The organism is Pseudomonas sivasensis (assembly GCF_021391435.1).
Lineage (GTDB): Bacteria > Pseudomonadota > Gammaproteobacteria > Pseudomonadales > Pseudomonadaceae > Aquipseudomonas > Aquipseudomonas sivasensis.
Genome location: NZ_CP090029.1, coordinates 2,502,397 through 2,560,067, shown reverse-complemented (window position 1 = coordinate 2,560,067; position 57,671 = coordinate 2,502,397). Strand labels below are relative to the sequence as shown.

Here is a 57,671-nt window from a genome sequence, read left to right as displayed (position 1 = left end):
AACTGCTGGCGATATCAGTGGCCAAATGCGCAGGCCTCATACTGAGGACACTGCCACCAAACGTGCGGGCAACGTCCGCAATAGCAACATCATCCGTCGAGATCACGACATCGGTAACAACGCCACTTTGCTGCGCAGCTTCAATTGTCCATGCAATCAACGGCCGCCCACCCAGAACCTTGATGTTCTTTCCGGGTAGCCGTTTGGATCCGCCCCTCGCGGGTACGATTGCCAGGATTTTCATTTCAGCGCCACAAAGTCGCGCAACATCGACAACCCGACCTTGCCACTTTTTTCCGGATGAAATTGAGCGCCCCACACATTGTCGCGCCCGATAACCGCCGCCACAGCCGTATCGCCGTACCGGCAATCCGCAACGCGATGAGCACCATCTTCAGGAACAGCCATGTAGGAGTGCACAAAATAGACCGCGCTATTGTGCGGTTCTATCGAGGCCAGCAATGTTCCTTCCCAGGAAGCACGCCCTGCGGCACAAACCAGATCTGACCAACCAATATGAGGGATTTTCAGACGCGCACCGCTCTTATCAACGGCAGGTATCGGTTCTACGGAACCTGGGATCAATCCCAACCCGTTGATAAGGCCAAACTCATGGCTGCAATCCAACAACAGCTGCATTCCAAGGCAAATGCCGAAAAGTGGCGCACCAGATGAGGCGTACTCTTTGATTGCCTGATCCATTCCGTTCGCCGACAACATCGTCATCGCATTGGAAAAGGCCCCCACACCTGGCAGTAGAACCTTAGTGGCGTCTTTCAACGCATCGGGATCGGATACCAGGTTTACGGTCGCACCGCAGTACTCAAGCGCACGACGTACGCTAAAAAGATTACCTACGCCATAATCGATAACTGTTACTACATTACTCATAGGTTCGAACCCGGATCCCGCCAGCAGAGGCTTCTGTTCGGATGTCAGCCAGCGATGCTCGCTTATAGTGAAGAATGTCAGCCATAGCTACTGCATCCGCCCCCATCCTGACCACCTCGACGGCATCTTGGGCTTTACCCATACCGCCGCTGGCAATAACAGGAATATTGACTGAATCGGTTACCGCCTGAACAAGTGCCAGATCGAAGCCTTTACGCGTTCCTTCGCGGTCGACCGAGGTCAGCAAAATCTCTCCGGCACCTAACGCTGCCGCCTGTTTTGCCCAGTCGACGACGTCAATACCCGTGCTTTCACGGCCATTGTCGGTGAACACTTCCCAACGTTCCGGCGAGACGCTTTTTGCCTCAATTGACAACACCATACATTGGCTGCCAAAGCGCCGAGCGATCTCGGTGATCAACTGCGGATTGCTGACCGCTGCGGTATTAACGGCGACCTTATCGGCACCACACCTCAGCAGATGAGCGACGTCGTCAGCCGATCGCACACCTCCGCCGACGGTCAGAGGAATGAAGACATTCTCTGCCGCCTGCTTGATCAACTCACTCAGGCTGTTGCGCCCATAAAGACTCGCGACGCAGTCCATATAGATCAACTCATCAATGCCCTGCTCGTAATAGCGCAGAGCATGTTCGTTAGGGGACCCGATTACGCGGAGCCCCTCCAGATGAATGCCTTTAATGAGATTGGCACCTTTCACATCAAGGCGGGCAATCAGTCGCGTGTTGCTCATTCAGCGTTAACCTGAGGATTCCAAGGCGTGTAACGCAGTTTCCACTCGCCATCAACCACATGCCACAGGTGCGGAGAACGGAAACGATCACATGTTTCCAGGAACTCTTCACGGGTCATGCTGATGTAGTCCAGGAATTCCTTTTCGTAGCGCGATGGATATTCACCTTCATAACGCTGCATCAAAGCAATTGCTTCGTCCTTGTCGATGTGATGGTTACGAATCTCTTGAGCAGAGTCCATCATCGAGCGGCCCACGCCGAATTTGATCCAACGTGTGAAGTAGAAGAAACCATCTACCTTGTCATCGAGACTGTTGTACTTGGAGTACGTCCCCTCGGTGCGAACAGGGTTGGCTTCAAAGCCGGTATTCTCTACGGCGTAGTAGTAGGCTTCCTGCGGTACCCACTTCTTGTAGTAACCCAGGTATTTGAAATCGATACCCTTGCGCTCAAGCACTTCGGCTGGCATTGGCAGATAGCTTTTCAGGTCGACCAGCGGAACGCCTTCGTCCAGGTATTCGCCAATTTTCTTGCCACCCAGGTAAACGTCGCGGACGTCTTTGCCACCGAAATAATCCAGCGAAAAACCCTCGCTTTCCGCTACTTCATTGGCGGCAGCGTAGCTTGAGGTTTTATGGGAAATCTTTTCGCCGTACTCGCCTGGCATCTCTCCGTAGAAGATCAACGGAATATTCAGTTGCGCTGCCATTTTAGCAACGAACGTCTTCTGCCCCAGGATGAACGGCTGGAAAGGGTGGAGCAGATTGATTGTCGCGTTGCGGGTCAGCAGGCGGTGAATCTTGCCATTGGGGGTATACAGATAGTTATCGAAGCCACCGACATGCAGCCACTGCTGGAAGTTTTTCCAACCAATATCGGTATACAGGTGCGGCGACCAGGTCACGGTCAGCGGATTCATGCCGTATTTGTACTTCAGCAGGTGAGACTGCATCGCGCTGTCTTTACCACCGCTGCCACCGACGATGCAGTCGTAGGTGCCGTCGGACTTACGATGCTGATTGCACAACTCGACGAGTTCGCGCTCACGCTCGTCCCAATCGATTTCACCGTCTTCCTTGAGGATGTTGAAACGGCACGCGTGACATACACCCTCTTCGTCGAAGCTCAAGGTTGTCTTGGTCGAGCCATTGCTGTGCGCGTACTCATTGCTCGACATCGGCTGCTGGTTCGACATGTTGCACTTTTTGCAGAACTTAACGTCGCGCGGCAACCCGTAATAAACTTCCAGTTCATTTTTTGGCTTGCTGAACCTTGAAAGATCTATAGATGAACTCGGGGCAATTTTCAAAACCAATCTCCAATCACGAAATTATTTATTGAACAGTGTACTTGTACGTACCAACAGCGGGTCGCTGGGTCTGTATCGCTTACGCCCCGCATGCTGCACGCGCTCGAACAACAGTGGTATATCGCTCTGACCCCCAAAATAAACGATTTCATCGATTAAAGCGGGGTCCACACGTAGATACCAGCGCTTACGTGTATTCGGTTTATCGGCCTCTCATGGAGGCCATTAATTTTGCATCTTCAGTCGCTTAACGTTTTTTCCTACCGTGTTGACTGATATCAACTGGAAACTGTTGAACGCCACTGGCATGCGTCAGACGCACAATGCTTGCGCAGCCCACTTCATGGGTTGCGACCAAGGGCCCGACAAGCGCATTTTTCCAGAGGAAGTTGGTCAATTGAGCTCATGATTATTTTGGCTCAACTTTAAATTTCGACTCACGAATCCGCATTGGAGAACTCACCACCAAATGCCCTGCTTGCAGGTCCCTGACCAACGTACTTCCCGCCGCCACGATGGCGCTCTCGCCAATACTAAGGCCTTGCAGGGTGGTGGAACCTGCGCCAACAAATGCGCCAGTCGCCACCTTGACTCCACCGCATAAAACAGCCCCGGGAGCGATGTGAACATGACTTGCGATTATACAGTCGTGATCGACCCTGGCCCCGGTATTTATGATCGTGTTGGCACCTATGACGGAATCGGGCTGAATCACTGCCCCGGCCATGACTTGGGCACCCGCCTCCAGCACTACAGTGGAGTCGATCCATGCTGCCGAGTGCAGAAGTGCTGGAAACGTATAGCCCTTGGCGGTCAGCTCCATAAAGACCTTCATCCGGCGATCGCTGCCGACAACTTGTCCCAGACCATTGACCAATGCCACCTGGGTAGGATCCAGCCCATTAAGCGCCTCGTCACCCCCCAACACCCTTACACCCCGCCAGAACTCGATACCACTCTGCGCCAGAACGGGATCGCAGACCCCTTTCACCACCGCCCCCATCGACTGAAGCAGCGCCAATAACACTTTCGCGTGCCCCCCGGCGCCAAGAATGACAAATGGAAGCAGGGAAACGTCGCGACCAGACTCCGTCATTCGATGATCTCACCGGCGCGATAGTTGCGCGAAGCCACTGCTCCGACTCGCTGCCACAACTCAGTCGCAGGCAAGCCGCTGCCAGAGCGCGCCGTGGTCAGATCGGCGCGGGCGAACCGCTGACCCGAAGTAATTTCGCGCGCCGCCACTACCTGCTGACGAGCAGCCTTGCGGGTATCCCATTCACTGGGTTGTGGCGATTTTCCCGGCTTCCCGAGGGCCAGTTCCAGCGCCCTTATCTGCCTTACCATGTCAGCAAGCTCAGCGGGCTCCAGCGATGCCTTGTGATCCGGGCCCGGCATGGAACGATCCAGCGTGAAATGTTTTTCGATTACGGTCGCACCACGAGCGACCGCGGCGACGGGCACCAGTAATCCTTCCGTATGGTCCGAGTACCCGACTTCAAGCCCGAACGCTTCTTTCAGCGTATCCATGGCCCGAAGGTTAACTTCCGCCATAGGCGTAGGGTATTGCGAAGTACAGTGCAACAGCGTGACATGGCCGGCCAATCGGCCTCTTGCCTCATCATCACTCCAGCACCGCCAAACTTCATCCATATGTGCCGGTTCGGTTTGATTACACAGTGCGTGCGCAACGATAGCCAGACCTTGCTCGACCTCACTCAGTGTCGCCATGCCCGTCGACAGAATGAGTGCCTTCCCGGTCCTGGCAAACTGCCAAAGCAACGGTCCGTTGGTCAGCTCCCCCGAAGGAACCTTGAAGAATGGAATATCCAGCGAACACAGAAAATCCAGGCTATCGCTATCAAAAGCAGTGCTGATGAACTCAATGCCACGGGCTTTGGCATGGCTTTGCAAATCAGCGTGCCAGGCGCGCGGCAGTTCAAGCTTCTGCAGCATCGCCAACTGGCTTTCAGCCGCGTCGGTCGTTTCCTGCTGATACAAGGCCTTGGGAGCACTTGCAGATGCCAATTTGCGCGCATCGAACGTCTGGAACTTTACCGCATCTGCCCCAGCGCTCGCGGCCAGGTCGACCAGTTCAAATGCCAACTCGCGCTCACCATTATGGTTTACACCAGCTTCAGCAATAACGTACACCGCATCTTTTTTGGGTAGTTTCATACGTCAACTCAAATCATGAAATGTTTTGTGACTCAATAGGTCACAAGTTTCAAGAACGGCCACAATAGCCTCGGCGACTTCACCCTGCCCATACGGGTTGGTTGTTTCCCTGCAAGACTGCGCAAATGGCGCACTCAGCGCCAACGCAAGCGCCGCGACGATGGCGTCTTTATCGGGCGGGCAGGCCAACACCGAGTCCGCGCAAAGCCGGCCGGCCTGACGCATGCCAATATTGACGGTCGGCACACCAAAAGACGGTACTTCGATGATCCCACTGGAAGAGTTGCCGACAACCGCTGAAGCGCGTGCGACGACACTGAGGTAGCGACGAAAACCCAATGAAGGGATCGCCAGGACCCGATCAGGATGACGCCCAGCAAAATCCTCCAGCAACGGAATGATCGCGCGACCACCGTTATCGGCATTCGGGTAGGTCAGAATGACGCGATAATCCGCGAATTCCTCCAGGGCCAGCAATAAGGCGTTGAAGCTTTCAACTGGATCCTCTGTCAACGCCGTGACCGGGTGGTAAGTGACCAGGATGAGCGGTGCATCCACATCAAACTGAAGGCTCTCACTTAATTCGTGTGCCGACATAAGCGGCGTGCGCTTAATGTGATCAAGCCCAACCGCTCCGACATTAAAGACCCGCTCGGGGCTTTCACCCATCTGAATGACACGCTGCCGGTAGGGCTCAGCCGCCACGAAATGCAGGTATGCCATTTTCGTGATTGCATGGCGAATGGCATCATCATATGCGCCCTCCGTCAGCTCCCCACCGTGCAAATGAACGACAGGAATGCGCATGACCAACGCCGCCTGAACAATACTCAGCGCCTCGAATCGGTCACCCAGTACCACCAACATCTCAGGGCGCAACCGATCCAGGGCATCAGCAAATCCCAGCGTACCCAATCCCATCGACTTGGCCACGCCGACGTCGGTATTGGAGGATAAAAGCATCTCGACCTTGGCGTCGATGGCAAAACCATCGTGCTCGATTTGTCGCCAGGTCTCTCCAAACTCAGGAGAAAGGTGCATGCAACTGACAATGGTTTGCAGCTCAAGCAGCTCGCTGGCCTGAATGCCTTTCATCAGCCAGTACAGCAAGCCGTACTCAGCCCGAGTCCCGGTAAATACGGCGACGCGACGTGTCATAAGCGACCCGCAGGCGGCACGCTGCTGGGCAGGTTAACGATACGCGCCTCCAGCCAATGCGAGTTAGTCAGGTCGCCCTTCAAGCAATGCTCGTAAGTGGGCAAATGGCTCATCAATTTCCAGATCGGCCGAGTCATGACACCACTGTCGTTGGTTGCTTTCAGCAGCGCGTCACGCTGCGTCCTGTCATTGCAAATAACCGCGTTCAACCAGTAATTGGATTTGCCATGCGCCGGCTCGGTAAAAAACTGCAAGTCGGTTTGTGCCAACTCATGCTTGTAATTCATTGCCAGCTTTCGCTTGGATACGAGGAATGAATCCAACTGTTCCAACTGCGCACAACCCAGGGCCGCATTAAGGTTAGGCAACCGGTAGTTGTAGCCCACTTCATCATGAACATATTCGTAGGCATGAGGCTGTTTGGCAGTGGTCGTAAGATGCTTGGCTTTGGCACCCAGTACCTCGTTGGTCAGCAGCATACCGCCACCGCCAGTGGTAATGATCTTGTTGCCATTGAAGCTGAGCGTGCCAATCAACCCGAATGTGCCGGTATGACGCTCTTTATAAGTACTGCCTAGAGACTCGGCCGCATCCTCCACCAACGCCAGCCCCCAACGAGCACAGACCTCCATGAGCGCATCAAGCGCTACGGGATGGCCAAATGTATGCATTGGTAAGCAGGCCCGGAGTGCGCGGTCGTCACTTCGCAAGCGGCAAACGCCGTCGGCGTCGATAAACGCTTCGGACTCAAGCCACGCATCCAGGGCTGTCGGCGAAAGGCCCAAGGTCTCACGATCGACATCAACGAATACAGGTTGAGCGCCACAATAGGCAATGGCATTGCATGTAGCTACAAATGTCAGGGACTGAGTGATGACCAGATCACCCGGCTTAACGCCCGCCAACAAAAGAGCTATGTGCAACGCAGCGGTACCGTTCACGGTAGCTACGGCGCGCTCACTGCCAGTGTAAACCTGCATGTCCTTCTCGAAACGATCTACAAAGGCACCAACGCTGGAGACGAAGGTCGATTCGATCGTGTCTGCTACATACTTTTTCTCGTTACCGGAGAACACCGGGGCATGCAACGGAATGAACTCATTTGTTCCGTATTGATCGCGTACAAACCGAACCAGGGCATCAAACATTTCGAGCCTCAAACGTTATAAATATTGGCTTTATATTTGCTGAGGTTTTGAGGCTGGGAGAACCACTCAACCGTTTTTTCCAGGCCTTGGCGAATCGAATACTCAGGCTCAAAACCGGTAAGAGCGTGGATCTTTGAGTTATCACACCACAAGCGGAAAACTTCAGATTTCTCTGGACGCAGGCGCTGGTCATCCGTCAGGAACTCAACATCGCTATTCATCAACTCGCGAATAAGATTGAGCGTATCACCTACCGAAATCTCAAAATTCGAACCGATGTTCACCGTTTCACCGATGGCTTGCTCGCAACGAGCCAATTCCAGGAACCCACGGCACGTATCGGCGACGTAGTTGAAGTCGCGAGTCGGCGTTACATCACCCAGCTTGATCTGTTTCTGCCCGGCGGCAATCTGACTGATGATGGTGGGGATAACCGCCCGAGCAGACTGGCGAGGACCGTAGGTGTTAAATGGGCGCGCAATCGTCAATGGCAGATCAAATGCATTGAAAAAGCTCATTGCCATTGCATCAGCGCCGATTTTTGAAGCGCTGTACGGCGACTGCGCCTGAAGCGGGTGCTTCTCATCGATAGGCACATACTGGGCAGTGCCGTACACCTCACTGGTCGAGGTATGGATAATGCGCTTTACGCCGTTTTCCAATGCCGCCTGGCAAATATTCAAAGTGCCTTTGACATTAGTATCTACATAACTGTCTGGAGCGACGTAGGAATAAGGAATAGCAATCAGCGCAGCCAGGTGAAAAACGATGTCGACACCTTTAGTGATGTGCTTGCAATAGTGCGGGTCACGCACATCACCATTGAGCACCTCAATACGAGACAGGCAATCGACATCCTCGAGCCAACCCCAATAGTTGAAGGAGTTATACTGAGACAGCGCCTTTACATTATAACCTTCACGCACGAGCAGCTCGGTCAAATGCGAGCCAATGAACCCATCCGCGCCGGTCACTAAAACTGTAGTCATCGTTCAACCCTTAACGTACTTGTCCCGAAGCCCCAGAGCCCAAGACACAAAAAACAGTTACGCAAGAGTCCTACAAACGGATCCTGCTTCAAAAATTGCGACACGTGCAAAAGCACGCGCATACCACACCGCACCGAGCCGCATAGAGATAGCCTGGCTGGCAACCCGCAAGGCAATGCCATCAGAGGGAGCACATCTTGCACTGAACAGCCCGGCTTGCGCCATTAGTCGCCCAACAAGTATCCGGCAGCAACCATGACACAGCGCAGCCTACGACGCAGCGAAACCAGAGGTGGTGTAAAAAATCAAACAGGGGGGAGGCTCCCATTACTTTACGCCAAGGGAGCTTTGCCAGGATCAGTCACGAGCCGCCTGAAAAGCGTCTCGCAAGAAATCGGTGAGCATGCATCCCTGCAATGATTGGCTGATCATACCAGCTCAAAGAGCGCCGAAAAACATCCCTCGCCACTCTTCCTACAAAAAGCAGCATAAGTGGCTTACGTTGCGCATGCGTGAACCGCACACTGATCACTCTTGTTGACTTACGAGACCTGTCGTGTAGGCTTATTGCGCCCCTGTTTAACAGCTGCGGCTGCGCTACAGTTCGGCTGTTCAAAATATTCGGAGCAATATAGATACAGTAGACAGGGACGCTCTGCTCCGAGGCACTCCAGTCAGATTAGGAAGTCGATAAAGTGAAGGATTGGAGAGATACCGTAGTCTCGCCCAACACTCCGTTGCGCGAAGCGATTGTTCGCATCGACGCCTGCGGGATGCAAATGGCACTGGTGTTGGATGATGACGAAAAACTGGTCGGATTACTCAGCGACGGTGACGTCCGCCGAGCAATCCTTAAGGAAGTCCATCTGGAGACGCCGGTTGCCGAAGTGATGAACGAGGCGCCGCAGACTGCTCACGCAACATCTTCCAGCAACGAACAATTGAACCTGATGCGCCGAGGTGTTTTACACCATCTGCCGCTGCTGGATGATGAACAGCGCGTGGTGGGTTTAGCCACGCTCGATGCCCTCACGGGAATACTTGAGCGCCCAAACTGGGTGGTGTTAATGGCTGGCGGCCTGGGACAACGCCTGCGCCCCCTGACAGAACACTGCCCAAAACCGATGCTGATGATTGCCGGAAAGCCCATATTGGAGTGCATTCTGGAGAGTTTCATCGAGCAAGGATTTCGCAACTTCTTTCTCTCCGTCAACTACCTCGCTGAAGTGGTACGCAACCACTTTGGGGATGGCAGCAAATGGGGTGTGCGAATTCGCTACCTGGAAGAAAACAAACGACTAGGTACAGCAGGCGCCTTGTCGCTACTGCCCAAACGCCCCGAACACCCTATTCTGGTGATGAATGGCGATCTCTTGACTCATGCGCGTTTCGACGACTTGTTGCAGTTTCATGAAGATCACAACGCCGAAGCCACAATGACAGTACGCGAGTACGACTTTCAGGTGCCCTACGGGGTTGTGAAGGTCGATGGTTCAGCCATTACCGGCATTGATGAAAAACCGATACACAGTTTTTACGTCAATGCCGGAATCTACGCCATTTCACCCTCGGTGCTCGACCAGATTCCCGAAGGTACCTTTTACGACATGCCCACCATGTTCGAGGACTTGATCGCATCCAAAAGAGCCACTGCGGCATTTCCCCTGCGTGAGTACTGGCTCGACATTGGTCGTATCGAAGAATTCGAACGAGCACAACACGAATGGTCTGCGCAAAAAACCGAAAGGCAGCCTGCAAACTAACGCCAAACAGCACAGTGAATTTTCCATGAAAAAAATGCTTTTGCTTCTGACTATTTTGACCGCCACCGCTGGCAGCCTTGCTGGCTGCGATCAAGCCTCCGACAAACAAGCGCAGGCTCTCGGCAGACCAGCCAAAGCGGCCCCTGCAGTAACCCTTGAGAATCAGGCGCTTGAACTCGCACTGTCCTCGCCTGAAGGCGCTGCACAACTGGCCGCGAAGTCTCCGGAAACCGTTGCCGTCGCTGCAATGCAAGCGTCCGAAAAAGCGCTGTCTGAAATCAAGTCCTCGCCAGAGTCGGCAATGCTGAGGCTTAACGCCTACGTAGAGCTTGCATCGGCCGCCTCTGCAGCAGCTCCACAGTCGCAAGTTGCGAAAGACGCAGCCCAAAAGGCTAAGAGCGCTAAATTGCGTGCCACAGCGGCAATCAAGGATGCTAAATAGATAGCAATCCATCCAAAAAGTGTTGCGGTCGAGCGGGCGCTCACGCTGAGTGACCCGACTTCGACGGCACAACGAATTGTGCATAAGGTTGACGGGAACGCTCAAAGGCCTGCAAGCCGTGCTTTTTGAGAAAGAATTCCTACTCTATTTTTTCCAACACGTAACGACTTCATTAGCTTAGCGACGGAGATGTCAGGACGATGCACGCAACAAAAGGTGAGGAATGAAATTGGGCTCTCCACTCCCTGGCAAAAATGTGCTTTTTGTCGTAAACGAAGCCGGGGAGTTCGTCGAGCTTCGCCGTGTCGCAATAGCTGCCAAGACGGCTGGTTACGACGTCAGCTTCCTTTTCGTACAAGCGGGCTATATCAACCTCAAGCCTGACCGTGCGTTTTGCCGCATGAACGGCTTCGGTGCTTATTACCCAGGGCGCCCGCTGAAGCGCTCTCCACTGTCGATAAAGTATGAAAAAATCGCGAAGGAGCTTGAAAACGGTTACATACCTCACTCCTTGGTGCAAAAGACCAATCCCAAAGGGCGTGCATTTACATGGGCCGGCCTTGTTCTAACGACAGTGCTCAGTCCATTTTTCAAGCTGCATGACTTCGCCACTCGCTCCAAGCAAAAGCGCGCCGAAAAAGCCAACAGCAAAAGTTTCCAGCCGTATAACTACGCGCGCCAGTTGTACAACGTCCTCAAGCCTTCAATGGTGGTTTTCGGTCAGGAATTCCCAGGATCGGTGAATACCCTGCTGACGAAAATCTGCAACAAAGATAACGTCCCAACACTGATCGTCCCGTTCGCCGTAGGCACGGCCAAAGAAATGGTCGAAAGCCTTTCCGACAAACCGATGTACGAAGCGGACAGGAATATCCTTAACAAACTTGCAGCGTTTCTGTTTCCACACTGGGTCAACTACTACGCCTCGAAGAAACTCCTTCGCCTGCCCGGTCAGCACATATTTTTGCTGGAAGCCTTCGGTTTTGCGCCGGAACATCCTTGGATCCCCAATAACAGCAGCGTCACCTGCATCGCCGTCGAAAGCCCGGAAATGGAGCGTTACTATCGCCGTATGCTATTCCCGGAGCACCAGTTGCGCTTGACGGGGGCTGCATACGACGACGTTATGCATGCCGCACGAGAGTCGCAAACCGCCCGCGAGCGCATTTTCCGACGACTGCGTCTGGATCCTACCAAGCCTTTGCTCGTCTGTGCCTGGCCCACCGACCAATATGGCTCACGCAGCATCCCAATGGAGTTCCAGGACTACAAGTCACTTTGCAAGGCCTGGGCAAAAGCCCTCGCAAGCGTCAGTCGCTTTACTGATTTCAATGTGATAATTCGTCCACACCCCGTCACCGACCCCGAGCTTTTGAGTGAAGTCCTCAGGCCCTATCGCCTGCATCACCGGGTGACCGATATCGACACACTTGAACTCGTTCCCGCGTGCGACCTGTTTGTCGCGTGCGTGTCGTCCACGCTGCGCTGGGCCACGGCATGTGGAATTCCAGCCATCAACTACGACTGCTATGACTACGGCTATACCGACTTCGATAACGCGAAAGGCCTTATTACGACCAACCGCTACAGCGTATTCCAATCGAGTCTGGAGCAATTGACTGACAACAAGGAAGCGTACGCCGAGGCACGAGCCAATCAAATTGAATGTGCTCATGAATGGGGCCTGCATGACGGTAAATCGATGGCGAGAATTATCAAGCTGTTCGACGAACTGACAAGCGCTCAGCCTCTCTCCACCCCCTCAACCAGAACCTGACCCTAATGAGTACCGAAGAAAAAATCCGCCCGCCGCTCAAGGAAACGGTTGTCAACAATTCCCGCCGTTTCGACCTTCGCGGACTGATCAGAACCCTATGGGATTTTCGATTACTGTTGTGGGTATTCTGCAAGCGGGATCTGAAGGGACGTTACACACAAACGATATTCGGATTGGGGTGGGTCGTTCTGACCCCACTCATTACCGTTGGCGTATTCGTTATCGTGTTCGGCATCATGGTCAAGGTGCCAACTGATGGGCTCCCCACCATTATGTTTTACCTGGTGGCGGTCATACCCTGGTACGCCTTCATGAACGTCCTCAACCCCTCGGTTCAGATGATCGAAGGCAACGCAGGCCTGATCACCAAAGTCTACTTCCCTCGCCTCCTTATTGGCGGGGCTTACGCCGTAGGCGCCGCCGTTGACTTCCTGATCGCCTACACGTTACTGATTACGCCTTTCGCCATTATCTATGACGTTTGGACAATTCAGTTGTTGCTCATCATGCCGTTGCTACTGGCCTGTACACTCATGACAGGCCTGGGCATAGGCCTGATGCTCGCGCCTTTAAATGCCAAGTATCGAGACGTAAAACACTTGGTGCCCCTGGCCTTACAACTTTTTTATTACTCAACACCTGCTATTTACCCGGTCTCGGCTGTCCCGCCTTGGGCAAAACCCTGGTATGCAGTCAACCCACTCTCGCTGGTGATTACCGGTTACCGTGACGCCATGCACGGCCACTGGCCCGCACAATCCACCCTGCTTACGCTCATTGCCATTGCAGTGACTTGCTTCTCGGTTGGCGTGTTTATATTCCAGCACTTCGATAAAAATGTGGTAGACACCCTATGACATGGGCTATTCGTTGCGAGAACGTTTCCAAACTTTATCGGATTGGCAAGTCCAACGTTACCGCCGCCGAAATGATCAATATGCGTATTCGGTGGATGCTCGGCCGAGTGATTAACCCACTGCAAAAGTCGAAAACTGCGAAACCGGTGGAAACCACTCACGAATCGCACACCATTCTCGACGCCATGCAGACCCAAGATGCGCCACCCAACCATTTCTGGTCTCTGAAGGACGTGGACCTGGAGATAAAGCAAGGTGATCGAGTCGGTATTATCGGTCCCAACGGTTGTGGCAAAAGCACACTGCTAAAGATCTTGTCCAGAATCACATCGCCCTCCCATGGCGGCTTTCGTTTCCGTGGACGATTGATCAGCCTTCTGGAGATCGGAACAGGATTTCACGGCGATCTCAGTGGCCGCGAAAACATCTACCTGAACGGCTCGATCATGGGCATGAAACCTCAGGAAATCAGCCGTCGTATCGAGGAAATTATCGAGTTCTCGGAACTCGGCGAACTGATTGACACGCCGGTGAAGCGCTATTCCTCAGGCATGTATGTGCGCCTCGCCTTTTCCGTAGCGGCCCACCTTGAATCCGAGATTCTCATCGTCGATGAAGTGTTGGCGGTAGGTGATGCTGCGTTTCAGAGACGCTGCACCGAAAAAATGCTTCAAGTAGCCGACCAGGGACGCACACTGCTGTTTGTCAGCCACGACATGGATGCTGTCAACCGCATTTGCAATAGAGCCGTACATATGGCTCACGGCCGCATTGTTAACGACAGCAAAATCGAACTGCCGAAAAGCGTCGAAGACAAACAAATTTCTACGCAAAGTGTCTCAGACATCACCCGCTCTTATATACGCTCAGGCATTCAACTGACACCGGCAGTGACGTGGGCTGAGGCCAACGCGCCGCTGTTTGACGACTGCGTAAGACTCGACTCGATCATGGTTCTTGATCAAAACGGCAATCCGAGTCCCGAATTTGACGTGAAGGAAGAGTTTGTTATCGAAGTCAAGTTCACGGTTCTTGAGGCGAAATGGCCGATTAATGTGCACCTGCACCTGAAGGACTTGGCGGGCCATTATGTACTGGTGAGCATGGACAACCTGTACACCGGCACGGATGTCAGGGCCGTGGGCCAACATATCGAGCGTTGCACTGTTAAGTCGCCGTTGCTCAATGTTGGAGACTATCGTGTCGATGTCGAACTGTGGCCTGGCGCTGAAATCGATCACCGGATCATGAAGCAGGCGGTCATCAGCTTCACGGTTGCCGATGACAGTGAACCCACCGGAGTTCGTGGGAACTGGCCCAACGCATGGCCCAACTGCATGGTGCGGCCTCACCTATCGTGGGATGTTGATTTGCCCGTAAACCGTCAGGCGCGCTAGTCAGTGATCGTGGACAATGCACACACTCTTTCCCCCGCATCCGCGGGGAAAGAGGTCATTTTGATCTCGTCTCCACATCAACTTTTACATGCTCTCTGCGCGCTTCGTTTCGATAGAGAATCCAGGAATATTGCAAGAGAAACCCCGGCCACTCTAGTGCTGTGGTCCTATCAACTGATGGACCACTCGCCGAACTCAAAAAGTCGGCAATTTTTTGATGCCGCACTCAAAAGCTTCCCGTTCATCACCGGAGTGCTGCCATCACTGAAGGAACGTAAAGGACCGCTCTCCGCTTACCGAAAATTGTCAAAACGTGCAGAGTGGCTCAGGGAGTATTTGAACATCACTCCTGGAGAATGTGCCGCGTTTTATTACTCGCACGATGCCAGCTCCGAACATACTGCGCAGGCATTCATGCAGGCTCTATCAGCAAAACGAAATATTTGTTATGGAGACTCCCCTGGCTTTCTCTATCCAAATATAAAGCCCCCTGCGCCGACTTTTGATATCAGCCTTCGCGGGCTGAAGCATTTTTTTTGGTTCACCCGCGTCAACATCGCCGCCGAATGGATTGCAGCAGAGACGGCGTTGACCGTGATCGATTTTGATGACCTGGACCGCACCCTTCCCCACCCTAAGCACACCATCATACCTACCGAAATCCTCGTACAGACGCTCACCACGCTGAAGCAGTTTTTCGCGCCTGTACTCCAGCTTGAACAGGAAATTGGTGCAAGGTCGAAAACAGAACCTACTTGGGTGCTCATCCTCAGCAACTTCACGAGCAGTAAATTGACGAGCGAGTCGGATGAGCTCGAATTGTATGTCCAGATCTGCAGTGAGCACGTATTACCGGGCGGGACAATTTACATTAAAAAGCATGCGGGCACGCCTGCTGTCTTCGTCACGCAGTTATTACGGCGTCTTGAAAACTATAACGCAAAGAAACTTCCTGACAGCCTGGATTGCTTGCCTATTGAGTTTCTAAGTCAAGTACTCGAAACGTGCGGCATTATTTCCGTTTCATCAGCATCAGCGCTGTTGAGTTTATTGCAAGCCCCTAATCTCATTCACGCACTCACTGCAGAAAACATAGACATGTTCTTCAGGCCAGCCCATAAAGAATATATGACCATCGCAAACAAACAAATACTAAAAAAACTACATATGCCACAGCTGCACTTCCCCCAACATCTTAAGAACTAAATAATGCTCCGTCTCAATATAAAAAACGCTACCCTCGCATTTATTACGGTAATGATAGCCTTCACTACTCCAACGCTAGTGATTGCCCAGTCCGAGGAGGCAGACAACTCTACCACCCTCATTGGAAGCGTTCCCTACACCATTAGCAAGCCAGGAAACTATAAGCTGGAACGATCGCTACAGAGCGACCGCAACGGCATTGAAATTCTTGCCAGCAACGTCACCATCGACCTTGATCAACATACAATCAATGGCCCCACTGAAGGTGACAATACCGGATTCGGTATTTTTTCATTCGGCCAAAGTAACATCACCATAAAAAACGGGTTTATTCGCGGCTTTCAGTACGGCGTTTATCTTTCCGGGTTTTCTGACCTCGCCACCCACTCTTCAATGTTGGAAGGGCGCAATCACTTAGTCAACCGTATGGATATTCGCTTTAGCACATTCAGAGGAATTAGGGTTGAGGGCGAGAAGTCGGTGATCTCCGACAATGTGATCTCAGACATCGGCGGGGATACTACCATTGAAAACGCATACGCCATGGGTATCGAAACCTATGGAAAGGATATCCGAATTCAAAACAACAGCATCATGGAAGTAAGAGGCCAAGGGATTCAGGATATAGGTGAGGGCGTAGGGATTTCACTCTCCCGATATGGCGAAGGCAGCGTTGTGGACAATAACAAGGTCGCTAACCGCGAGCTCGAAATAAGCAGCGACTCTCCCGCCTGGCAGAGCAGATCAAGGTCAACTTACGGCATATGGGTAGGTGGCGATGGCATTCAAGATGTTGTCATCAGTAACAACACCGTCAACAACTTTAAACAGGGCATAACGTTCAAGCGATCTGAGTCGGGCTCTTTCTCTGGCAACCGGGTTACCAACGCGTTTATCCCTTATTACCTCCCCGACAATCATGAAAGAACAAGAGTGGTAGATCTAGGAGGCAACACATCGGATGAACAGACTCTTGAATTGAAGCCTGGGAGGGCAACGCCGGGCCAGATCGAAACCGTGGAGCCCCCTTACCTCACCTATCTTTCTCCCCTGCATCGTCATTCCAATCCTGCCTTTCTTCCTCGGCCAAACCCGACCAATGGCGACGATATCATCATTGGAATTGGCGAACGGAACATGGTCGATTATTGGTCCCCAATCGACCCAAGCAAACCCGACAACCCTGTATTCATTGATCTGATGGCAGGACGAGCGACTGGTGGCGGTGGCAACGACCGTCTGATCAACATTCGCGGTGCGCAGGGCTCCCCCTACGACGACATCATCCTCGGCGATGACCACGATAACTTGCTGGCTGGCGGAAGCGGCAACGATCGTATTGAAGGCAGGGAAGGAAATGACTATCTCTACGGCGATGACGGAGATGACGAGCTTTTTGGCGGCCCAGGCGATGATGTTCTCGATGGTGGTGCCGGCAACGATATTCTGTGGGGTGGCCCGGGCGCTGATACTTTCATTTTCTGGAAAGGAAGTGGCGGCGGAGAAACTATCATTGGAGACTTTTCAGGCAGTGCCGGCGAGCAAGATAAAATTGACCTTGCAGGTATTGTAGCGACCTTCGAAGAAGTCATGGATGCGTCGGTACAGATGGGCGACGACCTGCTTATCACGCTTAACGAAGATGACTCAATCTTGCTGCTCAATATAAAGAAAGAAGACCTCTCCCCTACCGACTTCATCTTCTGACATAAACATGCAACTATCAGGCGCTTACCGACAGGTTCGCGCCGCCTTTTTTTATACGCGACGCATAATGACCGCAACTATCAAACCAAGATTCCCCAACAGCGTCTGACGATATACTCCCGAGCCTATAAAACCCCAAAACCGTGCTAATAATCTATTCTTTCTGGCCTTGGTAAAACGCTCAAGAGTCGTTCTGTTTTCCGCTGTAAACCGATGACTGATTACCTGCAACGAAATAATATTGTTATCAATCCAACCCTGATAACGTCCGCGCCACAGTTCCTTTGCACGCTTACTATTGTTAAGAAACCCACGATTGGTACCAATGCAGTTCAAACTGTGCTGACGATAAAGTACTGTGGGTGTCTCATCATAATAAATTCGACCATTACAACCGCTGACAATCATGTATGCCCACCAATCGTGAGATGCCACGGGCACACTATCGCCTGCCTCACGAATCAGATCCATCAAGGCCTGATTGAAAACCATGGTATTTCCACCTGCAATATTTTGAACGAGCGCGTTCTTAAAAGTTGCTGGTTTTAAAAAGAAGGGGGAGAAGCCAATACTTTGACCATGCTCATCAATTAGTTCCGTGCGTGAACAATAAAGGGCCGGCACGGAACTATCACCACTGGCGAGCCACTCTACTGCGATCTGGAGTTTATTCTCATTCCAAATATCGTCCTGATCGCACCATGCATAATAGTCGGCTTTTACGTCGGCGCGACAACTGACAGATAAAAAGTTTCTAGCAAACCCTTTTACTGGACCATCAGTTAGTTCAATACACTCATGCCCCAAGCGCTCAATTTCGGCTGTAACAATGGATTGCGTAGCATCACTCGATCCATCGTCAGAAACATAGACTTTAACGTTCTTATGGGTTTGACGATAAATTGAAGCTATTTGCTCTTCAAGGAAGCGCTCACCATCTCTCGTGCATAATAATACGGCGACAGAAGCAATAGCAGCCAAGCCCACACCATCCATTGGTAAGTCATTGGAATCTAAACCCTTTGAAACCCTGTCTACAGTCACGTTTCGTAAATCCCCTAAATCTAAGTATCAGTTCCGATAGCAATAAAAATTAGCGCCTCACAAAACGAGAGTACTTTCGAGCTAGTTTTCGGCGTTAAAGCCAGCGCCGCCATCCATACAAAGCGCCACTATCGCATATCAGAAAAATCTGATCTCGAATTGGTATTTTCCACGCCAACTGTAGGATTGTCTATCCTACTTCGAGTAAAAATCGACTTTCTAACACATTTCAAATTGCCACTAGTCAAATGCTTATCAGCTGTCGCGCAGAAAATACCTGGCAGATACGGCAGCAGATCTTGTTAGACGAAACAGCATCCGCCTTCAAAAATTTTATGAATTGAATCCGAATGATATTTTTGGGTTCCCTGTAAATGAGAGTTCCGTCCAGCATTCATTGATATCTGCCTCAAAAATACAATTTTCAAAATGTAAAAAGCGCTCTAATACACGCCTGATGACTGGTTTTGAAGATCCTGGAGTTCGCAATGCCCCATGAAGGCAACCTGTTACAAGCAGCCGTGGTGTTCCTGCTCGCGGCCGTGCTGACCGTGCCCCTGGCCAAGCGCCTGCAATTGGGCGCGGTGTTGGGCTATCTGTTTGCTGGTGTGATCATTGGTCCATCGGTGCTGGGCCTGATAGGCAACCCGCAAAGCGTGGCGCAGTTTTCGGAGCTGGGAGTGGTGTTGCTGCTGTTCATCATTGGTCTGGAACTGTCGCCCAAGCGACTGTGGGTGATGCGCAAGGCGGTGTTTGGTGTCGGCCTGGCCCAGGTGCTGTTGACCGGGCTGGTCATGGCCGCAGTGGCGCTCTGGGTATTTGGCCAGGCCTGGAACAGCGCCATCGTGCTGGGCCTGGGCCTGGCGCTGTCGTCCACCGCGTTTGGCCTGCAAAGCCTGGCCGAGCGCAAGGAGCTCAACCAGCCCCACGGCCGGCTGGCGTTTGCCATCCTGCTGTTCCAGGACATCGCGGCGATCCCGCTGATCGCCATGGTGCCGCTGCTGGCCGGCAGCGACCACCCGACCACCGAAGCCCAGGGCGTGCAACACGTCCTGCAGATCCTCGGCAGCATCGCTGTGGTGATCATTGGCGGGCGCTACCTGCTGCGGCCAGTGTTTCGCATCGTCGCCAAGACTGGCCTGCGCGAAGTGTCCACTGCCACCGCGCTGCTGGTAGTGATCGGCACAGCCTGGCTGATGGAACTGGTGGGCGTGTCCATGGCCCTCGGCGCCTTCCTCGCCGGCCTGCTGCTGGCGGATTCGGAATACCGCCACGAACTGGAATCCCAGATCGAACCGTTCAAGGGCCTGTTGCTGGGACTGTTCTTTATCAGCGTGGGCATGGGCGCCAACCTCAGCCTGTTGCTCAGTTCGCCCCTAGTAGTGATCGGCCTGACCCTGCTGCTGATTGGCCTCAAGCTACCGCTGCTGTACGCCGTGGGCCGAATGGTGGGCGACCTCAATCGCGAAAGCGCCCTGCGCCTGGGCGTGGTACTGGCCGCCGGCGGTGAATTCGCCTTCGTGGTGTTCAAGATCGGCCGCGACCAGGGCCTGTTCGAACCCCATCTCTACGACATCCTGGTGCTGACCATCACCCTGTCCATGGCCGTGACGCCGCTGCTGTTGCTGGTGTGCCCGAAGCTGTTCAAGCCCAAGGTCAAGCCGGTGGAAGTGCCCGAGGAGTACCGCGCCATCGAAAGCGATGCGCCGCGTGTGGTCATCGCCGGCATGGGCCGTATGGGCCAGATTGTGGCGCGGATCCTGCGCGCCCAGAACATCTCGTTCATCGCCCTCGACACCTCGGTGGAAACCATCGAACTGACCCGCAGTTTCGGCGGCATGCCGGTGTTCTACGGCGACCCGCAGCGCCCCGAGATCCTGCACGCGGCCAAGGTCGACCAGGCCGAGTTCTTTGTGATCGCCATGGACGACCCGGAGATCAACATCAAGACCGCCGAGCTGGTGCGCACCCTCTACCCGCACATGAAAATCATCGCCCGCGCACGTAACCGCCAGCATGTGCACCGCCTGGTGGACCTGGACGCCTCGCCCGTTCGCGAGACGTTCTACTCCAGCCTGGAAATGAGCCGCCGCACCCTGGTAGGTCTGGGGCTGACCCAAGCCCAAGCTGATGCGCGCATCAACCGGTTCAAGAACCACGACCTGCAAGTACTCGCTGCCCAGCACGCGGTGTACGACGACGCAGCCAAAGTGATGCAGACCGCCCAGGAAGCCCGTACGGAACTGGCGCGGCTGTTTGAGATGGACAGACTTGAGGAAGAGTCCGACAAGGTGTGAGGCTAGCGATGAACGATCTTGCGAATTTTCTGACAGAATACGGCGCAATTTCGTTCATCCCTGGAGCGCTTCATGGCCACTTTCACCAAGACCGCCGCCCTGCTGGCCCTCGCGCTTACCGCCGGCAGCGTATTCGCCGCTGCCAAGCCGACCGTGCAAACCATCTCCACCTTGGGCGGCAAGTTCACCTTCAGCCTGCCCAAGGCCTACACCGCCGACACCCTGCCGTCGGGTAAGGCTGAAGATGGCACTGCCGACACCCAAGGCACGATGTACGCCAACAAGACCACGAAAAGTGTAGTGATCGTCGCCGAAACCGTGCGTAACGACGGGGTTAGCATTAAGGACAACGACCCACAATTCCTCGACGGCGCCGTGGCCGGCTTCGTCAAGGACCAGAGCGCCGCCCTGCCAGACTTCAAAAAACAAAGTGAGAAAAAACTGACTTTCAAGGGCCTAGGCCTCCGCCAGGTAGACAGCACCGCCACCCAAGGCGGCGGTAAAACCTTGAACTCCACATTCCTCGGCGGTTCAGGCAATCACCTGCTGGTGATCCAGGCGATTTCACGGGCCGATGATGCAAAAGGACATGCTGAACTGGTGAAACAAATCACTGGCGGCAAGTAACCAGCAGTCCTGACGACGCCAATCAAAAGTGGAAGGGGCATGCCCCCTCCCACATTTGTTCAACGCGCTCACTTCAAATTCGTTTCCAACCAGGCCTTCAGGTCCTGCACTTCCGTCTCACTGACGGTGTGGTTCATCCCTGGATAGCCATGAAACTCCGGCTTCAACCCCAGCCCCACCAACACCTCATTCGCCCGCGTCGCCGACGCATACGGCAGCGCCTGGTCCAGGGTGCCATGGCCGATAAAGATCGCCAGTTTGTCCAGACGCTCGTCCGGCTTGAGCTCAGCCTTGAGCACCGGCAGCAGGCTGCCACTCAGTGCCGCGATGCCGCGCACCAACTGCGGGTCACGTAAAGCCACCTCATACGTCATGATCGCGCCCTGGCTGAAACCTACCAAAAACACACGATCAGGCTGGGTGTGATACTTGACGGTGGCTTTGCCGACAAAGTCCCTGATCAGCGCAGCGCTGCTCTGCAAATCGGCCGTCACCCCATCGTAATCGCCGTCCCCCGGAGTCTTGGTAAACCAGCGGAAGCCATTGGGCTCCACCGGCATCGGCGCGCGGACCGACAGGTAGGTCCAAGTGGACGGCAGCGCGTCCTTGATCCCGAACAGGTCCTCCTCATTACTGCCGAACCCGTGCAGGAAAATCACCAGCGGCTCGTTGCGCGCATCGCTCTGGGTCTGTTCCAGGTACGCCAGCGGGAAATCGGTGTGCAACTCGGAATCGGCGTGAGCAACGCCAGCCATCAGGGTCAGCGCCAGGGCAAACAGTTTGAGCATGGGAAATGACCTCAGGGTTTGCGCAATAAATAGGTGTCCATGATCCAGCCATTCTCAAGGCGCGCCGCCTTGCGCACCCGCTCAATCTCTTCAGCCACTTCGCTGACTTTGCCGCTGATGAGGATTTCATCAGGCGTGCCCAGGTAGGCGCCCCAGTAAATATCGAGGCCCTGATCCGCCACCGTGCGGTAGGAATCTTCCGCGTCGAGCATGACCACCAGGGTGTCGGCATCGCTGGCCTGCCCCGCCGCCAGCCTGCGTCCCGTGGTGATTTCGACGGACTTGCCGATACGGTTCAGCGCCACCTTATGCTGGGCCGCCAAGGCCTGCACACTGGTGATGCCGGGGATCACTTCAAACTCGAACGTGCACCGGCCAGTGGCCAGGATCGCCTGCAAGATGCGAATGGTGCTGTCGTATAGCGCCGGGTCGCCCCAGGCCAGGAATGCGCCGACTTCGCCGTCGGCCATTTCCTCATTGATCATGCGCTCGAAGGTGGCCTGCTTGTCACGGTTGAGGTCCTGCACAGCGGTGGTGTAGTCGATATCGCCGCGCACACGCTCGGGGCAATCGGCCTCGACAAAGCGGTAGCCGGGCTCGGTGATGTAGGTCTCGCAAATCTCGTGGCGCAGGTCGATCAACTTGTCTTTGCTCTGGCCCTTGTCCATCAAGAAAAACACGTCGGTGCGGTTGAGCGCCTTCACGGCCTGCATCGTGATGTAGTCAGGGTTGCCGGCGCCAATGCCGATGATCAGGATGCGTTTCATGGGTTGCTCTCAGTGCGGGGCGTGGATTTTGCCATGTTCACGCGCCTGGGCGTGAGTTTCCAGGCGCAAGCGCCAGACCTTGTTGAAGCGAAGTTCAGTGGCCGACAACGCTTCGACGTCGATGAGGTAGAACATCGACAGCGGGAACTGCATGACGTACAGCAGTGCGGCGCGGATCACAAAGGGGTGCGTAATGGCGACCACATGGCCGGGTTGGGTTTCGAGGGATTTCATCCACTGCGCGACACGTGTGCAAACGTCATCCACCGACTCGCCGCCATGGGGTGCGCACGTGCTGTCAGTGAGCCAGGTGTTTAACTGATCGCCATTCAGTTGGCTGATGGCCTGGCCTTTCCACTGGCCGAAATCCGCGTCACGCAGGGCGTCTTCGATTCCTGCGTCATCGCCGAACAAGCCGGCTGTCTGCCGTGTACGCACTTCCGGCCCGCACAACAAACGCCGGGGTTTCTTATAACGCCCGGCGAGGGACAGCGCCGCGCCATGCCAATCCATCGCCACCGCCTCGTCGTCCGGAAAACGCCCGCGCTTTTGCAGAGGCGTGGCGGCATGGCAGATGAGTGTCAAACGGGTGGCCTGGATCACGGATTGTTTCAACGACAAGGATTAAGGCCACCAAGACTGGCGCAGTTATCACTGGGGCGCAACGCCTTGTGCCAGATAGAGCACCTGGTAGCCCGTGCCTGGGTGCTCGGCATCCAACGTTTTGGCCGACAGCGTAAACCGCACCAAGCGCCACGCTTGTACGTCCAGCGCGAGGAACACCGCGAACGTGTCGTTGCTATCCGCCAACTGCTGATTCCGTCGTTTCTCATCGGCCAAGATGCCCGCGCGGTCCACGCCAGGCGCCAGCGGCCGTTCCTCCCGATACAGACTCAGCGCGTTCTGCGCCGGGCCACGTTGTACATCCAGCGGCAGCCAACTCTCGATATGCGGACGACCGAAGCTGTCGAGCACTTTCTGGAAACGCTCCCCCAGCAAAAAGTCAGCGGCCTGCAACGGGTCGGCCCACAGGTACACCGAGGAATACACATTGCCGCCAGTCTCCTGGGCGATAAACGCCTTGAACAGCAACCCTTCAGCGTGATCCCACAACGGCCCCAACTGCGTGGCACGTCGGCGAATCACGTTCATGTCGTAATCGGCGGGTAAGCGGTGTGAATACTGTTTGGCGAACATCAGGAAGCTCCCAGGCAAGATGAGGTATCAGCTTGCGCATCCGCGATGATTTCAACAAGATATGAACGAATATAAGTGCGATAAGGATTTGATATGACTGACGCGTTCAAACCTCTGGACATCGACACCGTGCACGCCTTCGTACTGGTGGCCGATTTCGGCAGTTTCACCCGTGCCGCCGAGGCCCTCGACACTTCCCAGGCCGCGATCAGCCTTAAGCTCAAGCGCCTTGAAGAGCGCCTCGGCTATCGTCTGCTTGAGCGCACGCCACGGCATGTGCGGCTGTCGCCCCAGGGCGAGCAGTTCATCGTGGCCGCGCGTGCGCTGCTCAACGCCCATGAACGCGCGCTGGGCGACATGGGCACCCACGCACCGCGTCGCCTGGTGATCGGCATCAGCGACCATGTCGCCGGCCCGGACTTGCCGGCCTGGCTCAGCCGCCTGGCCGCCTATGACCCTTTGGTGATCCTCGAAGTGCGCATCGCCTCCTCCCGCGACCTGGTCGCGGCCTTCGATCGCAACGAGCTGGACGCGGTCATCGTGCGCAACGAGGGCGACCGCCAGGACGGCGAAGTCTTGGTGGTGGAACGCTTTGGCTGGTTCGCCGCGCCCACCTGGCAGCACAGCGCCGGCACGCCACTGCGCATGGCGACCATGGCCGCGCCCTGCGGCGTTCGCCACTTGGCCACACGCGCACTGGATGCGGCGTGCATCGACTGGACCGAAGTATTCGTCGGCGGCGGTGTGATGGCCGTGGGTGCGGCAGTCAGCGCCGGCCTCGGCGTCGCCGCCCTCGCCCACCGCGTGGCACCCGCTGGCGCGGTGGAGGTGAGCGAGCAATATGGGTTGCCGGCGTTGCCCGTCAGTGAAGTGGTGCTTTACAGCCGTATCAGTGACGCACGCTCCAGGGAAACGTTGCGCGCCCTGAGCGCAACCTTTCGTGGTGTGCTGCAACGGTGAAACCAGCCCCGCAATTCCTCTGCTACGGGCCATCTCATTGAACATGTGCAGTCAATCAAACCACTCGCGGCGGCCTTCGAACGTACTGACGATCAACGCCACAATCATCTGCACCGCCTCGGCATCCTGCACCTGTGCATTCACCGCCAGCCACACCTGACGCTGCATGCTCTCGGCCAACAACCCCGGCAAAGCCACAAGCCCTCGGTCGAAGCTGCTCATGTAGTGCGGCAGCAACCCGATGCAGGCGCCGCAGCGGATCATCTCCAGCATCAGCGAATACGCATGCACCTGCACCACGGCGGCCAGGCGCTGCTCCACCACGTGGTTCCATGGCTGCAAGGCCTCGACCTGCGCATCGGGTTGCCATTGCACCAGCATGTAGTCAGCGAGGTCTTCCACGCTGTCCGGGCGCGTGGTCAGCCGCGAGTAGCGCTTGGCAATGTGCGGCAAGTACTGCAGGCGCGCCAGGGCCCTTGGCGGTTCGGTGACAAAGCCCGGGCCGGGCATCGGGCTGTCGCTGTCCGACAGCCACACCACAACATCCACGTCCACCGCTTGCAGGGACAGTTGGCTGTCGATGGAGATGATCTCCAGGCGCACGCTGGCGTTGCGGCGCAGCAAGGCGATCAAATCGCGGCCGAGGATGTCATGCAGGATCGGTTCGGCCACCGCCACGCGGATCAGCGGCTGTTCCACCACCGGCAGGCGTCGTTCATGGGCCAGAGCGATCAGTTGCGCCTGCAATTGCTGGCCGTCCCGACTGAGCACCAGCCCATTGCCCTGGTAACTGAACAACACGTGGCGCAAGTGCTCTTCCAGTTGCGCCAGGCGCTTGCGCAGCAGCGTCGCCTTGATGTTCAGGCTGCGCGCCGCCTGCATAAAGCAGCCGCAGCGCGCGCTCACCAGAAAGTAGCGCGCCACCTCCGGGTCAATCTCATGGGCCAGGGCCAGCCAATGGCTGCGCGGCTCGGCCGCCGCGGGATAGGCGGCGGTGCCCTGAGGGCCGGACGGTTCCAGTAATGCCATTTGAGACTCCCTGTCTTGTTGGTCTGGGCATCCAATGCGGGTGGACGGGTATTACTCCAATACTTTGTTCAACTCGGCGCCGTCGATGCTCAAGGTCGCGGTGTTGAGCATGCCTTCAAGGTAAGCCTTGGCGATCTGCTCTTGACGCTGGGCACGCAGGGCCTGGGTCAGGCGTTCACGCAGCTCATCGAGGCTGGCGGTGCGCGCCGGTTGTTGGCCGATCAACTTCAGTACATGGAACCCCGCCGGGCTCTGCACCACGTCCGACACCGCGCCGACCTTGAGTCGCGACACCGCCTCGCGTACTTGCGGCACCAGTTGCTGCAACGGCTGCATCCCCGAATCACCTCCGCGCGCGGCGCTGTCCGGGTCCTGGGAAAACTGCGTGGCCAAGGCCGCAAAATCGGCTGGCGCGGCCTGGGCCTTGCGGCTCAACTCCTGGGCCTGGCGCCGCACGGCATCGAGGGTTTGCGGGTCATTCACGGCGAGGAAAATCTGGCTCACCCGGTACAACGGCGGCGTCACCCATTGCGCCTTGCCGCTGTCGTAGGCCTGTTGCAATTCGGCGGCGCTGGGGTAATCGGCCGGGACTTTACTGACCGACAACATGTAGTCGCGAAACACGATCTGCTCGGTGGCGGCGCGGGTCTGTTGCTCCACCTCCGGGCGTTGGCGCCAGCCTTGGGCGTCGGCCTGTTCCAGCACGGCTTTTTGCGCCAGACGCGAGCGGATCCAGGTTTCCAAGGCGCCACGGTTGCCACGCAATTGTTCGCGGGACTCAGCCGGCAGGCTGGCGAGTACGTTTTTCAGTTCCGGCAGGTCGATCTGCTGGTTACCCAGGCGCGCAACCGCCGGCCCGGTTGACGCAGGGCTGATCACCGGCGCCGGTTGTTGCGCCGCCACCGGGTCGCTGCCCGGTCGCAGGCTCAACGCCACTGCCACCACCAGCAGGGCCAACGCGCCCGCGCCGACCATCAGTGTCGGCTTTTTCACAGGACAGGCGCCTCTTCCCCAACCGCGGCGGCCTGCAACTGCGCCGCGTGCTGGCTGTATTCACGCAGGTAGACAATGAATTCCTGCAACAGACGGTCCCACAATTCCAACTGACTGCGCAGGTGCGTGGCGCCAACGCCGGCCACCACCACGTCCATTTCCATCAATAGGAATTCACCCTGCACCGACAACCGCGCAAAACGGCGCGAGGCATTCCACACCTGGGCCAAGCCTTCGGGCAATTCGCCCTGGACCCGCAGCGCGCAGCTGTAGGTGAAGTCCACATAGCTGCCCTGCTCGGCCGCCGGGTTGCCGAAACGCACGGCAAAGCCGATGCCCTGGCTGGCGCTGAGCAACTGCACGATGCCGTTCTGTTCGGATTGGTTGACCCGGTAGCCGGCTTCCTGCAACAGCTCGGTGAGGCTCTGGACGCTAACGCTGGTGATCAATTCGCTCATGGTCTGTTCTTCCTTGTCGATCAGTGGGTGACGCCCGCCTGGGGCGCATCAAAACGGCTCTTGTACAAATCGTCGCCAAAACCCTGGGCCAGTTCCTCGAACTTGACCCGCGCGCTGCTGGCGAACGGCTGGCGAATACTCATTACCTCAGCCACATCGATTTTTTCGTAGGCCGCGAGCAACTGCTGGGCCACGCCGTACATTTGTTGATTCTTGACTGAACATTGCTGCACTTGTGTGTCACGTTCGCTCAATTGCGCTTGCAACCGCGCACGCTCGGTTTCCTTGCCCTTGGCCAGCACCAGCAACTCGTCATAGGCCTTCTTGAACTTGCCAATCTGCTCGTTGCTCGCATTCACCTGGGCTTGCGCCTGGCTGTGCAGGCTTTGTTGCTGGCCGGCCAGTTGCTCGGCCAGGCCACGGGTCTTTTCCAGCTCAGCCGTCAACTGCTTGATCTGGGCCTGGGCCTGCTTGGCCTGGGTTTCGGCGGCGATGCGCGCGGCACTGGCCTGGGCCTGCTCGCTTTGCAACGCCTGCAATTGCTGGGTAGTGCTGCGCAGTTGGGTACGCAGGCGTTCCTCCATGCCTTCGGCGCAAGCGCCGCTGGCGACGAACAGCAACAACAGCCCGCAGATTCGCGTGTTCATGTGGCATCTCCCTGCGCATCAAAAGCGCGTGTTGAGTTCCAGTTGCATCACATCCACTTCAAACGGCTGGCCGTAGACTTCGGAGGTGCTCAACCAACGTGCGCTGGCGTAGATGTTCTTTTCGATGCCGTAGTTGGCGCCAATGAAATAGCCCTTGGCATTGGTGCCGCCCAGGTGGAACGAGGAGTCATTGAAGCCGTCGGGCAAGGCGTCGGGTTGGATGTATTTGTAGCCGGCCAGCACGTTCCAATCGCCACGCTTGCGCATCTCCAGCGCGCTGCCGAGGGTGAACGAGACCATCAAGGCATTGCCGCCACTTTCAAACTGGCCGTCGCTGTTGAGGTTGTTGACGATCTGGCCTTCGCTGCGCTTGAGCATTTCGCCCTTGTCGTAGGCCAGGTTGTGAATGAAGTTGCCCTGGCTGCGCAGCTTCAAGTCGCTGGGCAACTCGCTGTCCCAGACCGCGTTGAGGTCCAGCACATTGAACTTGGACGCCAGGCCGACGTATTGCGGCTCCGGCGTGAGGCCGGGTGTGGCCGGGTTAGGCGTGATGTTGCGCAGGTTGAACACGCTGTTGCCCTTTTGCATAAACGCCACCCGCGAGCCATCAGTGTCGCAACCGGGTTGGCCTGCCCACGGTGAGCACGGGCTGGAACGTTCGCCTTCGATGTCCTGGAATTGGTAGTACGCGGCGGCCAGCTTGAGTTTGTTGCTGCGGCTGATCTTCCAGTCCGCGCCGATCTGCCCGCCAAACAGCCATTTGGTCTCGCTGTCCTGCTTGTCGACGCCGTTGCTGCTGGCAGTGTCGGAGGTGTACTCGACCGGGAACGCACCAAGGGTGCCGAACAGGCCCCACTCGCTGTTGAGGCTGTGATTGAAAATCGCCGCCACGCCGTCGAAATTGAGGTCGTTGGAATACATCATGTCAGTGGAATAGAACGGGTTGCCGATACGCCCGCCGGTCAGCGTCACCGCGTCGGAGGCTTTCCAGCTCAGGTAACCCTGGTCGAGCCAGATGTCTTTCTTGCCGAAACCACCGCCCAGGGTCTGGGTGGTGGACACCGGGTTATTGTCCGAACCGGTACCCAGGCGAATGCCGGCGGTCCATTCCGGCGAAATCACCGCTTTCATGCCCAGGCGGGCGCGCAGGCGGAACAGGTTCTCACGGTCCTCGCGGGTATTGAGCAACGGCGGAAAACGCGTATTGGTGCCAGGATTGACGTCATACGGGCCCGAATCGTTGAGCTTGGCGTAGTCGGTGATGGTGTCGTCGTTCTTGCCCGAAAAATACCGAGATTCGTCGCGTAAACGGATATCGCCATCAAAGCTCACCCGTGAGATCCAATCCGGAAAGGTGTTGGGTTGGGCCCAGTTTTCCTGCTTGGCGGTGGCCATGACTTCAGCTTTCACCTGGTCACGGATCTGATCACGCACCGCTTGCGGCACATACTGCACCCGCACATCCCCAGGCGCTGCGGCCGGGCCGCTGGCAACCACCGGCGCCGCATTGGCCTGGCGCGCCTGCAAGGCTTCTTTTTCGGCCTGGGCGATCAGGCCGTTGGCGGTGTCCTGGGTCAGCACGCCCTGCTGCACCAGCAGGCGGATCAGGTTGATGGTGACGTTTTCCGAAGGGGCAACCGGAGCAGCCGCCGCCTGGCCGACCAGGGTCGCGATGACCATGCCAACCGCCAGGGTCAGTCGATTCACGGGGGAAATCATGTGTACGCAACTCCTGTAAAAAACCATTGAAAAAGCATTCGATCAATCTGGACGCCGACCCTTGAGGGACAGGCGTACCGGCATCGTCACCGAGGCCGGCACCCGTTGCGTGGCATGGGGCGCACGCAAGGCGGCGAGGACCTGGGCATCGGTGTCGGCATCGCCGCTGGACTTGGCCAACTGCGCACGGGTGACCGCACCTTCGGCGTCAAGCCACAAGTCCGCTTGCACCGTGTAAGCCTTCTTGCGTAACTCCGGGTCTTCGCGCAGCAGGCGTTGAAACACCCCGGCCAAGTACTGCTTATAAGTGCCGGCACCGAGTCCACCACCACCGGAACCCGCCATGCCGCCGCCCTTGCCCGCGCCAATGTTGAAACCGTCGTTGCCTGACTGGGCGTCGCCATCGATCTGCATCGGGTTGGCCAAGTCATCGGCCGGTGAAGGCGGCGCTTCCTCGGCCGGCTTGACCTCTTCCGGTTCTGGAGTAGGGACCGGCTCAGGGATTTTTTCTTCCACTTGCGGCTCCGGTTCCTTGGGCTTTTCAGGCGGTGGCGGCGGCGGTGGCGGCAACGGAATAATCGTCGGCACCTTCGGCGCTTCGCGACGTACGCCACTCATGTCATTGGCCCATTGCCATAAAAACCAGGCCGCCACGGCCGCCAGCAGCAAGCCGGCGCCCCACTTCAGCGGGCGCAGCTTCGGCGTTTTCTTGACCGGCAACGGCGTGATCGGGATCTGTGCAGTCATGACTCAGCCCTGGCTCGGTTTGCCGGTGACCAACCCGACCTGGGACAGCTCCAATCGGCGCAGCAGGTCGAGCACTTCGATCACTTTCTGGTACTGCACCATGGCGTCGCCGCGCACGATCACCGGGAAATCCGGGTTCAATGCTTTCTCGATGCGCAGGCGCTCTTCCAGCTCGCCGAGGGTCACCGGGTAAGCGTCGAGGAACACCTGGCCGCCGTCATTGACGGAAATGGCCTTGGTCTTTGCCTCCGACAACGACACCGAAGCGCTGGCCTTGGGCAGGTGAATCTGGATACCCGACACCTGGGCGGTGGCGGTGAGGATGAACATCACCAACACCACCATCAGCACGTCCACCAGCGGCGTGATGTTGATGCTGTCGACAGCGGCATCATCGTCATCGTCGTGGGAGGTATTTACGGAAGCCATGGCGATTCTCCTCAGGCCGGAACCGATGCGTGATGTTCGCGACGGTGCGCGGCTTCACTGTGCTGGCTCTCGCCGTGCATCTCCGCCAGGCGGGTGATGAACTCATCGACGAACACCCGCATGTCGGCGCTGACTTCCTTGTTGCGCGTGATCAGGCGGTTGTAGCCAAACAGCGCGGGGATCGCGACGAACAGGCCCATGGCCGTGGCCAGCAAGGCGGCCGCCATACCGGGGGCGATGGCGTTGATGTTGACGTCACCGGCCATGGCCGTGCCGAGGAACACCACCATGATCCCCAGCACCGTACCGAGCAGGCCGATGTACGGGCCGCCGGCAATGGCGTTGGACAAGGTCGAGAGTTTGGAACTGAGGGCCTGGTTCTCACGGGTGCGCACGCCGTCCATGGAACAGCGGATCGCTTCGATGGTGGCCGCAGACACCGATGAGGTGTCGGCGCCCTGGGCACGGCGCGTGCGGATCTCCTTGACCGCCACCAGATACAGGCGCCACAGCGAGGAATGGGTCAGCCGCTCACTCAGTTGTGCGTCGTCGGCGTACATTTCCAGACGGGTGCCGATCTGCGCGAAGTGCTCGCGGAACACCTCGTTGGCACTGCTCACACGGCTGACCTGACGGTTCTTGCGCAGCATGATCACCCACGATTGGAACATCATCGCCACCAGCACCAGGATGATGACCCAGGCATCCACCGGCACGGCATTGAGCAAAAAGCCCAGGCTGCCGAAGCCCATGCCCGACTGTTCTTCATCCACCCCGTAAGCCACCAGTTTCGACTCGGCGCCCTGGGCACTGGCATCAGCCAGCAACAGCGCGGCCGGGCGCGCCACTTTGGACAAGCGCAGCTCATCCATCGCACCAGCGAACGGCAAGTGCGTACTGCCTGCTTCCGGCAGGTCGGCACCGATGGCGAATTGGGAATTGAAGGCCGGCAATGCGACGGCGAGCGTGGCGGTTTCGCGACCATTCACATACAGCGCGACTTTTTCACCCTCGGCGGTGAACGCCAAGTGCTGCCATTGGCCGGGGTTCAACGGCTGGGTCGAGACAGCGCGCTGGCCGTCGATTTCCACAAACGGCATGCCTTGATTCAAGCCCAGCAACAGGCTGTGGGCACCGTCGCGACGGGCCAGGACGATTTGTTCGCCACTGGCCTGGTCCAGACGCAACCAGGCGCTGACGGTGAACGCCCCACCGGCGGCGTGTTGCAGCGATGGGCTGGCCGGCAGCAACAGCGGCTGACCGCCAAACTGCAAGGCGCGGCCGATTACGCCGTCGATGCTCGCGCCGGTGGCGTTCAGCGCCGTGTTGGCATAGGCCGTGGTGTCCCGTGGCGGCGTGGCATTGGCGCCGTCAAAGTGATAGAGCGCGGTGTAATTCGGGTCAAACGTCAGCTGGCCGTTGGCGGTGGCCGGGGCCTTCTGGTTGCCGTAGTACATCCAGATGTCCTGGCGCTGGCCGCCTTCGACCTTGGGCACGTCGACCCAAATCAGTGCCATGCCCATCAACGGATCAAAGCTCTCGATCTGGTGATTGAGCACGGTCTTGTCATCGGCACTCACAAAGCGCAGGTCGGCGCCGTCGTCCTTGACCCCGTCAAAGGTGAAATTGCCGGTGTGCAAGCGCACCAGCAGTGCGGTACGGCCCAAGGCCTGATTGATCGCGGCGCCTTGGGCGGTGGTGTCTACCGAAATCTGTTTGCGGTAGTGCCAATCGTCCTGCCACCAGGCGTGGGCGGTGGCCGGGAGCGCGAAGCCCAGGCAGATCATCAGGCTCAGAAATAGGCGTTGCATGGGTGAAGTCTCCGGAAGAAAAAGTCAGAACGTCGCCTGCACACTGAAGTGCAGTCGCGAATCCTGTTTCTGGGTGTTCGGTCCATCGAGCAGCGGGTAGCCCCAATCCAGACTGCCGGACAACCATTTGCTCAAACTGGCGCGGGTGCCCAGGCCGACACTGGCCAGGCTGTATTCGTCTTCTTGCTCGGGCAGCGGGTCGTGCAGACGCAGGCGCGCGCCTTCGGCGAACGCATAAAAGCGCCACTCCTGCACATAACTGCCGAGGAACTTGGCCAGGGACGGCGTGCGCAGCTCCTGGGACAGCAGCAAGCCTTCGTCGCCGGTGCGTTCGGCCGCCAGGTAGCCGCGCACCGAAGTGGCGCCGCCGGCGGAATACTGCTCGTTGGACACCAGCGGCCCCGAGGCCAATTGGAAGCCGGCCTTGGACGCCGACTGCCAATCGTTGGCGAAGGTGTAGCTGTAATTCAGGTCACCCTTGAGCACGGCAAAACTGGCGCTGGCCTTGTAGCGTTTGTAATCGAACTCTTCGGCGTCGCTGCCGTAACCAAAGAACGCACGGGTGCCGACCACCAGGTTCAGGCCCAACCCCAACTGGGACTGTTCGGTGTAGCGATAGCCGTTGTAGCCGAGGGTGAACGGCGCGTACTTGAGCGGCACCTGATCGCTGCTGGAACCGAATCTCATCTGCTCGTCGAAGTCTTTGAAGTCGATACCGAACGAGAAAGAATTGGCCCAATTGCCGGCGGCCGGCAGGTTGTAAATCGCCGACACCCCATAGGAGTGGCCCTTACCGAGTACGTTGCTGCCGCCGATGGTGGCGATGTTGCTGTCGGACTGGTAACCGGAGAACTGCAAAGTCCAGCGCTCATCCAGCGGCGCGCTGTAAGCGCCTGACCAGACCTTGGCGTTGTCGGTGTCCTGGGGTGCGGTGAAGTAGGTCAGGGAGATGCTGTGGCCCAGTTGCCACAGGTTGTCGTAACCCAGTGTCGCGACCGAGCGCAGCTTCTCGGTGTCGGCGCTGTAATCGTTGTTCAGGCCGATACTGGCGTGCCAGGGGTTCTGGTCTTCCACCTGCAAATCCACATCCATGGTGCCGGGCCGCTGGCCTTCGCGCACCAGCGGCGTAACCTGGCGCCCGGCGCTGCGATTGAGCCCGGCCAACTGGGTTTGCACCGTGGAAAAATCCGGCACCGCGCCCTCCTCCAGGCCCGGCACTTGCTCGCGGATTTCCACCGGCGAGTAATGCTTGGCGCCGACCACACGTACCCGGCCGACCTTGGTTTCGCTGACTTGCAGATAGACGATGCCGTCATCGACCTTCTGCTCCGGCAACTCGACAAACACCGACTGGTAACCGCGCGCCTGGTAGATCTTCTGCAAGGCGTCCCGGGCGCCTTCGATATCGTCGAGGGTCTTTTGCGGGCCCAGGAACGGGTACACCGCCTCCTCGATGGTGGCCGCATCAAGCACGGTATTGCCACGCACGAAGTACTCGTTGACGTCCACTTTGCGTGCCGGCGCTGCGTCCTCCGCCAGCGCGGGTTGGGCCATGGCCCCCAGCGCCAAGCAGCACAGCACCAGTGTTGATTTGAACAGATGCTCCACACCGCCCCCTGACGTTCTATAAGTGTTCGCCGCCGCCACTGGCACGGCGTTCGGCCGGCTCAATTGCTGGCGATCGAGGTGTTGCCGTGGCGTGCCAGCCAGGTGTGCAGCAAGGCGAAGTTCAGCGAGAACTCCGGCATGTGCAGCAAGGCGCCACAAAACACGTCACCAATGATTTTCTGGATGAGCTGTACCGCACGAGGGTTGTTGAGCAGCGTGGCGATATCGCGGGTGAGTACGTGAATGCTCCAGACCTTCTGGTTCAGGTCCAGGCCGACGAACCAGCGGAACAGCAGGTTGTAGTTGAGTTGTTCGTGCAGTTGTTGTTCGCTGGGCACCGAGTACAGCAGTTGCAGCAGCAGGATCTGCAGCACGGTCTGCGGTGCGATCAACATCGAGGGCTCGGCCACCAGCCAGTCGCGGTGCTGGTCGAGGACGTCGTCGATCTGCGGGCGCAGTAGCACCAGGGAATGGCCTGCGGGGATGTAGCTGGAGACTTCCTTCACGGCGCCCTGCCAATCGTCCTGGGAGACGATCCATACCCAGGGTGCGCCATAGCGATAGACCGACACCGGCTTCTTGCGCGCGGCTTCGACGATCTTTGACAGGCGCTGGTCGAGCTCCTGCATGCCGACTTTTGAATAACGTTCCATAGATCCCATTGCCCCACTCCTGGCGTCCTGCTGGCGGCTTTAAGAACACCTTCGTGGTGTTCTTGAGCGCGTTACACAGGAGAGACGGGGGCAAGGGTTGGCTACCGAACTTTTGTCATGAAAGCTTCATTTTTTGGGTTTTTTTTGGGGTGGTGGGGGGAGTACATATCCGTTATTTGGGTAACGGCCGCTTAGGGTTTCGCTCTTACAGCGACTCACTTTTGGAAGAGCCCAAAAGTAAGCAAAAGGCTCTCGCCCCAACACTCGGCACCTCGCCTAGGCTCGGTGTGCCCGCACTCCGGCTTGAATCCGTGGGCCGCCGCGATGGGCCATCCATGGCCCAGCGCGGCTAACCCGGCGTCCTGCCGGGTTACCCACGGATTCAAGCCTGCGTGCGGCCAGCGTGTTTGACGGGGCGCCTGAGATCAAGATCAAAAGCGCAGATCAAAAGCAGGACAGCAGGACAGCAGGACAGCAGGCTAGAACCTATCTGTCTGATCTATGGAGATCAAACTGTGGGAGGGGGCTTGCTCCCGATGGCAGTGGGTCAGTCACAGCTGCATCAACTGACACACCCTCATCGGGAGCAAGCCCCCTCCCACATTTGAAATGAGGTCGACCTGAGAACCCGGTCGGCTCTAAGGCCGCCGCGCTCTTGCTTTTGATCTGAAATCGCCCAGTCAACCACGATGGCCGGAATTCGACGTTGATTTGGGGGGTAAACCGGCAGGGATGCCGGTTTAGCCGCCCTGCGCCATGGATGGCGCGTGGCGGCGGCCCCCCAAATCAATGTCGGATTACGGGCATGCCGAGCCTAGGCGAGGCACCGAGTGGTGGGGCGAAGGCTTTTTGGTTACTTTTGTGCCTTTACAAAAGTGACCCGCTGTAAGAGCGGAACCCTAAGCCGCCGTTACCCAAATAACGGATATGTACACGAGCAAAAAAAAAACGGGGCAATCAAAGATCACCCCAAAAGTCCAACGAGAGGCCCTACCAACCCAACTACAACGAAATCTGCTTCCTCTCCTCGTCCGTCAACCGCGCCCGCGCCTGTTCACTCAGCGGCCCCGCGCCCAGCACCTGCACCGGGCTGTTGGGGTTATACCCCGACGTCTTCTGCCCCTCTTCAACCCCACGCTGCACCGGCTCAGTCCCAAACCCGAGCACTTCCACCGTCACGATCGAAGCCCTGCCCTGCTTGGCCGCCGCCTGCTGACTGCGCGCCGCATCTTCCGCCGCCTGGGAGGCCGCTGCCCCCGCCGCGCTGGCCGAGCTCATGGCGCCGGTATTGACAGAGGCCGTTACAGGCACCCCAGACGATTTGCCCTGGGACTGGATATTCGCCGCGTTCACCACCCGCAAGGCCGCGATGTTGACGTTACCCGACACCCGAATCCCCGCCTCGCCCGCATCGATGGTGCCCAACGGCGCGATCAGGTCGATGTCTCCCGCCGGTACTTCCGGGATCGGGTTCAGCGTGGCAATCCCAGCACCGGTGCTCGGCACCGACGGCGACAGGCCCACGTTGCCCCAGTTGTCATAAACACGCTTGGGCGGTGTGTACACCACGGTGGTCTTGGAGCCGCGACCGGCGTTAATGTCGCCCTCGGCGGTCCACCCCATGATCGAGCCGCCAAAGGTGGTCATGATGCGGCTCTGCCCCAAGAGGATGCTGCCCATGGAATACAGCTGAATGTCACCGGCACCCTGGGTGATCACACCCGCCGTGGACGGTGGCGCCGCGCCTTCGATGCCGAAGGTCTGGCCGCCGCCGGGGGTGAGCATCTGGATCGACCCACCGGCATTGGTGTGCACGCCCGAGCCGTTGAACAGTGTGATGTCGCCCTGGTAAGTGATCGGGTTGCCGGCCACGTCCCTGGTCGGGAACAACGCCGCGATCGCCGCACGGCCACGCAGGTAGCTGCCCTCGCGGACGCCGCCGTCCTGGTTGTACTCGCGGCCAGCGGCCTTGAGTTCGGCAAAATACACGTCACGGGCAAACACCCGTTGTTGCTCAGCGGGTAATGCAGCGTAGTAAGCGCGGGCCTGCTCGCTGTCGCCGGCAAACCCGAAGCGCTCGGCCAGCCAGGTGGCCAGTTCGTCCTCGTAGGTCTTGGCCACTTTGCCGCCCTGCAAGGACTCGCCCGTTTGTGCCTGGTTGAGCGGGTTCAGGTAGCTCTCGACGAACCGTTGGTAATCCGGTCCGGTGGCGCCGACACCGGCCTGCATGACGATGCTCGCGCCAGGGCGGTTGTCGCCCGGCAACACCGCGCCGAGGCTGGTCACGCTGTGCTCGCCGCCCGTGCCTGTCAGCAGGATATTGCGCCCGGCCGACACTTCCAGCAGGCCGGGGCCGGCTACCTGGAAGTTGCTGTAGAGAATGTCGCGCCCGGCAGACACGATGGAGATGTCCTGAGTGTTTTTATGAATGAACAGATTGTCGCTTGGCGACGCGACGGTAAAACCATCAGTGCCAAAGGTACGACCACTGCTGACGATATCCCGCCCGGCCATCATGCGGACCGCGCCATTCCCTTCATACCAGGTCTCACCTTCATGCACTGACCCGGGTGTCTTCTGGAACGTGATTATCCGACCACTGCTCACCCCGACAAGGTCGCCGTCCATCGCATAAAACCGCGCCGGTTCAGCACTGCCCGCAGATGAAGCGGCTGTGGTGCCAGACCCGAATGCGAACAATGAGAGGTTGCCCGCGTTACCCGTGACCGACAGGTTGCTGGCGACCACGGCGTTGCCAACCCGGCCTTGGTACGCAGGATTCCACGGCGTCGCCATCGCACTGTTCGCCGTGCCGGACTGGCTAACCGGCATGCCGCCGGCGTAGATCGAGTCTTGGGCAAGGAACTGCAACTGGCCGTTTTCCCCAGGCGCCAACAGCAAGGGATAACTGTAGGCGCTGTCACCGTTGGTCTGCGTCTGCGCGGCTTTACCGTAATACAGGCTGCCGCCCGCTGCGGTAGCGTTAAGGATGGACGGGTAGACCACCGCCAGGTCGGCCGTCGCTTCGGAGCGGGTGAAGGGTGTGAGGTTGCCGCCCAGTGAAAACAGATCAATCGCGGTGTCTTTAGTCCACAACGTAAACCAGCTTGAACCGCTGCCGACTTTCGCGCCTTGGGCAAAGGGTGATACGTGCGAAAGCTGTACCCGGCCCGGGTCTTCGACGTTTTGCACCACCAAATCGCCCAGGGTCTGCAGGTTGAACGTGGCATCACCGGGCACCAGGGTCATGCCACCACGGGCAACGCCACGGGTCGCGACCAATGGGTCGAACGCGCGGGTTTCGCCCGGGCTCTGGGTGGGAGCGATGCTGCCGTAGAGCATGTCGACGCTGCCCACGCTGGTGCTGCGCAGTTGCACATCGCCGCGCAGGTTGACCAGCACACCATCACGATGGTCCGCAGTCGCGGCCACGCTGGCCGGGTTCAGCGCCCCACCGATGCGCACGCGCAAATCGCCGCCGCCGGTCAACTGCTGGGTGCCATCGCTGGCGATCCGCCCCGTGCTGCCGACCGCCAGGGCCAGGCCCTGACTGTGGGGGTTTACAGTGGTGTTGTTGAAGCCATAGCCCAAGGTATCCAAGACCCCGGCATCACCGACCACGTTCACGTCCAGATTGCCGCCACCCAAGGTGCCGAAGCCGGTGAAGCCAAGCATTTTGTCCGCCGCCGTGGTCGCGGTGTAACTGCCGAAATTGATCCACCAGGCGGTGGGTTGAGCTTGCCCGCCCGTAGCCACGTCACCACTGCCCTGGCGCCACAGCCAGTTGCCGACTGCGGCCGAGTCCACTCCGGCGTCCTTGGGGTTGGGACGCGCATTGCTGGTCGCAGTGCTGGTGATATTACCGGTCAGGTCACCGCCGACATTCAGGGTCAGATTGCCCCCGGCCTCCGGGTACCAGGCCCGGTAGCGGCTGGTGGGTGAGCCGTTGACGAATTGCTCAAAGTAGCTTCCCGGATCGTTCAGCACAGCGCCGGACGGTTGAGCGTTGGGCTGGTTGTACGGGTCACCCGCAAACGTGCCGGTCGATGAAGTACCGGCGGTGTACACGCCGTACAGCGAATCCATGCTCAGGTTGCCCGCACTCAACAACTCCAGGTCGCCGCGGCCGGTGCGGATCACACTGAAGCGTGTACTCGAAGGCGTCGCCCCGTATTCGGTCGTGCTCTGGGCCGCGCAATATTCGGGAGCCAGGGCGCAGACTTCATCCACCGTAGGCAGCTCCAGGCTGGCGAGGAACTCATTGGTGATCACCGCGCCCACGGGGATGATCACACCGGACTGGTTCAACAGATCGTCAGCCGCTTGCTGCGTCCACACGTAGGTCACTTTGATCGCGCAATACTCCGGCGCGCCGGCGCAGAAATCCTCGATCGACCCCAGGCTCAAGTCATCGAGCAATTGCTGGTCGATGGGGTCGCCCTCTTTGATGTCCAACCCAGCCTCGGTCAGCACCGCCACCGCTTCGGCCGTCCAGGTCTGAACGCCTTTGCTCGGCAATTCCTTGGCATACATGCCGTAGTGATTGTCGGCCAGATGAATATCGCCGCTGCGCGGATGGGCTTGCAGCAGACGGCTGTCCGCGGCCTCGGTGTCGGCACCCGCCACCAGGCGCAACGACCACGATTGGGTGCCTTCGGCCAGCATCGGCGAGATGGCCCACACCTGACCGGCGTCGCCAGACACCCCAACCCGCAACTGCACCGAGGCAGCCCCGTTGGGCAACTTCACATCGGTGCCGGCGGGGATCAGCGCGCCCTTCGGCAGGGCTTTGCTGCCACTCAGTTGCACGATGTTATTGGCCAGGTTCGCCCCGTGCACCGTCGGCAGCGGTACACCTTTGGGCCAGATCATGTCTTGCAGACGGGTGCCTTGGGTCAACAGTGTCCCGGCGCCCAATTGCGTGCCCGCCACCAGGGTGTGCGCCTCGGCGAGCAACGTACCGGCGGCAAACAACAGGTTGCCCCCGGCATCACGCACGTCCGCCGCCAATACGCTGCCCGCCGGCAGAACCAGGTCCTGGCCCAAGGTCGCGGCCACTGGCAAACGGGTGCCGGCGGCGACCGTCAGGCCTTTGATCGGCAGGTCGTAGTTGAGCGTGCTGCCCGCCGGAAAGGCCGTACCATCCGCCAGGGTCACACCGTTGCCCGGCACCACGATGGTGCCGCCGCTGAAGTCCACACCGGGCAGCAGCACCCAGCCTTTGTCATCCTCGGACACCGGTGGTTTGGCGAAGCCATCGTTGATGCTGCCGTAGATGTTCAAGTCCCCACCGGCGCGCAGCGTCAGGCTGCCGGACTCGCCGGAGCCGTAGACGGCATTGTTCTTCTGGCTGTTGGGGTTGAGGCTGGCATAGCGATAACCGGACAAGTCCAGGTCGCCCTGGACCACCAGGTCGCCGTCCGGGGTCTTGCTGACGATTTCCACACCGGGGCGCAGGTGGAAAGCGTCGGCGTAGGTCGCGTTATTCAAGCCGGCGAGCTTGTTATCCAGCAAGTTCGTATTGAGCAGGGCGGCATTGATGAAGGCCTCGCTCAAGGCGTGTTTTGCATCCAGATAACCTTGGGTGATTTCCTGATACGGCCTGCCACTGGCGGTCGGATCGCTTTTTTCGGGTGCATCGTCGTAGGTCGCCATGCCGTTGAGGGTGATCGAGCGCGCGCCCTGAATGGTCAAGCGTCCACTGGCGTCGATCGCCACGTCATTGCCTGCCAACCGTGGTGCATTCAGTTCCAGGGTGCCGCGATTGCGTCCGTCATTACCAGCAGCCGCGCCGGTACCGTGGCGCAGGTCGATGCGTACGCCGTCGGCGAGGGTCAGTTGGCCGCTGCCGGAGCCCAGCACCACCGTGGCGCGGTTCGGCGAGTCGATGATCTTGCCGTAGCTGTCCACGCGCAGCTTGCTGCCGTGGGCGTCGAGAACGGCTGTGCTGTCCAGGGTCAGGCCGTTCTTGCCGGCCAGGTTGATACTGCCGACGCGCTCACCGCTGGCGTCCACCAGGCCGGTCACGCGCAGGCTGCCGTTGTCCACGGACACGCTGACGGTGCCGGCCTTGAGCCCATTGCCGATGGTCAGGTCGCCCCGCTTGAGCTGAAAGCTGCGCGCACCGAACACTTCGCCCTGGTTCAGGCGTTGGTTGAGGTCGGCAAACTGCTGGTCCAGGGAGCCGCTGCTGCCCAGGCGCTGCGCCTGGATCTCCACGGTTCCGGCTGGTTGCGGCATAGAGGTGCCACCGGCGTTGTAGTAACCACTGCTGCTGCCGAGGATCTTGCCCTGCAGATCGACGATTCCACCCGCCGCATCCGTGGCCACCGCACGCAACTTGCCGGCTTGGTTGTGCTTGGCGGAGAGGTCGATGATCGAGCCCGCCGCCTGCAGGATATTGCCGCTGCGGCTGTCGAGCAGCACATCGCCGCCCCACCCGTATTGGGTCACATCGTTGAAGGTGATCCCACGACCGGCCACGTCAATCAGCGCGTCGTCGGTCAACACCACATCGCCACGGGCACTGAGGCTGACTTTACCGCTGGGCAACACCACCGCACTGGCCACGCGGATGCTGTCGCCTTGCAGGGACAGTGCGGCACCCTGGCCGCTGGCGTTGCCACGGGGGCCTGCCGAGGCGCCGATATCGATCGCACCGCCGGCTTTGATCGTGTTCACCGAGCCGGCCTCACCGGTCATCAGCGGGGTGCGAATGGTCAAGTTGCCGCCGCTGTACTGGAAGCCGCTGACCGGGTCATAGGCGCCCTGGCGCTGGTACACCGACAAGCTGCCCTTGTGGTTGGCGGTGATGCGCTCGCTGGCGTTGAGAGCAACGTTGGCAAAGCCCAGGGCCAGGCGGTCGAAGCTTTTTACAGTGCTGGGCTGGCCAAATTCGCCATAGCCAAACTCGATGCGCTCGGCATTGATATCCAGGCGCCCACTGCCAGTGCCTGCGCCGCCTGCCACCACCGCGCCGGGGGCGTTAGTAGCACCCAGCCAAATCAGGTTAGCGGTGTGAATGGTCGCGACATCGCTGGCACCACCGGCGCCGTAGATGGACGGGGTGGACAGCATCAGGTTGCTCAGCAGCGACTTGCCGGTCAGCGGGTCATAGGTGTCGAGGCTGGCGCTGCCGTAGAAGTTAAAACCGTCACGCGCCGACAACTGCAGGGTCTCCAGGGCCGGTGCGCCTAATTGCGTGTCGCCGCGCAGCAGGCGGTCGAGCAGCGCCTGGTTCAGGGTCAGGCCGGCTGGCAAGCGGTTTGCGGCAGCCGCCGCGGCGAGGGCTTCGACGCTGCCCAGGTTGATGGTGCTCACGCCCAGGTTGAGGTGACGAGTGCCATAGCGCACCTGGTCGCCCAGTTGGAAGGTGCTGTCGGTCAGGGCCACGATGCTGCCATCGGAATACAACCCGGTCTGGCCGGTGCAGACGCTCGTGCTGCATGCGCCGATGTTGATACCACCGCTGGTCACACCACCGACTTGAGGGGCACTCACCACGTTCAGCAAACCGTTGGACACCGCCAGCATATTGGCAACCTGGTAGATAAAACCGTCGCGGGCATCGTAGCTGGCGGCACCGCGCCCCAGGGTGTTGATCGAAGCGCCCTGCTCTACCACGATGGCGCCGGTGTTGCTCACCAGGAACACTTCGGGCGCGGCAAGGGTGGCGCCCGCACGTAAAGTCACGTTGCTATCGGCGGCATTCACACCCGATGCCAGGCTTATGAAGTTGCCCGACTGGCCATACTCCACCATGGTCATGCCCCCCACCATCAGCCGTGAAGCACCGATGGCATTGAGGGTGTCGGCTTTAAGCGTAATGCCGGAAAAACCGGCGGTAGCCGAAGCGTCAGCCGCGATCACTTCAATGCCGAGCTTGCCAGGGTCCAGTACCGCTACCGTACCGCCATAGCCTCCCGTCGCGGCATCAAAACGTCCGATACCCTCGAAGGAGAATGCGTCGGCCCCCTGGCCGGGGCGCAGTGCCAGTTTCAGGGTCTTGGCGTCGGCTTCCAGCATGGGGCGCGGTACGCCTAACCTGGCCGCATCGGCTTTGGCGAATTGGGCGTAACTGGTTTCGTTGTATTGGGAATAACGGCGCAGGGTGTCCGCCGAAGTCAGGATCAACTGGCTGGCAGTGCTGTTGCGGATCCCGGTGTGGGCAATCGACAGCTGCCCGGCCGTGGCCCACGAGCCATTGCGCATCAAGGTGGTCGCGGCGTCGCTGCCGACTCCGGCCAGGCCATTGATCTCCACGCGATAGGCGCCGGGCATCAAGGCATACGTCGACGGCATCAAGGTATAGGTGCCTGCCGGCAACCCTGGCACACCCGCGCCGATGGTGACCTGCTGGCCAACCAGCGGCGCCACGGCACCGCCCTCCGCAGCCACCGGCGCTACGCCGGGTTGCACGCCCGGCACGATGGCGTAGATCGGGTTGGTGGACAGCCCCGGCAACACAAACCCGCCGTTGGCACCAAATTGCACCAGCGGGTTGTAACGCGCATCCGTGGAACCGCCGCGCCCGGAAACAAACCCGGCGCCGAGTAACTCGCCACCGCCCGACAGGTCCAGGATGGCATCCGGCTGCACCGCAACCGACTGGCCGCCCAGAATGACGCCCACGCTCAAGTCGCTGTTGGTATTGGCCAGCCCGCCTTGGCCGAGGAATGTCACCGTCTTGCCGTTGTACTTGTAAACCTGCCCGTCCAGCGTGCCGCCATAAGGCAACACCAGGCCCTTGCCGCTCACCGAGGTGACGCTGCCCGGCAGCAATTGCACCAGGCTGCTACCCATGCTGCCGATATCGATCAGGCCCAATGGCGCGCGCACCACACCGCCTTGCTTGACGGTGGCAGCGCCCAGTTGCAGGCGTCCGAACGCCGAATACGGCAGGGGCGCGTCCGTGCTGCCGACGCGGCCAATGGTCAACGTGCGTAAAGGGTCAAACGTCAGGCCCTGCACAGCCGATGACTCGCCCAGGTAACCGGCGATGACACGGGCACTGACTTCCGTGCTCGGGTACACCTGCGCCGCCCGCAGGGTCATGTCGCCCTGGGTCAGTAACTGGGTACTGACACCGGTGATGATGTCGTTCGCGGAGGCGCCCACCAGAAAGCGCAGATCGCCCTGGCTGGTCAGGTTGACCTGGTCGAAGCCACGGCGCTCAAGGCTCGCCAGGCTATTGTCGGCGCCGTACAGGCTGCTGCGATTGCCGAAGATCACATTACCGCGCACTTCCACGAGGTCGCCGTCGGCATTGAACTGCGCCTCGGTTGCACGCTGGGATGGCACCGGCAACACCGGCACCGGACGCACGTATAAATCCTTGCCCGTCTCGGGAGGCGCAAGGTAGCCCGCCAGCAACAGGTGCGGCGCCGTCAGGTTGATACGTGAGTTGCCTGCCGCGTTTTCACTGAGGCCATAACCACGGCTGTAAAGACGCAGGCTCTGGCCCATGTCCAGGCTCACATCACCGTCAAAGCTCAATAAGCCATTGCTCAACAGCGCGAGGTTATCGAAGCCGCCAGCAGTGACTTGATCCACGCCCAGGCGGCCATGCCCGTACTCCAGGCTTTCGCCCAGCGCGGTCGGTTGGTGCACCTGGCTCAACACCAGGTCACGGACCTTGAGCACCCGATCGGTGACCCCGGCTTTCTGGTAGTACGGGCTCTCCAGCGCCAGGTTAAGGCTACCGCCCGCCGCGCCGGCGCCACCGGCCTTGGCGACCAGGCTGCCATCCAGGTACAGGCCATTGTTGGAGGCCAGGCTGATGCTGCCGCCGTTACTGGCGACCTGCACCGCGCCCTGCCCTGGAATATTCAGCAAGGCCTGGGTGCCGGACGCGTCCAGGCGCGCACCGTCGCGCACGACCACGAACATGTCGCTGGCCGTTGCAAGGCCGGTGTTCAGGTCAAGCGAGCCGCCAATGTTGATAGTGCCGCCGTCGCGCACCACGCCGTAAGTGCGGCCACGGTAGTCCACCGCCGTGGCCGCCCGCGCCGCCACGTCGATCAACGCCTGTTCGCCAATCCAGATCGAGCGGTCATGGCCGATGGCGTTCACCGCCTCCGAGGCGCCGGTGGTCACACCGCCCAGGCTGACGCTGCCGCCCCAGGCATTGAGCGTACCGTCCAGGGTCAATTGACCGATGCTGCGCAGCTTGATGGCCTGGCTGGGATCGACGTTGATCACCGCGCCGTGGCCCACGGTCAGGGCAGTGCTCGCCAGTTGCGCAGCCGTGGCGTAGACCGTGCCGGCGGTGAGGCTCAAACCGGCGCCACGGCGTTGGGTCAGCACGCCCTTGGTCGCGTCCTCCTGGTACAGGGGCGGCGTCCATTGCTCCAAGGCCGTGCCGGGATCGCTGCCCGTTGGCGTGGTGGACGCTTGGGCGCCCAAACGATAGGTCGGCAGGCTCACATCCACTTGCGTACCGTCGGTGACGATCAGCCCTTCGTTGCCGGTGATGTCGTAGGCCGAAAAACCCTTATTGAAGAAGTCGCCAGCCAGTTTCAGGGTGTCGCTGTCCACCGCAGCCGCGCTGTTGCCGATCTGCACCTTGCGTGCCTGCAAGGCCAGGGTGCCGCCGCCACTCACGCCAAAGCCGCGCACCTCGCCCTCCAACGCCAAGGCGCCGAGGGCGCCCAGGGTCACACTGCCGCCCTTGCCGCCGGTGAGCTTGCCGTCGACGCCGAGGGTCGCACCGGAGGACACATCCACCACACTGCCGGCCGCCAGGTTGACGTTGTTCGAACTGCGCAACGAGACCTTGCCGCCGTTGACATACGCCACGCCGGTGCTGTTGGTCGGGTCGAGCAGTAGGTTGTTCCAGCGGCCACGGGCGTCGAGCTTGACGCCGGCCGCGACATTCACACTCGAACCACCGGCCAGGGTCGTGTCTTCGACCTCGCCCGCTTTCAGCGGGTTGACCTGGCTGAGGATGTTGCCCGCATTGATGCTGCCACCCAGGGCTGTCAGGTTGGCGTTGATATCAACCCTCGGCCCGAACAGGGTGATGTCGCCGCCGTCGGCCACGCTGAGCGCGCCATTGACGGTCACCTGCTGCCTGGCCGCGACCTTGATCGCGCCCAACGGGTTGCCACTGAGCTGCTCGCTGTCGAGCAGGATTTTGCCCTGGCGGTCCTGGGGCAACGCGGTGGCGAGGTCCAGGCCATCGGCGATTTTTTCCAGGCTGCCTTCGATCGACACCTCGTCGGCGTTCGCCCCCAAGGCGTAGCGCAAGGTGCCGGTGGTCTTGTTGTAGATCGGCGTGTACTGGCCAATGATCAACTGCGCGAGCTGGGCCATGGCTTTTTGGGATTGCTGGTAACCGTCCAGGTTGATGTTCGGCGCCTGGGTCTGGCGATCACCCTGGAACACCGCGCTGATCATCTGGCCTTCCAGCACTGCGCTGGCGGTGCTGACCACCAACTTGCCGGCGTCACGGCCCACGGTATAACCGGCCTCGTTACGGCCCTGCGGAGCAATCATCGGGTTGTAGTAGTACTCGGTCTGGCCCCAGCGAACACTGGTGTCTTCATAGCCCTTGTAGATACCGGAATAAAGAATGTCGCCGGGTGCTTTGGACAACTCGTACAACCGTCGATCCGGGCCCTTGAGCCAGGTTTGCCGGATATAGCCCCCTTGCACATCCACGGTGCCGCCCGACAAGTTGATCTGCGCGCCCTGCTGGGTCACGACATCTTTGCCGGTAAAGGTCACGGTGCCGCCCTGGGCCATCCACTCGCCCACCGAATGGCCCTGGGTGCCGAGGTAACCGCCGACTTCCAGCAGACCACCGGCGGTGTACCAGCGATCGGTGGCGTAGCCGTTGGTGCCGGCCGGGACAAACACCAGGTCGCGTAAGTCGACCCACACGTCGTTATTGATCAGTTGCCCATTGTCGCGGTTGATCGGCGCATCCCGCTGCTCGTTGCCCTGTACGTTGATCTTGATGTTGTTGGCTTCCATCGACACCTTGACGCCCACGGCGCCCGACACGTCGATCATCGCGCCATCGCGCACCAGGCTGCGTTGACCGGCGCTGACCGCGACCTGGCCGCCGGTGGCGAGGGTGATCGAGCCTTTCTGGAAGTCCACGGTGCCACCGCTGACGATCTCGATACGCGACTGGTCAGTGCGGTCGGCCACGGCGCTGAGGTGGTTGAACTGCCCCGTGATCAGGTTGGCCGGCGTGCCGTCGAGCTTGATCAGGCCGTTGTCTTTCTGGCTGTTGAGGGCGGTGCTGCCACTGGCGTCCAACAGGATTGCAGTGGTGCTGCCCTCCCCCAGGGTGACGCTGCCGCCGGTGTCGCTGGCCGAGTTGAGCAAGTGAATGGAGCCGCGGGTGTCCACCGAAGTGCTGGCCAGGACCACGCCGTTTTGCTGAACCTGGTGCCCGGTCAGGGTGACGTCGCCGGTGGAGGCCATGATCAGGCCGTTGTTGATCACCTTGCCTGCGCTGCTGCCCGGCTTAAGGCTGGCGGCGACTTCATTGCCACGGGTGGTGGAACGCTCGTTGCCCGCCGTGCCCACCCCTTTGCGAATATAAAAACTGTCACCGGCCGCCAGGGTGGTCTGGCCCTTGGCGGTGATGATCGTGCCGGCGTTTTCCACTTCGGTGCCGAGTAGCAAGGCATAGCCGCCCGCGTCGGTGGAGGTGGCGGCGTTGTGGGTCTGGATCAACGCACCGCGCTGCACCTCGACCTTGCCCGCCGCATCGGTGAACGTCGGTTGAGTGCCATTGGTGTCGACATAAAGGCCGCGCTGGATGAACTGGTCATCGGTGATCGTCGCGGCAGCCGCCACCAGGTTGCGCACATTGACCTGGCTGGTGCCGCTGAAGACCACGCCGTTACGGTTCATGATCATCACCGTGCCCGCGCCCTGAATCTTGCCCTGGATTTCGCTGGGGCGTGCCTCAGGGTCATTGACGCGGTTGAGCACTGCCCAGGTGGACTGCTGCTGGAAATCCACCGTGGTGTTGCGCCCGACGTTGAATGTCTCCCAGTTGAGGATCGCCTTGTCGGCGGTCTGCTCAATGCTCACCGTGGTCATGCCGCCCGCCTGGGTCTGGGTCGGCGCCTTGGCATTGGTCCAGCCCTGGGTCAGGCTGTTGTCCACCTGCAAGCCGCCCTTGCCGAGGCCATCGGGAATCGTCGAGACCTGACCGAACGCCGCCTGCCGACCGGCCGCCTGCACCGCCTGCTGCGCCGCAATCGCCGCGACCGTGGTGTTGAGCGTGCTGATGGACCGCGCCAACTGCTGGTTGACCCGCGCCTGCTGGTTCAGCGTCGGCACCGACGGCATCTGTCCCGCATTGATCCGCGCCGCCGTCGTCGCCTGGGTCGCCCCCTTGGCCGCGAACCACGCTGGGCTGAACGCCGTCGCCGCATGGGCATTGCCCGCCACCACCAACAAGGCAATGACCTGAGCCAGAGGCTTGAGGCGCAACACAGTCTGGGCGTGCGAGCCCTGGGCATTCAGCTTGAGCGTGGGTTTGCAGCGGACCATCGGGAATCTTCCTTCTTTGTAATCGCCAGGAGCAAGACAGGCTCACGTATGAGGGTTAGGCGGTTGGCGAGGGGCGGGACTGAACTTCTGTCATGCAAAGTTCATAAAGGGCTGCTAACGCAAAAAAATCAGCAACGGCACAGGCCGTTGCTGATCGGGGTTGCGGGTCGTTGAAAGCCTGGGTTACAGCGGACGACCGATGGCGTTGCAGACGCTGGTGTTACCGATGCCTTGAGCGCTGGAAGCGGTGGCAAAGGTGTCACGCACGGCTTTTTTCCAGTTGGCTGGCAGCGGCACGAAGCGGTTGTTGTTGATGGCGGTGTCGTTGTTGATCAGGTTGCCGTAGTGGCGGTTGAAGAACGCACGGACCTGGGTGGTCTGGGTGGCGTCGGCGTAGCACTGGCTGAAGATCACGTTAGTGAAGCCCAGGATCGGGTAGCCGCTGGATGGGTAGGCGAACGTCGCCGGGCCGCTGGCGGTGGCAGCGAATACCGGTACCCAGTTGTCCGGGTTAGTGGCGTCGATGAACGAACCATCGGCACGGGCTTCGGTTGGCGCAGGGATCTGGCCAATGGCGGTGGAAACGTTGGCAGGCGCTGGCGAAACACCGCCAATCTTGGCCACTTTGGTGGCGTCATCCAGACCGGCCAAGGTGGTCGCCGCGTAATCCGGGCTCATGTAGGTGATCGCGCCATCTTGAGCGTTCAACGCGGTCATTACGCCTTGGCTGCCGGTAGCGGCCACTGCGCCAGCAGGCAAGCCTGCACCGTAGCTGGACGAAAAGGTGGTGGTCACGGCGAACGGTTGCGTCTCAGCGCACTTGGCGTTGAGGAAGCGCGTGAACAGTTCGGTGGTACCGCTGGACTCGCTGCGGTAGATCACTTTGATCGCGCCAGTGCGACCCGAACCAGTGATCTGGCTCCAGTCGGTCAAGCGGCCCGAAAACACGCCGCACAGTTGGTTGACGCTCAGATCAACCGCGTTGGCGCCAGCCTTGTTGAATGGAATGGCGACCGAAGTGGCCACCGAAGGCGCCTGGATCAACTTGCCCCAAATCGCTTGTTTGTTGGTTTTGTAAGCCAGCAGCTCAGCAGCCGTCAGCTTGGAATCGCTGCCTGCCCAGTGCACGTTCTTGTTAGTCACGCCCGCCACGAACTTGGTGTAATCGTTGTTCAGGAAAGCCGCCTTGCCGTTGCCGCTGCCCACGCCGATGTAGGCGGCGAAGCCAGTGGTGAGGACGCCGGAGGTTTGGTACAGCGGCTGTGGCAAGGTTGCGCCGCCGCCGTTGATGTCAGCCATTGCAGCCTGGGCCGAGCACAGTGCAGCGAGGGTCATGGATACCGCGAGAACGTTGCGCTTAAACATGAAGAATCTCCTTTCGTCGTGTTTGTACGTTTGGGGTAGATGGCTCTTGCATGACGCCATGGCTTCGGTCCCAAGCCGTGATAAAGGGGTGGCCGGGGGTGAAAACCATGGAAGAGAAAGTCGCAGTTTCCGATGACAGATGTAGGAAAAAACCTCGGGAGGAAACACTTGATTTTTAAAAAGATTCTCGGGTGTTTTGGTCATGATTCTGAGCGATTTCAGCCCAGGTGACAGCGAGGTTTCAGAGGCCCTGCCGTGGAGGCGGCAGGAACCGTTGGCAGATGACGGAATGAGGAACCCGAGGTTGGGACCCGGACATCGGGATACCAAAAAAACAACTGAAAAACGCGTTGAGTGGTGGAGGACGCTCGCCCCCCAATAGAACTGGATTTCCACGCAATGGATCTGCCCCCCGACAAAACGCGGTGTCTCAGAGAGGGTACCGTGTCAGGTTTTGGGGTGGCTTCACCACCCAGCGCGGGGCAAGCCCGCTCACCCCAGTAAGCCCGCTCACGCCGTTTGATCAGGTAACGAGTTGGTTGATCTCGATGATCGGCAACAGCACCGCCATCACAATCACCAGCACCACCGCCCCCATCACCACGATCATCAGCGGCTCCAGCAGCGCGGTCATGCCCATGGCCCGGCGTTCGATATCCCGCGACAGCGTCTGCGCTGCACGTTCAAGCATCGGCGGCAGCGAGCCGGTTTTTTCGCCGCTGGCGATCAGGTGGATCAATACCGGCGGAAAGACTTTCTCCACCGCCAGCGCCGGCGCCAGGTTGACCCCTTCGCGTACCTTGGCAGTGGCGTCGTTGACGCACTGGCTCAGGCGCTCGTTGGACAAGGTTTGGCGCGCCGCCTCCAGCGCCCGCAACAGCGGCACGCCAGCACCACCGAGGATGGCCAGGGTCGAGGCAAACCGCGCCGTGTTCAGACCCAGTACAAAGCGCCCGATCAGCGGCAGGCGCAGCACGCGACTGTGCCAATTCAAGCGCGCCACCGGGTTGCGCAGGTACAAACGCCAACTCCAGAAACCGCCGACAATCCCGGCGAAACACAGCCAGCCCCACGCGCGGATAAAGTCGCTGGCGTTGAGCATCGCCAGCGTCAGCCCCGGCAGGTCCTGACGCGCCTGGGAAAACGCACTGACCACCTGGGGCACCACGTAACTGAGCAAAAAAATCACAATGCCAATGGACACCAGCCCCACCACACCGGGGTAGATAAACGCGGTGAGAATCTTGCCGCGCAGGTTGTTGCGTTCCTCGATGTAGTCCGCCAGGCGCTCCATCACCTGGGCCAAGTCACCGGACTCCTCCCCCGCCGCAATCAACGCACGGTAAATCGACGGAAAATCCCGTGGCCGCGCCGCCAACGCATCCGCCAGGCGCATGCCGCCGCGCACATCTCCACGCACGGCCGCCAACGTCTGGGCGATGTGCTTTTTCTCGGCCTGCTCCACCGTGGCACTCAGCGCCGCCTCCAACGGCAGGCTGGCGCCGAGCAGGCTCGCCAGTTGCCGCGTGGCCCAGGCCAAGTCGTTGTCCGAGAGCTTGGGCGTGAACAGGCTACTGCCCGCCGCCGCTGGCTGGCCGCCTTCGATCTGCACCAATAAGGCCGTCAAACCCCGCCCGCGCAAGTGGGCAAACGCTGCGCTCTGGCTGTCGGCCTCCACATGCCCGACCTCGACTTTGCCGCTGGCATCCGCGGCTTCATAGCGATAGCGATTCATCAGGCGTCCCGTGTCACGCGTAGGATTTCTTCGGGGGCCGTGGCGCCGCTGCGCACCCAGCGCTCACCGTCTTCACGCATGCTGAACATCCCGGCCCGCCGCGCGGCCAGGCGCAAATCCTGCTCGCCGGCGCCCTGATGAATCAGGCTGCGTACATCGTCGTCGACACAGAACAATTCATGGATACCGGTACGCCCGCTGTAACCGACCTGGTTGCAGTGCGAGCACCCCACCGGACGCCAGGTGCCCGGCGCGGCAGGATCTTCCTGCTTGCAATGGGGGCACAGGCGGCGCACCAACCGCTGGGCCAACACACCCAGCAATGACGACGCCAACAGGAACGGCTCGACGCCCATGTCGATCAAGCGGTTCACCGCCGACACCGCATCGTTGGTGTGCAACGTGGCGAGTACCAAGTGACCGGTGAGCGAGGCCTGCACGGCGATCTGCGCGGTCTCCAAGTCGCGGATTTCACCGATCATGATGATGTCCGGGTCCTGACGCAGAATGGCCCGCAGCGCCAGGCCGAAGGTCATGTCGATCTTGGCGTTGACCTGGATCTGGCTGATGCCCGGCAAGTCGTATTCCACCGGGTCTTCCACGGTAAGGATATTGCTGGTGCTCGCGTCCAACCGCGCCAACGCCGCGTACAGGCTAGTGGTCTTGCCACTGCCGGTGGGCCCGGTGACCAGCACAATGCCGTGGGGCTGGCGGATCAAGGTATCGAGGCGCGCGAGCAACTGCGGCTCCATGCCCAGAGTCTCCAACTGCAAACGCCCGGCCTGCTTGTCGAGCAAACGCATCACCACCCGCTCGCCATGCCCGGTGGGCACCGTCGACACTCGAATATCAATCGGCCGCCCGGCCACACGCAACGCAATGCGCCCATCCTGGGGCAGGCGTTTCTCGGCGATGTCGAGTTGAGCCATGATCTTGATCCGCGACACCAACGCGCCATGCAGCGCCTTGCGTGGCGACACCACGTCGCGCAGCGTGCCGTCGACGCGGTAGCGCACCACGGAATGGGTTTCATAGGGCTCGATATGAATATCACTGGCTTCGTCCCGCGCTGCCTGGGTGAGCAAGGCGTTGATCATGCGGATCACCGGCGCACCGTCCTGGGTGTCGAGCAGGTCAGTGATCTCGGGCATGTCCTGCATCAAGCGGTCGAGGTCGACCTCGTTTTCCGCCGCACCCACCACGGCCGCGGCACTGCCGGTGTCGGCGTAGGCACTGGCCAGGAGACCGTCGAGTTCGTCATCGCGTATCTGCTCAATCCGCGACTGGCCGAACTGGCGCTGCACTTCGCTGATCGACCAGCCGGGGGTTGAGGGGCAGACGGTCAGCAACATGCCGTCCTCGCCGGGGCGCAGGAGGATGCGTTGGGATTTGGCCCAGGCGTAAGGGAGAAGGCTCACAAGGTATCCTCCTGACCGAGCACGGTCCAAATGTGGGAGGGGGCTTGCCCCCGATAGCGTTGGGTCAGTGTGTACATCTGTGGCTGAAACACCCTCATCGGGAGCAAGCCCCCTCCCACATTCAAATCTTCATTTGGATTCATGGCCGTGCACCTACAGGTACAGCCCGAATCACCGCCCTCGGCCCCGGCTGCTGCCCGCCCGGAATCGCCTTAACCTGCTCAATCCGCGACTGGCCGAACTGGCGCTGCACTTCGCTGATCGACCAGCCGGGGGTTGAGGGGCAGACGGTCAGCAACATGCCGTCCTCGCCGGGGCGCAGGAGGATGCGTTGGGATTTGGCCCAGGCGTAAGGGAGAAGGCTCACAAGGTATCCTCCTGACCGAGCACGGTCCACATGTGGGAGGGGGCTTGCCCCCGATAGCGGTGGGTCAGTGTGTACATCTGTGGCTGACACACCCTCATCGGGAGCAAGCCCCCTCCCACATTCAAATCTTCATTTGGATTCATGGCCGTGCACCTACCGGTACAGCCCGAATCACCGCCCTCGGCCCCGGCTGCTGCCCCCCCGGAATCGCCTTCTCCACCTGCTCAATCCGCGACTGGCCGAACTGCCGTTGCACTTCGCTGATCGACCAGCCGGGGGTTGAGGGGCAGACGGTCAGCAACATGCCGTCCTCGCCGGGGCGCAGGAGGATGCGTTGGGATTTGGCCCAGGCGTAGGGGAGCAGGCTCACAAGGCATCTTCCTGACCGAGCACGGTCCACATGTGGGAGGGGGCTTGCCCCCGATAGCGGTGGGTCAGTGTGTACATCTGTGGCTGACACACCCTCATCGGGAGCAAGCCCCCTCCCACATTCAAATCTTCATTTGGATTCATGGCCGTGTACCTACCGGTACAGCGCGAATCACCGCCCTCGGCCCCGGCTGCTGCCCGCCCGGAATCGCCTTCTCCACCTGCTCAATCCGCGACTGGCCGAACTGGCGCTGCACTTCGCTGATCGACCAGCCAGGGGTTGAGGGGCAGACGGTCAGCAACATGCCGTCCTCGCCGGGGCGCAGGAGGATGCGTTGGGATTTGGCCCAGGCGTAAGGGAGAAGGCTCACAAGGTATCTTCCTGACCGAGCACGGTCCAAATGTGGGAGGGGGCTTGCCCCCGATAGCGGTGGGTCAGTGTGTACATCTGTGGCTGACACACCCTCATCGGGGGCAAGCCCCCTCCCACATTCAAATCTTCATTTGGATTCATGGCCGTGTACCTACCGGTACAGCGCGAATCACCGCCCTCGGCCCCGGCTGCTGCCCGCCCGGAATCGCCTTCTCCACCGAAGGCAACTGCGGCGCCTGCACATCCGGCATCGCCCAACTGTGTTCCGGCTGCAACCCACCCTGTGCCCGACGCATAAACTCATAGCGGTTCAAGGTAATACTGCGCCCCGCCCCACTGTCGCGAATGATGTAAGGCCGCAAAAACACCATCAAGTTGGTCTTGCTCACACTGCGCTTCTCATTGCGAAACAACGCCCCCAACCCCGGAATATCCGATAGCCACGGCACCGCGTCGTTGCTCTGGCTATAGCCATCCTGCAGCAACCCACCCAGCACCATGATCTGCCCGTCATCCAGCAGAATGCTGGTATCAATCGCACGTTTGTTGGTCACCGTCCCCGCCGCCACCGACGCCCGGGAATCCACACTGCTGACTTCCTGATAGATATCCAGCTTCACCGTGCCGCCCTCGGAAATCTGCGGGCGCACGTTCAGCTTGAGCCCCACTTCTTCGCGCTGCACGGTCTGGAACGGGTTATTGCTGGTGCCCCCGCCGCCGGTCACATAACTGCCGGTGACAAACGGAATCGTCTGCCCCACAAAAATGCTCGCCGCTTCGTTATCCAGGGTCAGCAGGTTGGGCGTGGACAGCACGTTGGTGCCGCCCTTGCTCTTCAAGGCGCGGGCCAGCACCTTGAGGTCGAGCACCTTGCCGATCCCTGGAATATCCACGGTGCCGTTGACCAGGCCGATGTTCAGGCCCTTGGGCAACACATCAATGCTGGTGGGACTGGTGGGCGTGCCATTCACACCGCTGCCGCCGAGGTTGACGCCGCCAAACCCGCCTTTGCCCGCCAGGTTGCCGGCCTGCCATTGCACGCCGAATTCCGTGGCGTCGTCCTCGCCAACTTCGACGATCAGGCTTTCGATCACCACTTGGGCGCGGCGTTGATCGAGCATGTCGATCACTTCCCGCAGGTTGCGGTACAGCGGGTCCGGCGCGGAGATCAGCAAGGTGTTGGTGGTGGCGTCGGCCTGGATGGTTACGCCGCCGGCGCTGAACGCAGTGTCCTGATCCTTGGACGGGCTGGCGGTGGAGGGTGAATCCTGGCCATAGCTCGATTGCACGCCACTGCCGGTGGGCGTGCCACTGCTGTTCTGCGCATTGCTGGCTGGGGTGGTGTTCTGGCCATTGCCGCCCATGGCGCTGAGTTTGCTGCGCGCCTCGTCGCTGACCCCGGCGTCACTCTCGCCGGTCAGCAACCCGCGCAGCGACTGGGCCAGCTTGCCCGCCTGGGCGTTGCGCAGGTACACCACGTGCATGTTGCTGGGGTTGCTTTGGGCGTTGTCGAGCTTGTAGATCAAGTTACGCGCCAGCTCCGTGCGCTCGGGGCTGCCGGAGCGAATGATGATGGAGTTGGAACGCGGATCGCCAATCACATTGATCTTCTGGGTCTGGTCGGCCCCCTGGGTTTCCAGGAGCTCGGCGACCATGGCCGCGATATCGACAGCAATGCCGTTCTGGATTTGCACCACGTCAGTGTCGATGGCGCTGGGCGTGTCGATGCCACTGATGATCTGCGCGACCCGCGCGAGGTTTTCCGCGTAGTCGGTGATGACAATGCTGTTGTTACCGGGATAGGCGTTGATCGGGTTGTTTGGCGACACGATGGGGCGCAGCACCGGGATCAGGTTCACCGCGTTTTCGTATTGCAGGCGGAAGGTTCGGGTCTGCATGCCGCTGCTGCCGGCGCTGTAGATCGGCCCGCCGAGCAACTTGGCATCGGCCTCCGGCACCACCTGGGCCACGCCGCCGACATCAACCACGCTGAACCCCTGCATGCGCAGCGCCGCCAACAGCATGTCGTAGGCCTGATGCGCGGGGACCTGGCCCTCGCTGACCAGGGTCAGGTTGCCTTTGACACGTGGGTCCACCAGGAACTGCTGACCGGTAGCACGGGACAGTGCGCGCACCACGGCCTGAATATCGGCGTCGACAAAGTTGAGCTGCACCGGCTGGTCGCCCAGCGGATTACGTGCCTTGACGGTCGTCGGGGCCTGGCCTCGGGCGCTGTTGGTCACCCGGTGCTGTATGGCGGGTTTGGGGACAAGTTCGCGCTGGCGATCCAGCACGGTATCGCCGCCGCGGCGGGTCTCGGCCAACGGCTGGCCGAGTTCGCTGTCCACCAACAACGGCTGGGTGGCCTGCTGGGTGCTGCACGCACTGAGCGCCAGCAACAGCAGTGGCGCGGCCATACGAAACGGGGGGACTGACCACTTCATGAAGCTTCCTTAGCGCCAAGCGCCTGATCCATGCGAACGGTCCCGGACACAGTGCCGGCCGAGGTGTCGACGGTGTCCGAGGCACGCTGCAAACGTGCCTCGGACACTTCCAGAGAAAAGGTTCGGGGATTGCCCAACAACCAGCCCACCACGGCGTCCGCCGGGGCGTTGTCGAAGGTCAGGCGCCAACCGCCAGCATCCAGCGCCTGCAACTGGTAATGCTCGCGCAGACCGGCGCTGTCCAAGGCCTGGCGCAGCGCAGCTTCGTCGGCGGGCCGAGGTGCTGTGACGTCCTGCAACAGCACCTGCAACGCGGCAGCCTGGGCGCGCAGCTTGGGGGTTTCGGCTTGCCAATAGTCGATCTTTTTAAGCGCAGGCTGGACCAGAATCAGCCAGGTCAACAGGCTCGCCAGCACCAGACCGGCCCCCACCAGCATGCGTTTTTCACGCAGGGCCAGGCCGTTCCAGAACACATGGGTCTGGCTGCGTACGCGGTGCCATTTATTCATCGCCGGCTCCAGGTTTTTCCGCGACCTGCGCGGGCGCAATGCTCCACCCATGGTCGTCCCGTGTGGCGGTAAAACCTGCCTGGGCTAACGCGGCTTGCCACTCGCCCTCGGCCGCCGGGCTGCGGCTGTCAGCCAGCAGTTCCAGGTGCAATCGCCCCTGCTCAAAGGTCAGGGTGTCGACGCTGCCCACCATAAACGGCAGATGGCTGCCCACCAGTTGCA

41 protein-coding genes and 3 pseudogenes (2 of these 44 only partly in view) are annotated in these 57,671 nt (G+C 59.5%); 10 read left to right on the top strand and 34 right to left on the bottom strand.

From position 1 onward, the window contains the following. The 9 genes from LRO94_RS11650 to LRO94_RS11610 form a co-directional block, all read right to left on the bottom strand. On the bottom strand, positions 1-244 hold the start of the coding sequence (locus LRO94_RS11650; RefSeq protein ID WP_032885367.1) for an acylneuraminate cytidylyltransferase family protein. It extends 473 nt beyond the left edge of the window; the window shows 244 of its 717 coding nt (coding positions 1-244); the start codon lies at positions 242-244; its stop codon lies off the left edge, out of view. Then, positions 241-891 (bottom strand): imidazole glycerol phosphate synthase subunit HisH, encoded by a 651-nt coding sequence (gene hisH, locus LRO94_RS11645; RefSeq protein ID WP_032885368.1) that lies wholly within the window; start codon positions 889-891, stop codon positions 241-243. Before hisH ends, LRO94_RS11650 begins: the two co-directional genes overlap by 4 nt. After that, on the bottom strand, positions 884-1,645 hold the full coding sequence (hisF, locus tag LRO94_RS11640; RefSeq protein WP_179179186.1) for an imidazole glycerol phosphate synthase subunit HisF: 762 nt from the start codon (positions 1,643-1,645) through the stop codon (positions 884-886). The genes hisH and hisF overlap by 8 nt, the downstream gene beginning before the upstream one ends. Beyond that, positions 1,642-2,955: an N-acetyl sugar amidotransferase gene (locus LRO94_RS11635; protein ID WP_032885370.1), complete on the bottom strand. Its 1,314-nt coding sequence runs from the start codon at positions 2,953-2,955 to the stop codon at positions 1,642-1,644. Before LRO94_RS11635 ends, hisF begins: the two co-directional genes overlap by 4 nt. 409 nt (positions 2,956-3,364) lie before the next feature. After that, positions 3,365-4,051: an acetyltransferase gene (locus LRO94_RS11630; RefSeq protein ID WP_179179187.1), complete on the bottom strand. Its 687-nt coding sequence runs from the start codon at positions 4,049-4,051 to the stop codon at positions 3,365-3,367. Further along, entirely contained in the window at positions 4,048-5,133 is a 1,086-nt protein-coding gene (gene neuB / locus LRO94_RS11625; protein ID WP_032885372.1) for an N-acetylneuraminate synthase, read from the bottom strand. Before neuB ends, LRO94_RS11630 begins: the two co-directional genes overlap by 4 nt. Positions 5,134-5,136: 3 nt before the next feature. After that, positions 5,137-6,291: a UDP-N-acetylglucosamine 2-epimerase gene (gene neuC / locus LRO94_RS11620; RefSeq protein WP_032885373.1), complete on the bottom strand. Its 1,155-nt coding sequence runs from the start codon at positions 6,289-6,291 to the stop codon at positions 5,137-5,139. Next, positions 6,288-7,439 (bottom strand): LegC family aminotransferase, encoded by a 1,152-nt coding sequence (locus tag LRO94_RS11615; protein WP_032885374.1) that lies wholly within the window; start codon positions 7,437-7,439, stop codon positions 6,288-6,290. Before LRO94_RS11615 ends, neuC begins: the two co-directional genes overlap by 4 nt. Positions 7,440-7,447: 8 nt before the next feature. Further along, entirely contained in the window at positions 7,448-8,428 is a 981-nt protein-coding gene (locus LRO94_RS11610) for an NAD-dependent 4,6-dehydratase LegB (RefSeq protein WP_032885375.1), read from the bottom strand. Between the two features lie 695 nt (positions 8,429-9,123). Here LRO94_RS11610 and LRO94_RS11605 point away from each other — a divergent pair. From LRO94_RS11605 to LRO94_RS11575, 7 genes are all read left to right on the top strand, one after another. Beyond that, positions 9,124-10,191, top strand: a complete 1,068-nt coding sequence (locus tag LRO94_RS11605) for a nucleotidyltransferase family protein (RefSeq protein ID WP_032885376.1) — start codon at positions 9,124-9,126, stop codon at positions 10,189-10,191. A 25-nt stretch (positions 10,192-10,216) separates the two neighbouring features. Continuing rightward, a complete protein-coding gene (locus LRO94_RS11600; protein WP_032885377.1) occupies positions 10,217-10,633 on the top strand; it encodes a hypothetical protein in 417 nt (138 codons plus the stop codon). Between the two features lie 223 nt (positions 10,634-10,856). Then, the gene (locus LRO94_RS11595; protein WP_032885378.1) at positions 10,857-12,410 is read left to right on the top strand and encodes a glycosyltransferase family protein; all 1,554 of its coding nucleotides are present in this window, start codon (positions 10,857-10,859) and stop codon (positions 12,408-12,410) included. 5 nt (positions 12,411-12,415) lie between these two features. Further along, entirely contained in the window at positions 12,416-13,267 is an 852-nt protein-coding gene (locus LRO94_RS11590) for an ABC transporter permease (protein WP_032885379.1), read from the top strand. Further along, the gene (locus LRO94_RS11585; protein WP_032885380.1) at positions 13,264-14,664 is read left to right on the top strand and encodes an ABC transporter ATP-binding protein; all 1,401 of its coding nucleotides are present in this window, start codon (positions 13,264-13,266) and stop codon (positions 14,662-14,664) included. The genes LRO94_RS11590 and LRO94_RS11585 overlap by 4 nt, the downstream gene beginning before the upstream one ends. Positions 14,665-14,667: 3 nt before the next feature. After that, a complete protein-coding gene (locus LRO94_RS11580; protein WP_155989946.1) occupies positions 14,668-15,870 on the top strand; it encodes a hypothetical protein in 1,203 nt (400 codons plus the stop codon). 3 nt (positions 15,871-15,873) lie between these two features. Continuing rightward, complete coding sequence (locus LRO94_RS11575; protein ID WP_050442812.1) at positions 15,874-17,577, top strand: calcium-binding protein; 1,704 nt, start codon at positions 15,874-15,876, stop codon at positions 17,575-17,577. A 51-nt stretch (positions 17,578-17,628) separates the two neighbouring features. Here LRO94_RS11575 and LRO94_RS11570 read toward each other — a convergent pair whose 3' ends face one another. After that, positions 17,629-18,621 carry a glycosyltransferase family 2 protein gene (locus LRO94_RS11570; RefSeq protein ID WP_233897005.1) on the bottom strand — a complete coding sequence of 331 codons (993 nt, stop codon included), beginning with the start codon at positions 18,619-18,621 and terminating at the stop codon, positions 17,629-17,631. Positions 18,622-19,109: 488 nt separating this feature from the next. Here LRO94_RS11570 and LRO94_RS11565 point away from each other — a divergent pair, with 488 nt between their 5' ends. Further along, on the top strand, positions 19,110-20,918 hold the full coding sequence (locus LRO94_RS11565) for a monovalent cation:proton antiporter-2 (CPA2) family protein (RefSeq protein ID WP_032885382.1): 1,809 nt from the start codon (positions 19,110-19,112) through the stop codon (positions 20,916-20,918). A gap of 72 nt (positions 20,919-20,990) precedes the next feature. Next, on the top strand, positions 20,991-21,545 hold the full coding sequence (locus tag LRO94_RS11560) for a DcrB/PsbP domain-containing protein (protein WP_032885383.1): 555 nt from the start codon (positions 20,991-20,993) through the stop codon (positions 21,543-21,545). Positions 21,546-21,613: 68 nt separating this feature from the next. Here the strand turns inward: LRO94_RS11560 and LRO94_RS11555 are convergent, their stop codons facing one another. Genes LRO94_RS11555 through LRO94_RS11540 form a run of 4 tightly spaced genes read right to left on the bottom strand, consistent with a single transcriptional unit; the run spans position 21,614 to position 24,297 of the window. Then, the gene (locus tag LRO94_RS11555; protein WP_179179189.1) at positions 21,614-22,333 is read right to left on the bottom strand and encodes an alpha/beta hydrolase; all 720 of its coding nucleotides are present in this window, start codon (positions 22,331-22,333) and stop codon (positions 21,614-21,616) included. Positions 22,334-22,344: 11 nt separating this feature from the next. Further along, entirely contained in the window at positions 22,345-23,100 is a 756-nt protein-coding gene (cobF, locus tag LRO94_RS11550; RefSeq protein WP_179179190.1) for a precorrin-6A synthase (deacetylating), read from the bottom strand. A gap of 9 nt (positions 23,101-23,109) precedes the next feature. Further along, on the bottom strand, positions 23,110-23,700 hold the full coding sequence (locus tag LRO94_RS11545; protein WP_179180079.1) for a histidine phosphatase family protein: 591 nt from the start codon (positions 23,698-23,700) through the stop codon (positions 23,110-23,112). A 51-nt stretch (positions 23,701-23,751) separates the two neighbouring features. Continuing rightward, the gene (locus LRO94_RS11540; RefSeq protein ID WP_032885386.1) at positions 23,752-24,297 is read right to left on the bottom strand and encodes a DUF4865 family protein; all 546 of its coding nucleotides are present in this window, start codon (positions 24,295-24,297) and stop codon (positions 23,752-23,754) included. A gap of 93 nt (positions 24,298-24,390) precedes the next feature. On the opposite strand from LRO94_RS11540, the gene LRO94_RS11535 reads away from it, so the two are divergent. Then, entirely contained in the window at positions 24,391-25,257 is an 867-nt protein-coding gene (locus tag LRO94_RS11535; protein WP_179179191.1) for a LysR family transcriptional regulator, read from the top strand. 51 nt (positions 25,258-25,308) lie between these two features. Here LRO94_RS11535 and LRO94_RS11530 read toward each other — a convergent pair whose 3' ends face one another. The 20 genes and pseudogenes from LRO94_RS11530 to gspL all read right to left on the bottom strand — a co-directional run. Continuing rightward, positions 25,309-26,286, bottom strand: a complete 978-nt coding sequence (locus LRO94_RS11530) for a LysR family transcriptional regulator (protein ID WP_032885388.1) — start codon at positions 26,284-26,286, stop codon at positions 25,309-25,311. 51 nt (positions 26,287-26,337) lie between these two features. After that, positions 26,338-27,279: a peptidylprolyl isomerase gene (locus LRO94_RS11525; RefSeq protein WP_032885389.1), complete on the bottom strand. Its 942-nt coding sequence runs from the start codon at positions 27,277-27,279 to the stop codon at positions 26,338-26,340. Beyond that, positions 27,276-27,737: a YbjN domain-containing protein gene (locus tag LRO94_RS11520; RefSeq protein ID WP_032885390.1), complete on the bottom strand. Its 462-nt coding sequence runs from the start codon at positions 27,735-27,737 to the stop codon at positions 27,276-27,278. The genes LRO94_RS11525 and LRO94_RS11520 overlap by 4 nt, the downstream gene beginning before the upstream one ends. Positions 27,738-27,757: 20 nt before the next feature. Further along, a complete protein-coding gene (locus tag LRO94_RS11515) occupies positions 27,758-28,384 on the bottom strand; it encodes a DNA repair protein (protein ID WP_095185991.1) in 627 nt (208 codons plus the stop codon). 18 nt (positions 28,385-28,402) lie between these two features. Next, the gene (locus LRO94_RS11510; protein ID WP_179179192.1) at positions 28,403-30,103 is read right to left on the bottom strand and encodes a putative porin; all 1,701 of its coding nucleotides are present in this window, start codon (positions 30,101-30,103) and stop codon (positions 28,403-28,405) included. A gap of 42 nt (positions 30,104-30,145) precedes the next feature. Next, a complete protein-coding gene (locus LRO94_RS11505; protein ID WP_032885393.1) occupies positions 30,146-30,850 on the bottom strand; it encodes an energy transducer TonB family protein in 705 nt (234 codons plus the stop codon). A 3-nt stretch (positions 30,851-30,853) separates the two neighbouring features. Further along, the gene (locus tag LRO94_RS11500) at positions 30,854-31,279 is read right to left on the bottom strand and encodes an ExbD/TolR family protein (RefSeq protein WP_016980095.1); all 426 of its coding nucleotides are present in this window, start codon (positions 31,277-31,279) and stop codon (positions 30,854-30,856) included. Positions 31,280-31,290: 11 nt separating this feature from the next. Further along, positions 31,291-33,090, bottom strand: coding sequence for a DUF2341 domain-containing protein (locus tag LRO94_RS11495; protein WP_095185992.1), 1,800 nt, complete (start codon positions 33,088-33,090; stop codon positions 31,291-31,293). Between the two features lie 24 nt (positions 33,091-33,114). Next, complete coding sequence (locus LRO94_RS11490; protein WP_179179193.1) at positions 33,115-34,698, bottom strand: ShlB/FhaC/HecB family hemolysin secretion/activation protein; 1,584 nt, start codon at positions 34,696-34,698, stop codon at positions 33,115-33,117. Between the two features lie 59 nt (positions 34,699-34,757). Continuing rightward, a complete protein-coding gene (locus tag LRO94_RS11485; protein WP_032885396.1) occupies positions 34,758-35,351 on the bottom strand; it encodes a transposase in 594 nt (197 codons plus the stop codon). A gap of 1,002 nt (positions 35,352-36,353) precedes the next feature. Then, entirely contained in the window at positions 36,354-48,869 is a 12,516-nt protein-coding gene (locus tag LRO94_RS11480) for a filamentous haemagglutinin family protein (RefSeq protein WP_179179194.1), read from the bottom strand. 183 nt (positions 48,870-49,052) lie between these two features. Continuing rightward, the gene (locus LRO94_RS11475) at positions 49,053-50,234 is read right to left on the bottom strand and encodes a substrate-binding domain-containing protein (RefSeq protein ID WP_179179195.1); all 1,182 of its coding nucleotides are present in this window, start codon (positions 50,232-50,234) and stop codon (positions 49,053-49,055) included. Positions 50,235-50,757: 523 nt separating this feature from the next. Beyond that, positions 50,758-51,969 (bottom strand): type II secretion system inner membrane protein GspF, encoded by a 1,212-nt coding sequence (gene gspF / locus LRO94_RS11470; protein WP_095185996.1) that lies wholly within the window; start codon positions 51,967-51,969, stop codon positions 50,758-50,760. After that, complete coding sequence (gspE, locus tag LRO94_RS11465) at positions 51,969-53,387, bottom strand: type II secretion system ATPase GspE (protein WP_032885400.1); 1,419 nt, start codon at positions 53,385-53,387, stop codon at positions 51,969-51,971. Before gspE ends, gspF begins: the two co-directional genes overlap by 1 nt. A 211-nt stretch (positions 53,388-53,598) precedes the next feature. Beyond that, positions 53,599-53,754 (bottom strand): annotated as a pseudogene (locus LRO94_RS11460) (type II secretion system protein GspE); the annotation flags it as partial. Between the two features lie 217 nt (positions 53,755-53,971). After that, positions 53,972-54,124: pseudogene (locus LRO94_RS11455) on the bottom strand (type II secretion system protein GspE); the annotation flags it as partial. Positions 54,125-54,341: 217 nt separating this feature from the next. Continuing rightward, positions 54,342-54,494, bottom strand: a pseudogene (locus LRO94_RS11450) (type II secretion system protein GspE); the annotation flags it as partial. Positions 54,495-54,633: 139 nt separating this feature from the next. Then, positions 54,634-56,940, bottom strand: coding sequence for a type II secretion system secretin GspD (gene gspD / locus LRO94_RS11445; RefSeq protein ID WP_179179196.1), 2,307 nt, complete (start codon positions 56,938-56,940; stop codon positions 54,634-54,636). Further along, positions 56,937-57,449, bottom strand: a complete 513-nt coding sequence (gspM, locus tag LRO94_RS11440) for a type II secretion system protein GspM (protein WP_179179197.1) — start codon at positions 57,447-57,449, stop codon at positions 56,937-56,939. Before gspM ends, gspD begins: the two co-directional genes overlap by 4 nt. Next, positions 57,442-57,671, bottom strand: partial view of a type II secretion system protein GspL gene (gene gspL / locus LRO94_RS11435; protein ID WP_179179198.1) — the 3' end only. Its footprint extends 841 nt past the window's final position; only the last 230 of its 1,071 coding nucleotides appear in the window; its start codon lies off the right edge, out of view; its stop codon occupies positions 57,442-57,444. The genes gspM and gspL overlap by 8 nt, the downstream gene beginning before the upstream one ends.

Excerpts from the sequence above, each read along its gene's own strand:
- hisH (WP_032885368.1), bottom strand. The coding sequence starts at position 891 with ATGAGTAATGTAGTAACAGTTATCGATTATGGCGTAGGTAATCTTTTT.
- hisF (WP_179179186.1), bottom strand. The coding sequence starts at position 1,645 with ATGAGCAACACGCGACTGATTGCCCGCCTTGATGTGAAAGGTGCCAAT.
- LRO94_RS11630 (WP_179179187.1), bottom strand. The coding sequence starts at position 4,051 with ATGACGGAGTCTGGTCGCGACGTTTCCCTGCTTCCATTTGTCATTCTT.
- neuB (WP_032885372.1), bottom strand. The coding sequence starts at position 5,133 with ATGAAACTACCCAAAAAAGATGCGGTGTACGTTATTGCTGAAGCTGGT.
- neuC (WP_032885373.1), bottom strand. The coding sequence starts at position 6,291 with ATGACACGTCGCGTCGCCGTATTTACCGGGACTCGGGCTGAGTACGGC.
- LRO94_RS11615 (WP_032885374.1), bottom strand. The coding sequence starts at position 7,439 with ATGTTTGATGCCCTGGTTCGGTTTGTACGCGATCAATACGGAACAAAT.
- LRO94_RS11610 (WP_032885375.1), bottom strand. The coding sequence starts at position 8,428 with ATGACTACAGTTTTAGTGACCGGCGCGGATGGGTTCATTGGCTCGCAT.
- LRO94_RS11600 (WP_032885377.1), top strand. The coding sequence starts at position 10,217 with ATGAAAAAAATGCTTTTGCTTCTGACTATTTTGACCGCCACCGCTGGC.
- LRO94_RS11595 (WP_032885378.1), top strand. The coding sequence starts at position 10,857 with ATGAAATTGGGCTCTCCACTCCCTGGCAAAAATGTGCTTTTTGTCGTA.
- LRO94_RS11590 (WP_032885379.1), top strand. The coding sequence starts at position 12,416 with ATGAGTACCGAAGAAAAAATCCGCCCGCCGCTCAAGGAAACGGTTGTC.
- LRO94_RS11585 (WP_032885380.1), top strand. The coding sequence starts at position 13,264 with ATGACATGGGCTATTCGTTGCGAGAACGTTTCCAAACTTTATCGGATT.
- LRO94_RS11575 (WP_050442812.1), top strand. The coding sequence starts at position 15,874 with ATGCTCCGTCTCAATATAAAAAACGCTACCCTCGCATTTATTACGGTA.
- LRO94_RS11565 (WP_032885382.1), top strand. The coding sequence starts at position 19,110 with ATGCCCCATGAAGGCAACCTGTTACAAGCAGCCGTGGTGTTCCTGCTC.
- LRO94_RS11560 (WP_032885383.1), top strand. The coding sequence starts at position 20,991 with ATGGCCACTTTCACCAAGACCGCCGCCCTGCTGGCCCTCGCGCTTACC.
- LRO94_RS11555 (WP_179179189.1), bottom strand. The coding sequence starts at position 22,333 with ATGCTCAAACTGTTTGCCCTGGCGCTGACCCTGATGGCTGGCGTTGCT.
- cobF (WP_179179190.1), bottom strand. The coding sequence starts at position 23,100 with ATGAAACGCATCCTGATCATCGGCATTGGCGCCGGCAACCCTGACTAC.
- LRO94_RS11540 (WP_032885386.1), bottom strand. The coding sequence starts at position 24,297 with ATGTTCGCCAAACAGTATTCACACCGCTTACCCGCCGATTACGACATG.
- LRO94_RS11535 (WP_179179191.1), top strand. The coding sequence starts at position 24,391 with ATGACTGACGCGTTCAAACCTCTGGACATCGACACCGTGCACGCCTTC.
- LRO94_RS11530 (WP_032885388.1), bottom strand. The coding sequence starts at position 26,286 with ATGGCATTACTGGAACCGTCCGGCCCTCAGGGCACCGCCGCCTATCCC.
- LRO94_RS11520 (WP_032885390.1), bottom strand. The coding sequence starts at position 27,737 with ATGAGCGAATTGATCACCAGCGTTAGCGTCCAGAGCCTCACCGAGCTG.
- LRO94_RS11515 (WP_095185991.1), bottom strand. The coding sequence starts at position 28,384 with ATGAACACGCGAATCTGCGGGCTGTTGTTGCTGTTCGTCGCCAGCGGC.
- LRO94_RS11510 (WP_179179192.1), bottom strand. The coding sequence starts at position 30,103 with ATGATTTCCCCCGTGAATCGACTGACCCTGGCGGTTGGCATGGTCATC.
- LRO94_RS11505 (WP_032885393.1), bottom strand. The coding sequence starts at position 30,850 with ATGACTGCACAGATCCCGATCACGCCGTTGCCGGTCAAGAAAACGCCG.
- LRO94_RS11500 (WP_016980095.1), bottom strand. The coding sequence starts at position 31,279 with ATGGCTTCCGTAAATACCTCCCACGACGATGACGATGATGCCGCTGTC.
- LRO94_RS11495 (WP_095185992.1), bottom strand. The coding sequence starts at position 33,090 with ATGCAACGCCTATTTCTGAGCCTGATGATCTGCCTGGGCTTCGCGCTC.
- LRO94_RS11485 (WP_032885396.1), bottom strand. The coding sequence starts at position 35,351 with ATGGAACGTTATTCAAAAGTCGGCATGCAGGAGCTCGACCAGCGCCTG.
- LRO94_RS11480 (WP_179179194.1), bottom strand. The coding sequence starts at position 48,869 with ATGGTCCGCTGCAAACCCACGCTCAAGCTGAATGCCCAGGGCTCGCAC.
- LRO94_RS11475 (WP_179179195.1), bottom strand. The coding sequence starts at position 50,234 with ATGTTTAAGCGCAACGTTCTCGCGGTATCCATGACCCTCGCTGCACTG.
- gspF (WP_095185996.1), bottom strand. The coding sequence starts at position 51,969 with ATGAATCGCTATCGCTATGAAGCCGCGGATGCCAGCGGCAAAGTCGAG.
- gspD (WP_179179196.1), bottom strand. The coding sequence starts at position 56,940 with ATGAAGTGGTCAGTCCCCCCGTTTCGTATGGCCGCGCCACTGCTGTTG.
- gspM (WP_179179197.1), bottom strand. The coding sequence starts at position 57,449 with ATGAATAAATGGCACCGCGTACGCAGCCAGACCCATGTGTTCTGGAAC.